Genomic DNA, 57,671 nt, shown 5'->3' on the forward strand with positions numbered 1-57,671 from the left:
CCCGGCGGCCGTCCGCTCGGCGACGGCACGTTCGAGTTCGGCGCGCGCGTCGGTGTCGAGTCCGGTCCAGGCCTCGTCCAGGATCAGCAACTCCGGTTCGGCGAGGAGTGCTTGCGCCACGGCGACCTTCTGGCTGCTGCCCTTGGACAGGCGGCTCATCGGGGTGTGGGCGTGTGCGGTGGCGCCGAAGCGGTCCAGCCAGTCGCCCGCGGCACGTTCGGCCGCCGTACGGGACAGGCCGTGGACCGCGCCGAGGTGGGTGAGGTAGCCGAGGGCGGTGAAGGGGAGGGCGGCGGGGAAACGTTCGGGAACGTAGGCGGTGCGGGGAGCGCCGGTGATCCTGCCCTCGGTCGGGGCGTCGATGCGGGCGAGGAGGCGGAGCAGGGTGGACTTCCCGGTGCCGTTGGGGCCTTCGATGCGGGTGAGGGTGGCGGGGGCCGCGTTCAGATGCACGTCGCGCAACACCCAGGGGCCGCGCACGCCGTAGCGGCGGCCCACGCCCTCCAGCCGTAGCTCGCGTGGCATGCGGACCGTCCTTTCACCGCGGGATGCATGGATCTTCCACCTGGCAGACTGGAGGACGTGACCAGTGATCCGGCCGTTCCCGGCGACAGCCCTTTCCGTTCCGATCCTTCGATACGGGACGAGGCTCCGCAGTTCGTCCTGCCGTTGGTGGTCCGTATCGAGCGTGCCGACCCGCCGGCGCGCACGGACGCGCTGGAGACGGCCGCGCGCGCCGTGCTGACCCTCCTCGCCGACGAGCGGGCGCTGGGCGACGGCGAGTGGGCGGAGGCCGTCCGTGACTGGCAGGACGCCCGGATCCGCAAGGTGGTGCGGCGGGCGCGCGGCGCGGAGTGGCGGCGGGCGGAGGCGCTGCCCGGCATCACGGTGACGGGCAAGGCGGCGGAAGTAAGGGTTTTCCCGCCTGTTCCGCTGGACGGCTGGCCCAAGGACCTGGCGAAGCTCCAGGTTTCCGGAACCGATCTCGAGGACCCGGAGCCGCCGGTCGACATCGACCCGACGACTCCGGTGATCTGGCAGAACCCCGAGGTCGGCATGTCCGCGGGCAAGGCGATGGCGCAGGCCGGACACGGCGCGCAGCTCGCCTGGTGGGAGCTGTCGGACGAGGAGCGGACCGCCTGGCGCGAGGCGGGTTTTCCGCTCGCCGTGCGGACCGCGGAGCCGCGACGGTGGCGTGCGCTGACGGAGAGCGGCCTGCCGCTGGTGCGGGACGCGGGGTTCACCGAGATCGCGCCGGGCAGTTGCACCGTCGTCGCGGACCACCCCGCCCTGCGGACCACCCGCTAGTGCTCTGACCGCATACCTTCGCCGGGTTGGGCGGGTGTGGGGCCATTAATGCCAGCTACCTGGCGAGGCATCCGCCTATGCTCGGCTCGTGCAGCCGCTTTCCGACCGCAGCAATCTGTTGATCACGGCGTTCCCAGCCGAGCTTGCAAGCGATGCCGAGGCAGTCCTGGCGGTGATGCCTGATTCTCGGCTCCAGCCGCATGCCTCGTTCTCGGTCGTTGTAGAGGGCCAGCAGGTTTTGAACCCGGGCGCCTCTATAACGACGAGCCGTCAACTGACAGGGTGGCGTCGCTTTCGTCGCGCCAACAGCAGCTTCTGCACTGCCTGTACTCAAGGCACTGCGACGGGGTGGTCAGGCAGCGACACCTGGAGAAGGTCGTTGGTTCCACGGACCCGTGGGCCGTCCCCTTCGTGGTGCAGCTGGTTGGCGAGTACGTCTTGGAGATCCTGGTCGTCATCTGCGATGAGCTCCGTGATCTCGCCACGCCCGGCACCTGCGGCCACCTCGCTTACGGGCAGTTCCTCGTGGACAACCCTGCCTTCTTCGCGCGCACTCAACGGCGGGTTGTGAGCTACTGGAGCTGTTACTACCGCGGCACCTACGCGAGCTTTCGGGGCTACCCGGGGTGCACGATTCTTGACCTCCTACGGTCCGCTGCCTCCGACAGAGCAGGACATCCCTGGCCCAACCTCGCTCCAGCCGGCGCCAGGGTGGACGGCTACTGCTAGGACCCGGCCGGGCAAGGTCGCCAGGCTGGTCAAGCGGCATCGGCGAGGGGACGTCCGCCCCAACGGATGCCCTTCTCGCTGCGGATGCGAGCGCGCTCGCGGCGCTGGGCTGCCAGCACGTCGGGGTGACGGGCATTCGCGTTGCGCCAGCGCAGATAGGCGTGCAGGGCGCGGGTCTGCACGGTGTGGTTGCGGTGGTTGGAGTTGGCGATAGTGAACTGCCGCAGCGGCCCGAAGTGCGCCTCGATTGGGTTGGCCCAGGACGCGTATGTCGGCGTGAAGCACAGCTCGACGCGGTTCTTCTTCGCCCAGCGGCGGATCGTCTCGCCTTTGTGGGCGGACAGGTTGTCCAGGATGACGTAGATGGGGGCGCCGTCCGGTCGGGCGGCCCGGACCGATCTGAGCGCGGCCAGCGTGTTCGCGGCGCCCTTCTTCCGGCGGTTGACGCCCCAGAGCGTGTCGTCACCGACCGAATAGCAGCCGTGGAAGTACCTGACGCCATGCGTGCGGTGGTAGGTCGCCGGGTGCCGCTCGGGGTGACTGGCCGGGGCCCAGCCCGCACCGCCGGTGGGGCGGATGCCGAGGGGGCCGAACTCGTCGAACGCGAAGACCCGGTCCGGGAAGCGGTCCAGGACCTCCTCGATCCGGTCCAGCTTTGCCTCGCGGTCGGGGTCCGGGGACTCCTTCCACGTCTTGGTGCGCTGGAAGGTGATGCCGCGGCGGGCGAGCAGACGGCGTAACGCCTCGCGGCCGATGCGGATGACCCGCCCATGGACTTTCCGCAGGTGGGCCAGAAGTTTGCGGATGGACCAGCGAGTGAAGGGTTGGCCGAGTTTGGTCGGGCGGGTGGTGGCCGTCTGAACGACGAAGTCCTCGTCGTCAGGACTGAGCAGGCGGGGACGGCCTCCCGCCCATCGAGGGTCCAGGCAGGCCAGGCCGATCTCGTTGAACCGGTGGATCACATCCCGGACGGTGTCTTCGTCGGCTTGCACCAGCTGGGCGATCACCGGGACCCGGTTCCCGCCGGCCGAGGCCAGCAGCATCATCGCGCGTCGGAAGCGGGCCGAACTGGTGCTGCCCCGGCGCACGATCTGCTGCAGTTTCTGCCCCTCCTGGTCGGTCAACCTGCGCAGACGAACAGGCTCAGCCACCGCACCCCCAGCACTCGGATCGGATGTCACGCAACATCCAACCGCCCCGACCACCATCCCGGCGAACCAATGTGGTCAGAGCACTAGCTAGCCCCGAGCCCCCGGAGCTAGCCCGAGCCCCCGGCCGCATCTCCTGCCCCCACCCCCACCCTCGCCTCACCCTGCCCCTGCCCCTGCCCCTGACGCCTGACGCCTGACGCCTGACGCCCCTGCGGCTCCCCAGTTCTGTGGCCCGAACCTCAAATGTTGCTCTGAAGGAGGGCGGTCGGCGGTTCGGGAGGCGGTGGCGGGGCCATACCCCCGTCACCACGCAGGGGGCACGAAGGAGGCGGGGACCATGAGGCGACTGGGGACGGGGATCGGCTGGCGGCCGGAGATCGCGGACGCCGTGGAGCGCATGCCGGGGATCGACTGGGTCGAGGCCGTCGCCGAGAACGTGTGCCCCGGGCATCTGCCCGACTCGCTGCTACGGCTGCGCGAACGCGGGGTCACCGTGATCCCGCACGGCGTCTCGCTCGGACTGGGCGATGCGGAGCGGCCCGACGCGGGACGGCTGGCCGCGCTCGCCGAACGGGCCGAGGCACTGGGCTCGCCGCTGGTCACCGAGCACATCGCGTTCGTCCGCGCGGGCGGCCCCCTGACGGCGTCCCCGCGGCTCGAGGCCGGGCATCTGCTGCCCGTGCCACGCACCCGTGACGCCCTCGACGTGCTCTGCGAGAACGTGCGCATCGCGCAGGACGCGCTGCCCGTGCCGCTCGCGGTCGAGAACATCGCCGCGATCGTCGCGTGGCCGGGCGAGGAGATGACCGAGGGACAGTTCCTGTACGAGCTGGCCGACCGCACGGGCGTACGGCTGCTCATCGACGTGGCCAACCTGCACACCAACCACGTCAACCGGGGCGAGGACCCCGCCAAGGCGCTCGCCGAACTGCCGCTGGAGGCCATCGCCTACGTCCATGTCGCGGGCGGTTTCGAGCGGGACGGCGTCTGGCACGACAGTCACGCCCACCCGGTCCCCCGGCCGGTCCTCGACATCCTCACCGACCTCGCGTCCCGGGTGTCGCTGCCGGGGGTGCTGCTGGAACGGGACGAGAACTTCCCCGAACCGGCCGAGCTGGAAAGGGAGTTGGGCACGATCAGGGCGGCTGTCGAAGCCGGAGCTGGGGCTCAGACCGGGACCGGCACCGGCGGCGGTGGCGGCGGCACCGGTGGCGGTGGCGGCGGCACCGGTGGCGGTGGCGGCGGCACCGGTGGCGGTGGCGGTGGCGAATCCGCCCCGCATGCCCCGGAGTCGGCGCCGTCCGCCCTCGGCGAGGCCACTCGTCAGCGCCTCGGTCTCGCGCAGGCCTCCCTGCTGTCCGCACTGGTCGCCGGGACACCGGTCCCCGAGGGCTTCGACCGGGTGCGACTCGGCGTACAGTCCCGGGCGCTGGCGGCGAAGCGGGCGGATGTGGTGGCGAAGGTGGCCCCGGAACTGCCGCTGATTCTCGGAAACGGTTACCGCACCGCGTTCCTCGCGTACGCCCAAGGGCATCCGTTGCGCGGCGGCTACCGGCAGGACGCCCTCGACTTCGCCGAGGCGACGCTCCTGGGCGGACGGTTGACGGAGGGCCGGGCCCGCCGCGAACTGCGCCGCTGGTGGCTGGACCGCTCGGGCCCCGCCCCGCGGCCGAAGTCACGGCTGGGGCAGGTGGGACGGGTAGGGCGGACGTTGATACGGCGGTGAGGGATCCGGGCCCGCGACCTTCCCGCGGGGCCGCCCGAATGTGCCGGGGTTAACACCCCGCGACCCACGACCCGCGCGGCAACCGTTCCGTCACCGTTTCCTCACTGTTTCTCCCGCTTTGGCGCCCCTTCCGGACCTACCGTTTCGCCCGTGCTGTTCCCGTTGTAACCGTTTGCCCCTGTACGGCAGTTGGCGGCGCAGGCGCAGTAATATGCCAGCCAGTCCCGCAACCGAAAGCGCACTAGTGTGCAGTGCCGCGAGCAGGAGGCACCCATGCGGCCGCGACCCCCCGTCCAGGGCAGAGGCATCTTCAGCGGCACCGGGCTCATCATCACGGGCCTGGCGGCGACCCTCGCGGCGCTGGTCTTCCCGATCTGGTCGTACGCCGACCGGTCGGGCACCGGAGTGGACGTGCTGAACGCGCAGACGGTGTCGACGCAGTACGGGCCGCTGTCCGCGCTGGACCGGGAGTTCGTCACGAAGGTCCGGCTGGCGGGGCTGTGGGAGCTGCCCGCCGGCCGGCAGGCCCAGACGAAGGGCACGACCGAGGCCGTACGGACGGCGGGACGGCACCTGGTCGAGGGGCACAGCTTCCTGGACGAGCGGGTGCGCACCGTCGCCTCCCAACTGGGCCTCGCGCTTCCGAACGAGCCCAACGACCAGCAGAAGGGCTGGCTGAGCGAGCTCGACGCGGCACAGGGTGACCAGTACGACTGGAAGTTCGCCAACATCCTGCGTCTCGCGCACGGCCGGGTGTTCTCCGTCGTCGCCCAGGTGCGGGCCGGTACCCGCAACTCGCTGGTGCGCGAGCTCGCCGACGACGCCAACACCACCGTGCTGGACCACATCAAGATCCTGGAGGCCACCGGGTTCGTCGACTTCGACGCCCTCGCCCGGGACATGGCCGCCGGCAGCACGCCCCCGATCACCCGCTCCCCCGGCCCGCCGGGTCCGACGGCCGACCCCGGGTCGGCCGTGCCGGTGACGCCGTCGCCGTACCCCACCTACACGCTCCCGCCGGCCGCGGCCAGCCCGCCACCCGGCAGCTGAGGTCCGCGAAGGCAAGCGGAACGTCACATATCCACAACGCTCGGTCCGGATGGTGAACAGGGCGTGGCGTTTCTCGGGGCGCATGGCATAGAAACGCGACATGGTCTGGGTGCTTCTCCTGCTGCTGGCATGGGCCGTCGCGGGTGCGGCGTGCACACGGCTGTGCCTGGCCGCCGTACGCGCGGCCGCCGTCGACGAGAACGCGGGCCAGGGACATGATCTGACGCTCTACGAGGCGGCCTTCCTGTCCGGCGGCCCGCGCCGGGTCGCCGACCTGACCATGGTCTCCATGGCGCGGCAGCGGCGGCTCGTGCTCGCCCGCACCGGCTGGGCGACCGTCGTGGACCCGCGCGGGCGCGACGAGATGGAGCGGTCGGTCATAGGGGCCATCGGGCCCGAGGGGCAGTCCCTCATCGCCCCGGCGCGGGCGGCGGCCGCCGCCGCGGACGCGGTGGGCGGCCTGGCCGACCGGCTGGTCCGCGCCGGTCTCGCGGTCCCCGACGGGGCCCGTACGACAGTCGCGGCCGGGGTGCGGCAGGTGCGGGTCGCCGCCGTGGCCGTGCTCGCGCTGGGCGTCACCGCGCTGCTGGTCCCCGCCACCCCGGACATGCCCCGCGACCTCGTCGCCCTCTGGTTCGCGCTGCCCCTGGCGCTCACGCTGAGCTGCCTCGCCATAGCGCGGGTCGAAGTGCACCCGTACTCGCGCTGGGCCTCCCCGGCCGGACAGCGGCTGCTGGGCGCGCTGGCCCGGCGGGCCGGCCGCCCGGGGGACGACCGCACGTACCTGACCTCCGTCGCCGTACGCGGGATCCGCGCGGTGGGCGAGCCGGACCTGCGGGCGGCCTTCGCTCATCGTGAGCAGTACGGGCGGGACTGAGGCGGGGCGCGCTCGACCACCGGGGGGCGCACAAGGGGCATTGGCGCCGACACCCGCCGACGGTGCTTGCCTTCCCCCACGGTCGAACCAACCATCCCTTTTGTCGCCGCCGTGCACCGAAGGGACACCCGATGAGAGCCGCCGCCCTCCACTCGGCCGCAGGAGCCCTCCTCCTGACCGCCCTCTCCGCCGTCCCGGCGGGCGGTGCCCCGAACACCGGCGGCCCGGCCGCCTCGGCCGGTGTCGGGCCGGCCGCCGCGCGGGCCGCGGCGAAGGGCGTCGACTTCGGGAAATGCTCCGACGCGCAGGACCTGCCCGGCAGCATGCAGTGCGGCACGGTCTCCGTTCCGCTCGACTACGCGGCCCCGAACGGCAAGCAGATCAAGCTCACCGTCAGCCGGGTGCGGGCCACCCACCGGGATCCGCACAACAGCAAGCGCCGGGTGCCCCGGCAGGGCGCGCTGGTCTTCAACCCGGGCGGTCCCGGCGGCTCGGGCCTGTACTTCCCGCTGATCGGGCTGCTGCCGGAGTGGAAGCGGATCGGGGCGGCCTACGACCTCGTCGGCTACGACCCGCGCGGGGTCGGTCGTTCGGCGCCGCTGTCCTGTCAGGACCCCAAGCGCTTCTTCAAGGGCCCCGCCCCCGCCCCGGACCACCCCTCGGAGTCGTACAAGCGGGAGCGCATCGCGCAGGCGAAGGCGTACGCGCAGGGCTGTGCGAAGCGGGCGGGCGGCGCGCTGCGGCACTACAACTCGCTCAACAACGCCCGCGACCTGGACGTGCTGCGTGCCGCGCTCGGCGAGGAGCGGCTGACGTTCATGGGAGCGTCGTACGGCACCTATTTCGGCGGGGTCTACGCGACGCTGTTCCCCTCCCACGTGCGGCGCATGGTGTTCGACGCGGCCGTGAACCCGGACCCGGCGCAGATCTGGTACCGCAACAACCTCGACCAGTCGGCGGCGTTCGAGAGCCGCTGGACGGACTTCCGGGAGTGGGTCGCGAAGCACGACGACGTGTACGGCCTGGGCGGCACGGCGGAAGCGGTGCTGACGAGCTACGAGCGGGCGCGCGCCATGCTGGCCGCGGAGCCGGCCGGCGGGAAGGTGGGGCCGGGGCAGCTGCAGGGCGCGTTCCTCCAGGCCGGGTACTACGACGACTACTGGCCCGCCCGGGCGCAGGCGCTGTCGGAGTATCTGCGGGGCGATCCGAAGCAACTGATCGCGCAGGCCGGTCCGGTGCGCGAGGCCGCCGCGGAGGCGGAGAACGCCAATGCCGTGTACACGGCCGTGGAGTGCAACGACGCGTCCTGGCCGACGGACTGGAGGGTGTGGGACCGCGACAACACGCGGCTGGCGCGCGTCGCACCGTTCGAGACGTGGGACAACGTGTGGGCGAACCTGCCGTGCGCGTACTGGCCGGCGCCCCGGCAGCAGCCGGTCGATGTGCGGACCGGGCCGGGCGAGCTGCCGCCGACACTGATCCTGGCCTCCGAACGGGACGCCGCCGCGCCCTACGCCGGGGCGCTGGAGATGCACCGGCGGCTGACGGGCTCGGTGCTGGTGACCGAGCGGGACGCCGGCACGCACGGCATCGCCGGCGGCCCGAACCGGTGCGTCAACGGCCACCTGGAGGCGTACCTGCTGGAGGGCCGGCTCCCGGTGCGGCGCGCGGCGTGCGCACCGCACCCGGAACCCGAGCCGGCGGTCGCCCCCGTGGAGCGCGCCGCCCGGCCGGGGCACTGATCAGGCGAGGCCCGCGACGAGTTCCGTGAGGTCCTTGCGACGGCCCGTGTAGAACGGGACCTCCTCGCGGACGTGCATACGGGCCTCCGAGGCACGCAGGTGGCGCATGAGGTCGACGATGCGGTACAGCTCGTCGGCCTCGAAGGCCAGGATCCACTCGTAGTCGCCCAGCGAGAACGAGGCGACGGTGTTGGCGCGCACGTCCGGGTAGCCGCGGGCCATCTTGCCGTGGTCGGCGAGCATGCGGCGACGGTCCTCGTCGGGCAGCAGGTACCAGTCGTAGGAGCGCACGAAGGGGTAGACGCTCACGTAGTTGCGGGGCGTCTCGTCGGCGAGGAACGCCGGGATGTGCGAGCGGTTGAACTCGGCGGGGCGGTGCAGCGCCATGTTCGACCAGACCGGCTCCAGGGCGCGGCCCAGCCGGGTGCGGCGGAAGAGGTTGTACGCCTCCTGGAGCTGGTCGGCGGTCTCGGCGTGCCACCAGATCATGACGTCGGCGTCGGCGCGCAGGCCGGACACGTCGTACGTGCCGCGGATCGTCACGTCCTTGGCGGCGAGCTGGTCGAACAGCTCCTGGACCTCGTCGGCGTAGCCCGCGCGGTCCTCGGGCAGCACGTCCTTCAGCCTGAAGACGGACCACAGCGTGTAGCGGATGACCTCGTTGAGGTCCTTGGCCAGCTTGCCCTTGTTCGGGACCCTGCCGGACTCGGTGGTGGGGGCGTCGTCACTCATGGCCTCATTCTCCCGCTCCGCCGTGCAGGCTTTGCACCGGGTTGGCCGCGAGCTCCCGTACGGCGCTCAGGTCGCCGCCGAGCTGGTCGACCGCGGCGTACGCGCTCGCGATGCAGGCCGGGATGCCCACGCCGTCGTACGGGGCGCCGCAGACCGCGAGGCCGGGGAGTGCGGCGACGTGCTCACGGATGCGGGCCACGCGCGCGCGGTGGCCGACCGGGTACTGCGGCAGGCCGTCCGTCCAGCGGGTGACGCGGGTTTCCAGGGGCGTGGCGTCCAGGCCCGTGGCCGCGCGCAGGTCGTGCCGGGACACGTCGACGAGGTCGGCGTCCTCGCGACCCAGGATCTCGGTCTCGCCGTACCGCCCCACGGAGGTGCGCAGCACGACGGTGTCCGGGTCCTCGTCGGCGATCCAGCCCCACTTCCGGGAGGCGAAGGTGGACGCCTTGATGGTGCGTCCGTCGACGGGCGGGACGAGGAAACCGCTGCCGTCGGGCAGGACGTCGGCGGTGTCGGCGCGCCGGTAGGCGAGGGTGACCAGGGCCATGGAGGCGTACTCCACCGTGTCCAGCGCGGCGGCGGCCCCGGGGGACTCGGCGGCCAGCAGCGCGGCGGCGGCCGGCGCGGGCACGGCGACGACCACGGCGTCGGCGTGCAGCACCCGCTCCCCCGCGGTGACGCGCCAGCCTCCGCCGGGCGCGCGGCGCAGTGCGGTCACGGGTACGCGCGTGCGGATCTCGCCGCCGCGCGCCGCCACGGACTCGGCGACCGCGAGCGGCAGGGAGCCGACACCGCCCTCGACGCCCATGAACACCGGGCCGTCCCGGCGGTCTGCGACGGCCTTCGCCTGGATCTCGCGGACGGCCTCCGTCAGCGAGGTGTGGGTCCGTGCCGCCTCGTAGAGCTGCGGGACGGCGGAGCGCATCGAGATCCGGTAGGCGTCGCCGGCGTACACCCCGCCGAGCAGCGGTTCGATGAGGCGGTCGACGACCTCGCGGCCCAGGCGTGCCGCCACGTACTCACCGACCGCCACGTCGTCCCCGACCTCGGTGCGGGGCAGGTCGGCGTCGCGCTCGATCCGGGCCAGCCCCTCGTCGGAGAGGAGTCCGGCGAGGGCGGCAGCCGTGCCCGGCACGCCCATGACGTGGCCCTTGGGCATGGGGCGCAGCGCGCCGCGGGTCCAGATCGAGGCCGTCGCGGTGGCCGGCGGCCGAAGGCGGTCGGAGAGGCCCACCTCGCGCGCGAGGGCGACCGCCTCGGGCCGGCGGGCCAGCATCGACTCGGCGCCGAGGTCCACCCGCACGCCCGCGATCTCGCCGGGCAGCAGCTTGCCTCCCACCCGCTCCGAGGCCTCGAGGACGGTCACCCGCGCCCCGCGCCGCAGCAGCCGGTGGGCGGCGGCCAGCCCGGCGATCCCGGCGCCGATGACGACGACGTGCTGCCCCGTGCCCGTACCCGTTGAGCTCATGCGTCCACTCTCTCAGACCCCACTGACACCCCCGTCGCGGCCCGGTGTCCTGCTCGCGTCCCGACCGTGACCTGTTCGGAACCGATCCCCGCCAACGTCCCGGCCCGTCCGGGCGTCGAAGGAACGTCACAGTCGTCACCGACTCGGGGGTACACCCACATGCGCACACCACGTTCCGCAGGACGCTCCGTACGCCGTTCCGCACGGCCCTCCCACGCCCTGGCCGGGATCCTGCTGGCCGCGGCCCTCGCGCTCGCCGGATGCAGCGGCGCGAGCGACTCGGGCGCGGACAGCACGGCCGACAAGGCCGCTGTCGGGGAGGCCGGCGCCGGTGACGCGGACGCCGCACAGGACGTGAAGGAGGGCGCGGGTTCGAGCGGCTCGAAGGCCACCGCCGCACCGGATCTCGACGTCAACCGGATCATCCGCACCGCCTCCCTGACCGTGCAGGTCAAGGACGTGCCGAAGGCGCTGGACGAGGCTCGCTCGACCACCGAGAACGCGGGCGGCTACGTCGGCGACGAGACGACCGTGCGGGACGAGGACGGCGCCGAGCGGACCCGGGTGGTGCTGCGGGTGCCCGTCGCGAAGTACGACGACGTCCTCGCCGCCCTCCAGGGCGCGGGCAAGCTCCTGGAGCGCACGGCGAAGGCCCAGGACGTCACCGACCAGGTCGTGGACGTCGAGAGCCGCATCGCCTCGCAGCGCGCCAGCGTCATCAGGGTCCGCGAGCTGATGGACCGGGCCACCAAGCTGAGCGACGTGGTCACCCTGGAGGGTGAGTTGAGCAGCCGGGAGGGCGACCTCGAGGCCCTGCTCGCCCAGCAGGCGTCCCTGAAGGACCGCACGAGCCTGGCGACCGTCACGCTGACCCTGTCGGAGAAGCCGGTCGTCCCGGCCGCCGAGGACGACGACCCGGGGTTCGTGGACGCGCTGGCGGGCGGCTGGGACGCGTTCGTGACGATGCTGCGCTGGATCGCCGTCGTGTTCGGTGTGGCGCTGCCGTTCCTCGCGGCGGGCGTCCTGCTCGTGCTGGCGTGGCTGCGGCTGGTGCGGCCGCGGCGGCGGGTGCGTGAGACGAGCCCGGCGGAGGCGGACGGGGGCGCGGTGAACGCGGCCGGGGTGCGCGAGCCCGGACAGGACTGAACTGGGGGTGCCCCGTAGCGTGTTCGTATGAGCATCGAGCGACTGGTGGTGATCGGCGGGGACGCCGCGGGCATGTCCGCGGCGTCCCAGGCCCGCCGTCTGAAGGAGCCCGGGGAGCTGGAGATCGTGGCCTTCGAGCGCGGCCACTTCACGTCCTACTCCGCGTGCGGCATCCCGTACTGGGTGGGCGGTGACGTCACCGAGCGGGACGATCTGATCGCCCGCACCCCCGAGGAACACCGCGCGCGGGGGATCGACCTGCGGCTGCGCACGGAGGTCACCGAGATCGACGTCGCGAGGCGGCGGGTACGCGCGCGTGCGGTGGATTCCGGGGCGGAGTCCTGGACGTCGTACGACAAGCTCGTCATCGCCACCGGGGCCCGCCCGATCCGGCCGGACATGCCGGGTGTGGACGCGCGGGGCGTGCACGGGGTGCAGACCCTGGACGACGGGCAGGCGCTGATCGACACGCTGGCACGCGCGCGGGGGAAGCGTGCCGTGGTCGTGGGGGCGGGCTACATCGGCGTGGAGATGGCCGAGGCGCTCATCAAGCGCGGCTACGAGGTGACGGTCGTCAACCGGGGCAGCGAGCCGATGTCGACCCTGGACCCGGACATGGGGCGGCTGGTGCGCCGGGCCATGGAGGGCCTGGGCGTCACCATGGTGAACGACACCGAGGTCACCGCGCTGCGCACCGCCGAGGACGGTCACGTACGGGCGGTGGTCACCGAGGACGCCGAGTACCCGGCGGACGTGGTCGTGCTGGGCATCGGGGTCCGTCCGGAGACCGGGCTCGCGCGGGCCGCGGGCCTGCCCGTGGGCACGCACGGCGGGCTTCTCACGGACCTGGCGATGCGGGTGCGCGGGCCGCTCGCCGACGGAAGCGTCTGGGCCGGCGGCGACTGCGTCGAGGTCCTGGACCTGGTCTCCGGGCAGGAGCGCCACATCGCCCTGGGCACCCATGCCAACAAGCACGGCCAGGTGATCGGCACCAACGTCGGGGGCGGCTACGCCACGTTCCCCGGCGTGGTCGGCACGGCCGTCAGCAAGGTCTGCGATCTGGAGATCGCCCGCACCGGGCTGCGGGAGAAGGACGCCCGACGCGTCGGCCTCCGGTTCGAAGCGGTGACCATCGAGTCGACCAGCCGTGCCGGCTACTACCCCGGCGCCTCCCCCATGACGGTCAAGATGCTCGCCGAGCGACGGACGGGCCGGCTGCTGGGCCTCCAGATCGTCGGGCGGGAGGGCGCGGGCAAACGCGTCGACATCGCGGCGGTGGCGTTGACGGCCGGTATGACGGTGGAACAGATGACGGCCCTGGACCTCGGATACGCGCCGCCGTTCTCACCGGTGTGGGACCCCGTGCTGGTGGCGGCGAGAAAGGCGTCGGCGAAGGTGCGGAACTCCTAGCCGGGCGCGGGGCCGGGGCGGCCGGTCCGAAGGGCGCGGGGTGTTGCGCGACCGGCCCCCGCGCACCCGAACCCCGCAACGTTCCTCAAGCGGTTCCACTGAGTCGCGGCAACGCGGACACCGCCGCGGCGGGCGCCTGCTCCGCGGGCTTGGCGTGCGCCGCAGGCGCCGGCCGCGACCGCAGACGGCTGCTGACAGCCTCGTCCAGCGTCACCGGCCGCTGCATCTGCGCGGCGAGCCGCCCGGCCTCCTGGCCGAGCCGTGCCACGTCCTCCCAGGGCAGCCTGATCACCAGGGAGATCTCCGCCTCGCCGTCGGGGGTGGCGTGCATCGGGGAAGTAACTCGGTCGTTCATGCCTGTTCCTCACGTCGTCCCCGCGGCCCGCCTTCCTCGTGCCGCGAGCGGTTGACGGTTCATACGCGCCTGTGGGGATCCCCGTTCACCGGTTCGCCGAACGGATCGGGGGCAGTACTTCCTTGTGGTCATCCCCGTCCATGACGTGAATCCCGTGCGCCGCACACCGGTGGTGACGTACGCCCTCATCGCGGCGAACGTCTTCGTCTTCCTGTTCATGCCCGGCCTGTCCGGCTCGACGGCGGGCGACAGCAGCCTGGCCCAGACGTGTCATCTGCACGCCTTCCTGGAGCACTACGCGGCCGTGCCACGGGAGTTGATCCACCATCAGCTGCCGCAGCTCGTCCCCTCCGGCGAGGTGCGCGGCGCGGGCTGCGCGCTGGCCCCGCCTGGCTACGCCAAGTCGCCGGCGTGGAGCGTGCTCAGCGCGATGTTCCTGCACGGCGGCTGGCTGCACCTGCTGGGCAACATGCTGTTCCTGCTGATCTTCGGAAACAACATCGAGGACCGCATGGGGCACGTCCGCTTCGCCCTCTTCTACGTCGCCTGCGGCTACGCGGCGTCGTACGGTTTCGCCCTGCTCAACGCCGACTCGACCGACCCGCTGATCGGCGCGTCGGGGGCGATCGCGGGGGTGCTGGGCGCGTATCTGGTGCTGTATCCGAAGGCCAGGGTGTGGGTGCTCGTCCCGTTCCTGGTGTTTCTGCCGTTGCGGCTGCCGGCCTGGCTGGTGCTGGGTTTCTGGTTCGTGCTCCAGGCGGTGTACTCCTCCGGGGAGGGCGTCTCCGGCGCGGGCACGGTGGCGTACGCGGCGCATGTCGTCGGCTTCCTCGCCGGCATGCTGCTCGCCTGGCCGCTCAAGCCGGGCACCCCCGCGCCGCCGGAGCCGCGCGGTCTGCTGTTCGGCAGACGGGCGCGTCCCCGGCACACCTGGTGAGAGGCGTCAGCGGGCGGTCTGCGTGTGGACGTACTCGGTGAGGCGGGTGAGCGCGTCCGGGTCGGTGGACGGCATGACGCCGTGGCCCAGGTTGAAGATGTGTCCCTCGAGGCCGGTGGCCGTGTCGAGGACCTCGCGGGTCTTGGCCTCGACGGCCTCGGCGCCGGCGAACAGCACGGTCGGGTCGAGGTTGCCCTGGAGCGCCTTGCCGGGGCCGACCCGGCGGGCGGCCTCGTCGAGCGGGACGCGCCAGTCGACGCCGACGACGTCCGCTCCGGCCTCGCCCATCAGCGCGAGCAGCTCGCCGGTGCCCACTCCGAAGTGGATGCGCGGGACGCCGTACCCCTCGACCGTGCGGAAGACCTTCGCGGAGGCGGGCAGCACCGAGCGGCGGTAGTCGGCCGGGGCGAGCGCGCCGGCCCAGGAGTCGAAGAGCTGGACGGCGCTGGCGCCCGCCTCGATCTGCACCTTCAGGAAGGCGGACGTGATCTCCGCGAGGCGGTCGAGCAGGTCGGCCCAGAGCTCGGGGTCGCCGTACATCATCGCCTTGGCGTTCTCGTACGTGCGGGACGGGCCGCCTTCGACGAGGTAGCTCGCGAGGGTGAAAGGAGCGCCCGCGAAACCGATGAGCGGGGTGGCGCCGAGTTCGGCGGTCAGCAGGCCGATGGCCTCGGTGACGTAGGAGACGTCCTCGGGGGTGAGGTCGCGCAGCTGGGCGAGGTCGGCGCGGGTGCGGATCGGGCGTTCGACGACCGGGCCGACGCCCGGCTTGATGTCGAGGTCGATGCCGATGGCCTTGAGCGGGACGACGATGTCACTGAAGTAGATCGCCGCGTCCACGTCGTGCCGGCGCACCGGCTGGAGGGTGATCTCGGTGACCAGCTCGGGCCGCATGCAGGACTCGAGCATCGGGATGCCCTCGCGGACCTTGCGGTACTCCGGCAGTGAGCGCCCCGCCTGCCGCATGAACCACACGGGCGTGTGCGGCACCGGTTCGCGCCTGCACGCCTTCAGGAAGGCACTGTCGTAGGTCGCTGTCGGCTGCCGGCCCGCCGGGCTCTCGTTCGCACTCACGACGGCAAGTCTCGCACGGCGCAGGGGACGGTGAGGCCGCCCCCTGCCCTACCCGCGCCCCGCCCTGCCCCGTCCCTGTCCCGTCCCTGTCCGCCGTCGCCCCGCCCCCGAACCGCCGGTGTCGGGCGCCTCGGACGTGCGCGGTCCGTGCGCCTGTTCGCCCAGCGCGCACCCGTCCGCGAGCCCCGCACGGGTGTCTTGCCCTGCGCGAAGGCCCCGTTCCCCTTAACCTTCCCCGCATGGCTGCGGCTCAGGGACGACTGTCGGACGGCGCTGGCGGGATGGATGACGCGAACGAGGGGGATCCGGATGGGACCAGGTCGGCTCCACCGCCGTTCCGGGCGGCCGTCGACCAGCTGAGGGCGGCGCGGCTGCGGCCGCAGATCGAGGTGGAGCCGACACCGGCCCCGAAGCGGCTCGCCCCGTTCGCGTACGCGCTGGAGGCGACGGTCGTGGACGGCGACCAGGACCTGGCCGACGGCCGGCTGGTGCTGCTGCACGACCCGGCCGGGCACGACGCCTGGCACGGAACGTTCCGGCTGGTGACCCTCGTCCGGGCCGAACTGGAGCCGGAGATGGCCGCGGACCCGCTGCTGCCGGAGGTGTGCTGGTCGTGGCTGACCGGCGCGCTCCAGGCGCGCGGGCTGACGTACGGCGAGCCGAGCGGGACCGTCACCCGCGCGAGTTCGCACTACTTCGGCGGGCTGGCGGAGCGCCCGGCGACCTCGCAGATCGAGATCAGGGCCTCCTGGACGCCGCGCGAGGGGCTGGGCGGGGTGCCGGAGGCGGGGGCGCACCTGGCGTCCTGGTGCGATCTGCTGGCGCAGGTGGCGGGGCTGCCGCCGGCCGGTCCGGGGGACGCGTCGGTGGTGACGCTCCCGCAACGCAGGGGGCCCCAGTCACGTTGACCATCTCTTTGTCGATACGGCCATTTTCGATCCCGTAAGACACCCACTTAAACCGACTCGATCTTCGGATGATCGATCGCGTGTCCGAATTGCACGTATTGTTACTCACTAGATCGTGATCATTCTCTAAAGGACCCCGGGTTCGCTGCCGAAGACGACTGTGACCTTGAAAGCACGGTTCGTCCCGGCTTCCTCCCCACAAGCCCCGCGAGCCGGCTCCCGTCCCCCACCCGGAGGCCTGGTGTCCGTTCTCCTCGAGCAGCCCGCAAGCCTGGTCGCCTACCGCCCGAACAAGCCCACCGCCATGGTGGTCGTGGCCGACCCGCGCGTCCGCTCCACCGTCACCCGCCATCTGTGGGCGCTCGGTGTGCGCGACGTCATCGAGGCCTCGTCCATCGCGGAGGCTCGTCCCCGCATCGGCAACCCCCGCGACATCTGCGTCGCCGACGTCCACCTGCCCGACGGCTCCGGCCTCACCCTGCTGTCGGAGACCCGCGCCGCGGGCTGGCCCAACGGGCTCGCCCTCTCCGCCGCCGACGACATCGGCGCCGTGCGCAACGCCCTCGCGGGCGGCGTCAAGGGCTACGTCGTCACCGGCACCCGCACCAACCTCGGCCTCCCCAGCCGACCCGGTGCCGCCCCCATGGGCTCCGCCGCCCGTATGCACCGCCGCCCCCCGGGTGCCCCGAGTCACCCGGGCGGCTACCGCGAGCTCTCCGGCCGCGAGGTCGAGGTGCTGCGACTGGTCGCGGAAGGCCAGTCCAACAAGGCGATCGGCGTCTCCATGGGCCTGTCCGCGCTGACCGTCAAGAGCCACCTCGCCCGCATCGCCCGCAAGCTCGGCACGGGCGACCGCGCCGGCATGGTCGCGGTGGCCCTGCGGACCGGCATCATCCACTGACACCCCACCCGGCACCCCGGGGCCTCCCCCGGGAAACCCCGCACCCCCGGCCCGGCTCCTCCCGTCTCTGCCCGGTTTCTTCCCGATCTCTTCCCCGTCGTTCACCGTCCTGACTGGTTTACGACCCCCCGGCGCCCGCCGACGGAACGTTCCGTCGGCGGGCGCCTTCCATACACAGATACCCTTGACAGGTGACCGACGCCCAAGAAACCGCAGCAGCCAGTTCACTGCGAACCACCGGAGGCGCCCCTCCGGACGACGGCGGATCAGCTGATTCCGGGGTGCCGACACCTTTGCTCGAACCGCGCGAGGGCATCCCTCCCGTGATCGCCGACGAGGCGTCCCTCGCCGAGGTGATCGCCGCCTTCGCCGCCGGCACCGGCCCCGTCGCCGTGGACGCCGAGCGCGCCTCCGGCTATCGCTACGGACAGCGCGCCTATCTGGTGCAGCTGCGTCGCGAGGGCGCCGGGACCGCACTGATCGACCCCGTGGGCTGCCCCGACCTCTCCGCGCTCGGCGAGGCGCTGTCCGGCGTGGAATGGGTGCTGCACGCGGCGACCCAGGACCTGCCCTGTCTGCGCGAGATAGGCATGGTGCCGACGCGGTTGTTCGACACCGAGCTGGCCGGACGGCTCGCCGGGTTCCCGCGGGTCGGTCTCGGCGCGATGGTCGAGGGAGTGCTGGGCTTCGTCCTCGAGAAGGGCCACTCCGCAGTGGACTGGTCCACCCGGCCGCTGCCCGAGCCCTGGCTGCGGTACGCGGCTCTCGACGTCGAGCTCCTGGTCGACCTGCGCGACGCGCTGGAGAAGGAGCTGGACCGGCAGGGCAAGCTGGACTGGGCCCGCCAGGAGTTCGACGCCATCGCGTCCGCCCCGCCGGCCGAGCCCCGCAAGGACCCCTGGCGTCGTACGTCCGGCATGCACAAGGTGCGCCGGCGGCGGCAGCTGGGCGTCGTGCGGGAGCTGTGGGAGACGCGGGACAGGGTCGCGCAGCGGCGGGACGTGTCGCCGGGCAAGGTGCTGTCGGACGCGGCCATCGTGGAGGCGGCGCTGTCGCTCCCGGTGAACGTGCAGGCGCTGGCCGCGCTGAACGGGTTCGGGCACCGGATGGGACGGCGGCAGCTGGAGCAGTGGCAGGCGGCGGTCGACCGGGCGAAGGCGCTCAGCGAATCGCAGCTGCCGCAGCCGGGGCAGCCGGTGGCGGGCCCGCCACCGCCGCGGGCCTGGGCGGACAAGGACCCCGTGGCGGCGGCGCGGCTGTCCGCGGCGCGGACCGCCGTCTCCGCGCTGGCCGAGGAGCTGAACATGCCGCAGGAGAACCTGATCGCTCCGGACGCGGTGCGGCGGGTCTGCTGGGAGCCTCCGGCCGCCGACGAGGAAGCGGTTGCCGCCGCGCTCGCGTCGTACGGGGCACGGCCGTGGCAGGTCGAGCAGGTCGCGCCGGTGCTCGCCGAAGCGCTGTCCGGCGAGGATGCCTGACCGCCGCGGACCCGTCCGGGTGCCTGAGTACGAGCTCCACGAGCCGCACGAGTTGCGCGAGCCGCAAGCGGTTACCTCGTCGCTCCTCTCATGAAACCGTTGTAGATGTATTTCTGGAGGGCGAGGAAGACGATCAGTGTCGGCAGGATGACCAGCACCGCTCCTGCCGAGATCGTTTCCCAGTGGGCGGCGTAGGGGCCCTTGAAGCGGAACAGGGACGTCGAGATCACGCCAAGATCTTGTGAGGGCATGTAGAGGAAGGGGATGTAGAAGTCGTTGTAGACGGCGATCCCCTTCACGATCACGACCGTCGCTATCGCCGGTTTCAGCAACGGAAAGATGATTTTCCGGTAGATCGTGAAGGCGTTGGCTCCGTCGAGCCGGGCGGCCTCGTCCAGGGAGATCGGGATCGAGCGCACGAACTGCAGGAAAATGTAGATCGAGACGATGTCCGTCCCCATGTAGAGCGCGATCGGGGCCCAGCGGGTGTCGAACATGCCGAGGCTGTGGACGATCTGGAAGGTGGCCACCTGGGTGGTCACCCCGGGGACCAGCGCGGCGACCAGGAACAGGGCGATCACCAGTTTCCGGAAACGGAAGGTGAACCGGTCGATCGCGTACGCCGTCATCGACCCGATGAGAACGGTTCCGCCGACCGAGACGACGAGGATGAACGCGGTGTTGCCGAACGCCGTGAGCATTCCGCCGTCCTGGAACGCCGTCACGTAGTTGTGGAAGTTGAACAGGTCGTGCGGCGGTGTGAGCGCCCCGCTGCCGTTCGCCGTCTCGTTCTCGGTCTTCAGCGAGGTCAGCAGCACGACGCCCAGCGGGAGCAGGACGACCAGCGTCGCGGCGATCAGCGACACGTACACGAGGGTCCGGGCCACGGCGCGGCGTGTCATACGAGGTCCACCCTGTCGTCGGGGACGAGACGTCGCTGCACCCAGGTCACCAGCAGGATGATCAGCAGCAGCACGACCGCCGCCGCCGAGGCGAGCCCCGTCTTGTTGAACTGGAAGGCCAGCTTCACGGTCTGGATCACGAAGGTCTCGGTGCCGGTCGCCCCGCCGGTCATGATGTACGGGATCTCGAAGGCCGAGAGGGAACCTGAGACGGACAGGATCACCGTCAGGGTCAGCACCGGCCTGATGCCGGGCAGGATGATGTAGCGGAACTGGTGCCAGCGGCCGGCGCCGTCCAGTTCGGCCGCCTCGTACAGCTCTCCCGGGATGGACTGGATCGCGCCGAGGAACAGGACGAAGTTCATACCGAGGTAGCGCCAGATCGAGACGCCCGCGAGCGAGACGTTCGCCGAGGCCGGGGTGCCCAGCCAGGCGTGGTCGGTGTGGTAGCCGAAGAGGCCGAGGACCGTGTCGAGGGTGCCGCCGTCCTGGAAGAAGTAGAGGAAGACGAAACCGATTGCTACACCGTTCACCAGGGACGGGAAGAAGAGCACGCCCTTGAAGAAGTTCCGGAAACGGACGGTGAAACTCAGGATCGTCGCGAAGTAGAGCGCCGCGACGATCTGGATCACCGAGGCAACCAGGTAGTAGCCGCTTACCCAGAACACCTGGAAGAGGTCCTCCCTGGTGAAGATCTCCGTGTAGTTCTCGGCGCCCGTGTAGTGCAGTTCGGGGCTCACGCCGTCCCAGTCGGTGAAGCTGTAGGCGACCATGTTGGCGATCGGCGCGTAGGTGAAAGTGATCAGCAGGGCGAGCGGGGCGAGCAGGAACAGCCAGGGGGTCACCAGCCGCCAGGTGCGCGCCCGGCGCGGGGTCGGCGCGGGAGCGGCGTGCTTCGAAACCGGTTTCACGGCCTCGGAGTTCGTCTGCTCGCGGTGCGCCGGGGTGTGCGTGTGCGTGTGCGCCATCAGTCGCTCACGTTCGCTTGCGTCTCGGTCCACTTCTCGCCCAGGTCGCCGAGGAAGTCGTCCAGGCTGCCCTTCTTGGCGCCGCGTGCGAGATCGACCAGGTCCTGGCGGTACTCCGGCTTGTAGATGCCGACCTCGGACTGGTCGTCGATCAGCTTGACCTTCGCGCCGGCGGAGTCGTCCAGCTCGATGAGCTTGACGCCCGCCTCCTCGTACGGCTTCAGCACCTCGGGCATGGCCGCGTCCTTGAGCGGGGAGATCGCCAGGTTGTCCTTGTCGTAGCCGGACTTGTCGGTGAACCAGTCGATCCAGGCGCGGGCCGCCTCCTTGTGCGGGGAGTGGACGTTCACGGCCTGGTTGTAGTCGGGGCCCACGGTCGCGCAGAAGGTGCCGCCCGTCTGGGCGGGAAACGGCATGAAACCGATGTCGTCCGGGTTCACGCCGGCCTTCTTCGCGGCGTCCTGGAACTGGATGATCGCCCAGGTGCCGAGCCACTGGGTGGCGATCTCGCCCTTGGCCGTCCGGGGCTTGGACTCCTCCCAATTGCTGGTCGTCGGGTCCTTCTCGGCGAGGCCCTGCTTGACGATGTCGTGCAGCAGCGTGTCCCCGACCCGCAGGTCGGATCCCTCGGCCCAGGGGTCGCCCTCGGCGAGCTTCGTGGTCGCCTGCGGGTCGCAGTGGACCGCGCCGTCGACGTACGTCCACGAGGTCAGCGGCCACTGCGCGGCGAAGTTGGTGTAGTAGGGAACCGCGTCGGTCTTCGCCTTGATCGCCTTCAGGTCGGCGAGGAACTCGGCCGCAGTGGTGGGCCATTCGGTGACCCCCGCCTCCTTCCAGACCCGCTTGTTGTAGACGAAGCCGGGCATCACACCGACCGGACTCTGGCCGTAGACCTTGCCGTCGACGGTGGTGAAGTCGGTGAAGCGGTACTTCTTGCCGCGCTCGGCGGCGGTACCGAGGGAGGCGAAGAACTTCGGGTAGTCGTCCTTCTTGATGACCGCGGGGATCAGCAGGACATCGCCGTAGTCGTCCGTGTTCATCCGGATCTTGATCTCGGCCTCGTAGTTGGTGAGGGCCTGGAACTCCACCTTGACCTTGGGATAGGTCTTGTTGAACTCGGCGGCGTACTTCTTCATCGTGCCGTCCTGCACGAGGTCTGTGCGCACGGTGAGGACGGTGATGGTTCCGCTGACCTTCGAGGGGTCGTCGGGCGCCTTGGCGTCCGCGCCCTTCGCGCTGCCTCCGGTGCCGGTGCAGCCCGGGAGCAGCAGGGCGGCTCCCGCGACCGTGGCGAGGACCGTGACTGTACGGCGGTTCATGTGCATCACTTCCGTTCTCGGGATGTTCTCGGGACGGACGAGCACGTGCGGGGTGGTCGAGCACGAACGGGTTGGCTGATTCGGCACTCTGACAGCGCTTTCTCAACCGGTAAAGTCCGATTCCCGCCAACGATGAAGAAGTGGCGCTCAGTTGTGGGCTTTACCGGTTTAGGGAGTGCGCATGCTGGAGGCCTCACCGCTCGACGACGGATGGCACCTGCGGCACGAGGAAAAGCCGCTCCCGGCCGTGGTGCCGGGCTGTGTGCACACCGATCTGCTCGCCGCCGGGGTGATCCCCGACCCCTTTCTCGGCCGGAGTGAGAACGAGGTCGCGTGGGTGGGGCGGCGCGAGTGGACGTACGGCAGGGAGCTGCCGGCCGTGCCGTCCGGGCACGAGCAGACCGACCTGGTCTTCGACGGACTCGACACGGTCGCGGATGTCACCCTGAACGGTCAGCTCCTCGGCCGGGTACGGAACATGCACCGCTCGTACCGCTTCGACGTGACGGGGCTCGAGGGACCGCTGGCCGTCCGGTTCGTCTCCGCCTACGCCGAGGCGGAGGCCGTCCGCGGCAAGGTCGGTGACCGCCCGGCCGCCTACTCGGAGCCGTACCAGTACCTGCGCAAGATGGCGTGCTCCTTCGGCTGGGACTGGGGGCCCACCCTGGTGACGGCCGGGATCTGGCGGCCGGTGCGGGTGGAGCGCTGGTCGACGGCGCGGCTCGCCCGGGTGCGTCCGCTGGTGAAGGTCGAAGAGGGCGTCGGGATCGTCGAGCTGCGGGTGGAGGTGGAGCGGACCCGGGTGGAGGCCGGGCTCACGCTGGAGGCCAGGGTGGCGGGGCGGTCGGTACGCGCCGAGGTGACGGGCACCAGCGGTGTCGTGCGCGTCGAGGTGCCGGATGCGGAGCTGTGGTGGCCGCGTGGATACGGCGGGCAACCGCTGTACGAGGTCGAGCTGACGTTGCGTCACGGGAGTGCGCCGCTCGATGTCTGGCGACGGCGCGTCGGGTTCCGCAGCATCGTGCTGGACACCTCCGCGGACGCCCATGGAACCGGTTTCACCCTCGTTGTGAACGGGGAGCGGCTCTTCGCCAGGGGGGTGAACTGGATCCCGGACGATGTGTTTCCGTCCCGGGTGACCCGGGAGCGTTACCGGAAGCGGTTGCGGCAGGCGGCCGACGCGGGGGTCGACCTGGTCCGGGTCTGGGGCGGCGGGATCTACGAGAGCGAGGACTTCTACGACGCCTGCGACGAACTGGGCCTGCTGGTGTGGCAGGACTTCCCGTTCGCGTGCGCGGCCTACCCCGAGGAGCAGCCGTTGCGGGGCGAGGTGGAGGCGGAGGCCCGCGAGAACGTCGTACGGCTGATGCCGCATCCGTCGCTCGTGTTGTGGAACGGCAACAACGAGAACCTGTGGGGGTTCAGGGACTGGAAGTGGGAGGAGCGGCTCGGCGGGGACTCCTGGGGCGAGGGGTACTACCTGGGCGTGCTTCCCCGTGTCGTGGCCGAGTTGGATCCGACGCGGCCGTACACGGCGGGGAGTCCCTGGTCGGGGTCGTGGGAGCACCATCCCAACGACCCGGCGCACGGGACGCACCACTCGTGGGAGGTGTGGAACCGGCAGGACTACGCCGAGTACCGGAGCGAAGTGCCGCGCTTCGTGGCCGAGTTCGGCTGGCAGGCGCCGCCCGCGTATGCGACTCTGCGGCTGGCGCTGCCGGGCGAGGAGCTCGCGGCGGACTCCCCCGGCATGCTGCACCACCAGAAGGCCGAGGACGGCAACGGCAAGCTGGAGCGCGGCCTCGCCCGTCACTTCACCGTCCCGGACGGGGACTTCGACCGTTGGCACTACCTCACGCAGGTGAATCAGGCGCGGGCGGTGGCGGCCGGGATCGAGCACTGGCGGTCGCACTGGCCGGTGTGCGCGGGCACGATCGTCTGGCAGCTGAACGACTGCTGGCCGGTGACCTCCTGGGCGGCGATCGACGGGGACGGGAGGGAGAAACCGCTGTACCACGAGTTGCGGCGGCTCTACGCGGACCGGTTGCTCACGTTTCAAGCGCGGTCCGACGCATTCGTGTTGGCGGCCGTCAACCAGTCGGCCGAGCCGTGGGCGGGCACGTTGTCGTTGCGCCGGATGTCCGTGCAGGGGGAGGTGATCGGCGCGGCGAGCGTGGAACTGGCGGTCGGCGCCCGAGTGGTGGGCGAGGTGCGGGTGCCGGCGGAGCTGGAGCCGGCCGGGGCGAAGGAGTTCCTGGTGGCGGACGCGGACGGGCTGCGGGCCGTGCACTTTCCGGTGCCCGACCGTGACATCCCTTACCAGGGACCGCGGTTCGAGGTGACCGTGGCACCGGGGAGCGTCACGGTGACGGCCCGCACCCTCGTACGGGATCTGCTGCTCCAGGCGGACCGGCTGGGGCCAAAGGCGCGCGCCGACCGGGGGCTCGTGACCTTGCTGCCCGGGGAACGGGTCACCATCGGGGTCGAGGGCTGGGAGACTCCGGATGCCGCCGCCGCCCGGGCCGCGCTGTACTGCCAGGAGCCCGCTCGATGACAGCGTCCCCGTCGCCCCGCGTCACCATCAAGGAGGTCGCGGCGCGCGCCGGCGTGTCCAAGGGGGCCGTGTCGCTCGCCTTCAACCGCAAGCCGGGTCTGTCGGAGGCGACCCGGGACCGGATCTTCGCGGCGGCGCGGGAGTTGGGCTGGGAACCGAATCTCACGGCACGCTCGCTGTCGAGCTCGCGGGTGGACGTGGTGGGGCTCGCGATCTGCCGGCCGGCGCGGATGCTGGGACTGGAACCGTTCTACATGGAGTTCGTCTCCGGGGTGGAGAGCGTGCTGACCGAGCACTCCTGTTCGCTGCTGCTGAGGCTGGTGCGCACTGTCGAGGAGGAGGCGGGGCTGCTGGAGTCGTGGTGGCGGGGGCGGCAGATCGGCGGCTCGATCCTCGTCGACTTCCGGGCCGACGATCCCCGGGTGGCGGCGGCCGAGCGGCTCGGGATGCCCGTGGTCGCGGTGGGGCACCCCACGCTGACCGGGAGCCTGCCGTCCGTGTGGACCGACGACGCGACGGCCGTGACGGAGGCGGTGCGCTATCTCGCGGCGCTGGGGCACCGGCGGATCGCGCGGGTGGGGGGCGCGGCCGCGCTCGGGCACACGGTGATGCGGACCGCGGCCTTCGACGCGGCGGCGCGGACCCTGGGGCTGGCCGGTGCGTGGCAGGTCGCCACGGACTACTCCGGGGAGGCGGGGGCACGGGCGACCCGATCGATGCTGACCGCCGCCCCGGCGGACCGGCCGACGGCAATCGTTTACGACAACGACATCATGGCGGTGGCCGGGCTGGCCGTGGCGGCCGAGATGGGGCTCGGGGTGCCGGGCGACGTCTCCCTCCTCGCCTGGGACGACTCCCAGCTGTGCCGACTCACTCATCCGACGCTCTCCGCGATGAGTCATGACGTGCACGGATTCGGCGCGGAGGCGGCGCGGACGCTGTTCGGCGTGATCACCGGGTCGGGTCCGGGATCGCATCCGGTGCCGACGCCCGTCCTGACACCGAGGGGCTCGACGGCGCCGCCGCGGGGCCGAGTGGGCGGGTGACCTCCGCCCCGCTCCGGGTGTGACGTTCGCCGCTTGGCCCTCCGGGACTGGGCAGCTACGTTACCCACAAGTAGCATGGGTCCTGAGCGCGCGCTCAGCGCTTGCGTGCCGCAGCAGTGCCATCCCGCACCTGGAGGAGAGCCATCGTGCCTCGTACCGTCAGGGACGTCGTCTTCGTCGACGGCGTCCGTACCCCGTTCGGCAAGGCGGGCCCGAAGGGCATCTACCACGAGACCCGGGCCGACGACCTCGTCGTGAAGGCGATCCGGGAGCTGCTGCGCCGCAACCCCGGTCTCGACCCGAAGAAGATCGACGAGGTCGCCATCGCCGCGACCACGCAGATCGGCGACCAGGGCCTGACCATCGGCCGCACCGCCGGCATCCTGGCCGGTCTGCCGACCTCCGTGCCCGGCTACTCCATCGACCGCATGTGCGCGGGCGCCCTGACGGCCGTCACCGCGGTCGCCGGCTCCGTCGCCTTCGGCGCCTACGACATCGCCATCGCCGGTGGGGTCGAGCACATGGGCCGCCACCCGATGGGCGAGGGCGTCGACCCCAACCCGCGGTTCGTCAGCGAGAAGCTGGTCGACGAGTCCGCCCTCTTCATGGGCATGACCGCCGAGAACCTGCACGACCGCTACCCGCAGATCACCAAGCAGCGCGCCGACGAGTACGCCGTGCGCTCGCAGGAGAAGGCCGCCAAGGCCTACGCGAACGGCAAGATCCAGGCCGACCTCGTGCCGGTCTCGGTCCGCCGCACCAACCCGGACGCCGGCGAGACGGGCTGGGGCCTGGTCACCGCCGACGAGCCGATGCGCCCGGGAACGACGCTGGAGAACCTTTCCGGTCTCAAGACCCCGTTCCGGGTCCACGGCCGGGTCACCGCCGGTAACGCGGCCGGTCTGAACGACGGCGCAACCGCTTCCCTCATCGCGTCCGAGGACTTCGCCCGCGAGAACAACCTGCCGGTCAAGATGCGCCTCGTCTCGTACTCCTTCGCGGGTGTCGAGCCGGAGGTCATGGGCTACGGCCCGATCCCGGCCACGGAGAAGGCGCTGGCCCAGGCCGGTCTGTCCATCTCCGACATCGGCCTCTTCGAGGTCAACGAGGCCTTCGCCGTCCAGGTCCTGGCCTTCCTCGAGCACTACGGCATCGCGGACGACGACGAGCGCGTGAACCAGTACGGCGGCGCGATCGCCTTCGGTCACCCGCTGGCCTCCTCCGGCGTCCGTCTGATGACGCAGCTGGCCCGCCAGTTCGAGGAGCAGCCCGACGTCCGCTACGGCCTGACCACGATGTGCGTCGGCTTCGGCATGGGCGCCACCGTCATCTGGGAGAACCCGCACTTCGAGTCCGCCGGAGGCGACAAGTGAGCACCACCGAACTCCTGAAGGGCGCGGCCGAGCTGTTCCCGGACGAGGTCGTCACCCAGGCGCACGTCCGTCACCTGGACCTGCCGTTCGGCGCGGGGCGCTTCGCCCTGATCACGCTGGACAACGGTTTCGACCACACCAAGCCGACCACCTTCGGTCCGCAGTCCCTCGCGAACCTCGACTCCGCGATCGACCAGGTCGAGAAGGAGGCCGCGGCCGGCGAGATCGTCGGTATCGGCGTCACCGGCAAGCCGTTCATCTTCGCCGTCGGCGCGGACCTCAAGGGCGTCGAGCTCCTCAAGGAGCACAAGGACGCGCTCGCCATCGGCAAGGGCGGCCACGAGGTCTTCAAGCGCCTGTCGGGCCTCGCGGTCCCCACCTTCGCGTACTACAACGGCGCGGCGATGGGCGGCGGTGTCGAGGTCGGTCTGCACTGCGCGTACCGCACTGTTTCGAAGGCGCTTCCCGCGTTTTCCCTCCCCGAGGTGTTCCTCGGTCTGGTGCCCGGCTGGGGCGGCTGCACCCTGCTGCCGAACCTGATCGGCGCCGACAAGGCCGTCTCGGTGATCATCGAGAACAGCCTCAACCAGAACAAGCAGCTCAAGGGCGCGCAGGTCTTCGACCTGGGGATCGCCGACGCGATCTTCGAGGGCGCGGACTTCCTGGAGCAGTCGCTGATCTGGACGGCGAACGTCCTCAAGGGCGACGTCGAGGTCGAGCGCCCGGTGATCGACCGCGGTGAGGCCTGGGACCAGGCCGTCGCGCGCGGCCGGTTCGTCGCGGACAGCAAGGTGCACGGCGCGGCCCCGGCCGCCTACCGCGCCCTCGACATCATCGCCGCCGCCAAGAACGGCGACCTTCAGCAGGGCTACGACGCCGAGGACGTCGCGCTCGCCGACCTGATCATGGGTGGCGAACTGCGCGCCGGCATCTACGCGTTCAACCTGGTGCAGAAGCGCGGCAAGCGCCCGGCCGGCGCCCCGGACAAGTCCCTGGCGCGTCCGGTCACCAAGGTCGGCGTCGTGGGCGCGGGCCTGATGGCCTCGCAGCTCGCGCTGCTGTTCCTGCGCCGTCTCGAGGTGCCGGTCGTGCTGACCGACATCGACCAGGAGCGCGTCGACAAGGGTGTGGGCTACGTCCACGCCGAGATCGAGAAGCTGCTCGGCAAGGGCCGTATCAACCAGGACAAGGCCAACCGCCTCAAGGCCCTGGTGACCGGTGTGCTGGACAAGGCCGAGGGGTTCGCCGACGCGGACTTCATCATCGAGGCCGTGTTCGAGGAGATCGGTGTCAAGCAGCAGGTGTTCGCGGAGGTCGAGGCGGTCGCCCCGGCGCACGCGATCCTCGCCACGAACACCTCCTCGCTGTCGGTCTCCGAGATGGCGTCGAAGCTGAAGAACCCCGAGCGGGTCGTGGGCTTCCACTTCTTCAACCCGGTCGCGATCCTGCCGCTCCTCGAGATCGTCCGGGGCGAGCAGACGGACGACGCCTCGCTGGCCACGGCCTTCGCCGTCGCCAAGAAGCTGAAGAAGACGGCGGTTCTGGTGAAGGACGCCCCGGCGTTCGTCGTGAACCGCATTCTGACCCGTTTCATGGGCGAGGTGCAGAACGTCATCGACGAGGGCACCCCGGTCGAGGTGGCGGAAAAGGCGGTGGAACCGCTCGGCCTGCCGATGTCCCCGCTGGTGCTCCTCGAGCTGGTCGGTCCGGCGATCGGTCTGCACGTCTCGGAAACCCTCAACCGGGCGTTCCCGGACCGTTTCACGGTCTCCCCGAACCTCGCTGCCGTCGTCAAGGCGGGCAAGCGCGGCTTCTACGTCTACGACAGCGGCAAGCCGGAGCTGGACCCCGAGGTCTCCGCACTCCTGAAGCAGGGCGACACCGTCCTGACCGAGGAGCAGGTGCGGGCGCGGGTCCTGGACGCGGTGGCGCAGGAGATCGGGCTCATGCTCGACGAGGACGTCGTCGCCGAGGCGCAGGACATCGACCTCTGCCTGATCACGGGCGCCGGCTGGCCCTTCCACCTGGGCGGCATCACGCCGTACCTGGACCGCGAGGGTGTCTCCGAGCGCGTGAACGGCAAGAAGTTCCTGGCGCCGGGCGTGGCCTCGGTTCCGGCGTAACGGTAGTAACCGCAGTAACCGCTGCAGCCGTCCTGCCGCTCAGGACGTGAAGAGGGCCTCCGCCGGTGGCGGAGGCCCTCTTTCCTGCGTTCGGGCCGCTCGGTCGGGAGCGTCAGCCGTGGTTCCGCGTCACACCGTCCGCCAGGCCATCAGGGCCAGACCGGGCTCGTCCTTGCGGCGGGTGAGCTGGAGCAGGCCGGTCGACGGGGACAGGGCCGCCGCGACCACCCGTCCCTCGTGGTCCTTGGCGAGCGCCACCACGGCGTCGGAGGGCAGCTGGGGGCCCGACTCGGCCCACCAGGCGCCCGCCGACTCCCGCTCGGTCGGATACGCCGCGAAGGCGACCCGGCCGCTCGCGGAGCGCTGGGCGAGCAACGTGCAGTCGTGACCGTCGAGTTCGGTGCGGATCGCGGCGACCGGTCCGGGGCCGGCGGCGGCGAGCACGGAGACGGGCTCGGTGCCGGGACGCCACGCGCACACGTCACCGGAGTCGTCGGTGTAGAAGAGCGTGGTGTGCTCCGGGGAGGTGGCCAGCGCCCGGAGGGTGCGGGGCCGGACCGGTGCCTTGAGGGGCTCCTGGAGCACCGGCTGGGCGCCCGGCGCCTCCTGGCGCCAGTGCAGGATCCCACCGGAGACGGCCGCGTACGCCTGGACGCGGCCGGACTCCCCCGTCACCGCGATCGGCGGCCCCTCGACGCCCTGCCCCTTCAGGTCGCGCCACGGGTCCCAGCCGCCCTTCTCCTTCTGGGCGACCATGCACAGTCCCGTGCCGATGTTGCGGGCGAAGACGTGCGCGCGTCCCTGGGCGTCCACCGCGACGGCGGGCGTGCCGGTGCGGTCGCCCTTCTTGTTGGGATGGCCGATGGGGGTCCAGTCCAGGGCGGAGAGGTGCGGCCGGAAGTGCGCGGAGTGCACCAGGCCCGCCTCGCCCTTCACCGTGGGCCGCCAGGAGGCCAGATGGGCGTAGCCGTCGGCGCCCTGGCCGACGGCCAGGGCCGGATACACCTTCTGGTCGCCGCCCACCCTGCGTGGGGCCTCCCAGGGCCCGCCCGGGGTACGTTCCGCCCGGCACAGGACGGCGTCGTCCGACATCAGATAGACACCGAGCCGCCCGTCGCGGCCGCGTATGAGCCAGTCGCCGTTCACCCGCTCACTTTATGTCGGACCCTTCGCGGCGCCTGCGCGAGGGTCCCACCCGCGGGGCGTCCGTGCGACGCTGGGCCCATGGACGACAACGCCGCGCTGCTCGTGATCGTCGACGCAGCGAACGTCGTCGGGTCGGTGCCCGACGGGTGGTGGCGGGACCGGCGCGGAGCCACGGAGCGCCTGCGCGACCGGCTGGCCGCGGACGGGCTGCGGGGGCACGAGGGGCCCCAGGAGATCGTCCTCGTGGTGGAGGGTGCGGCCCGCGGGGTGGAGCCGGTGCCCGGTGTCCGGGTGGAGGCGGCGGCCGGCAGCGGGGACGACCGTGTCGTCGAGCTGGTCGCCGGGTCCGCGGAGCGCTCCCGCCTGGTCGTCACGGCCGACCGCGAGCTGCGCCGCCGGGTGACGGAGCTGGGCGCGGACGTGACGGGCCCGCGCTCGGTACGGGACTGAAGCGGCGCGCGGCCGAGCCGGCGAGGCACCGGAGCCGGCCCCGCGTGGACGGTGCGGGGCCGGGACTCCCGGGCGTCACACGGTGTCGTCGCGGCCCGGCTCGGCGGGTCCGCCCACGGTCGCCTCCTGCTGCCGTCCCAGACGGCTGTGCGAGCGGCCGTAGAGGAAGTACACGACGCACCCGATGACCATCCAGATGCCGAACCGCAGCCAGGTCTCGGCGGGCAGGTTGAGCATCAGCCACAGCGAGGCGCACACCGACAGGATCGGGAGGAAGGGCACCCACGGGGTCCGGAAGGACCGCGGCAGGTCGGGGCGGGACCTGCGCAGGATGATCACGCCGATCGCGACGACCACGAAGGCGAACAGGGTGCCGATGTTCACCAGCTCGGCGAGTTCGCTGAGGCTGGTGAAGCCGGCCAGGATCGCGATGAGGACGCCGAGCAGGATGGTCGGCCGGTGCGGGGTCTTGAACCGCGGGTGGACGTGGGAGAAGAAGCGCGGCAGCAGTCCGTCGCGGCTCATCGCGAAGAAGACCCGGGTCTGGCCGAGGAGCAGGATCATGCAGACGGTGGTCAGGCCGACGGCGGCGCCGAAGCTGATGAAGCCCGCGAACCAGGGGTGCCCGGTGGCCTTGAAGGCGTCGGCGAGCGGGGCGCTGACCGACAGCTTGGTGTAGTGCTGCATCCCGGTGACGACGATCGACACGGCGACGTACAGGACCGTGCAGATGATGAGGGAGCCGATGATCCCGCGGGGCATGTCGCGCTGCGGGTTCTTCGTCTCCTCGGCGGCCGTGGCGACGACGTCGAAGCCGATGAACGCGAAGAAGACGACGGAGGCGGCGGTGAAGATGCCCATCACGCCGAAGTTGGAGGGCGCCCAGCCGAACATCAGCTGGATGAGCGGGGACTGGAGGCCGTTGCCCGCCTCGACGGCCTGCGCCTTCGGGACGAACGGGTCGTAGTTGTCGCCGTTGATGAAGAAGGCGCCCGCGACGATCACGGTCAGGACGACGGTCACCTTGATGGCGACGACGACGGAGGTGACCCGCGCGGAGAGCTTCGTGCCGATCACGAGGATGACGGTGAGCACCAGGACGAGGGCGGCGGCCAGGATGTCGAAGCCGAAGCCGTCGGCGCCCTCCCGGCCGCTGAGCGCCGCCGGCAGGTGCCAGCCCGCGTTGTCGAGCAGCGAGGCGATGTACCCGGACCAGCCGACGGCCACCACCGCCGTGCCGAGCGCGAACTCCAGGACCAGGTCCCAGCCGATGATCCAGGCGGGGAGCTCCCCGAGGGAGGCGTACGAGAAGGTGTACGCCGAGCCGGCCACCGGCACGGTCGAGGCGAACTCGGCGTAGCAGAGCGCGGCGAGCGCGCAGACGACGCCGGCCACCACGAAGGCCAGAGCGACGGCGGGACCGGCGTTGTTCTTGGCCACCGTGCCGGTCAGGACGAAGATGCCGGTGCCGATGATGACGCCGACGCCGAAGACGGTCAGGTCGAGCGCGGACAAGGATTTCTTGAGCGCGTGCTCGGGTTCCTCGGTATCGAGGATGGACTGTTCGACCTTCTTCGTCCGGAAGAGGGTGCTGCTCACGGGGTACCTCCCACGCAGTGTCGTCCTCGACATGATCGAGAGGGGGCGTAGACCGTATGCCCCGACGCGGGCGAGTTAACGCGAATGGGCCGGTTCAACCACTCTTCACAGTGGTCGAACCGGCCCATCCGGGTGTGTCGGCTTGCCCGGGACGGCGTCAGTCGCGCGCGGACTCCACGGAGTCGACCTCGGCGGCCGTGCTGCCGTACTTGCCGTCGAGCCGGGAGACCAGGCCGGTGACCTGGCGGGCGATGTCGGGGGCGGTGAGCCCGATCTCGGCCATGACCTCGGCGCGGGAGGCGTGGTCGAGGAAGCGGGGCGGGATGCCGAAGTCGCGCAGCGGGACGTCGACGCCCGCGTCGCGCAGTGCCTGGGCGATCGCCGAGCCGACGCCGCCGACGCGGGAGTTGTCCTCGACGGTCACGACCACGCGGTGCCGCTCGGCGAGCGGGGCCATGGCCTCGTCGACGGGTTTGACCCAGCGGGGGTCGACGACCGTGGTGGTGATGCCCTGCCGGTCGAGGAGGGTCGCGATCTCCAGGCACATCGGGGCGAGGGCGCCCACGGAGACCAGCAGCACGTCGGGGGTGTCGGTGCCGCTCTCGCGCAGTACGTCCATGCCGCCGACGCGTCCCACGGCGGGTACGGCGGGGCCGACGGCGCCCTTGGAGAAGCGCACGACGGTCGGCGCGTCCTCGACCTCGACGGCCTCGCGCAGCTGGGCGCGGACCTGGTCGGCGTCGCGCGGGGCGGCGAGCCTGAGGCCCGGGACGACCTGAAGGATCGACATGTCCCACATGCCGTTGTGGGAGGCGCCGTCGGTGCCGGTGACACCCGCCCGGTCCAGTACGAACGTCACACCGCACTTGTGGAGGGCGACATCCATCAGGACCTGGTCGAAGGCACGATTGAGGAATGTGGCGTACACCGCGAACACCGGATGCACCCCGCCCGCCGCCAGGCCCGCGGCGGAGACGGCGGCGTGCTGCTCGGCGATGCCGACGTCGTAGATGCGGTTCGGGAAGGTGTCCGCGAACTTCTTCAGTCCGACCGGCTGCAGCATCGCCGCCGTGATCGCGACGATGTCCTCGCGCTCCTTGCCGAGCTCGACCATCTCGTCCCCGAAGACCGAGGTCCAGTCGGCGCCCGAGGCCTTGATCGGCAGACCGGTGTCGGGGTGGATGGGGCCGATGCCGTGGAAGCGGTCGGCCTCGTCCTGGAGGGCGGGCTGGTAGCCGCGGCCCTTCTCGGTGAGGCAGTGCACGATGACCGGGCCGCCGAAGCGCTTGGCGCGGGCCAGCGCGGACTCCAGGGCCTCGATGTCATGGCCGTCGATCGGGCCGACGTACTTCAGGCCGAGGTCCTCGAACATGCCCTGGGGGGCGATGAAGTCCTTCAGGCCCTTCTTGGCGCCGTGCAGGGTCTCGTAGAGGGGTCTGCCGACGACGGGGGTGCGCTCCAGCACCTCCTTGGTGCGGGCGAGGAAGCGCTCGTAGCCGTCCGTCGTACGCAGGGTGGCGAGGTGGTTGGCCAGGCCGCCGATGGTGGGCGCGTACGAGCGCTCGTTGTCGTTGACGACGATGACCAGCGGGCGGTCCCCGTCGGCGATGTTGTTCAGCGCCTCCCAGGCCATGCCGCCGGTGAGCGCGCCGTCACCGATGACGGCGACCACGTGGTCGCCGCGGTCGAGGATCTGGTTGGCCTTCGCGAGGCCGTCGGCCCAGCCGAGCACCGTGGAGGCGTGGCTGTTCTCGATGACGTCGTGCTCGGACTCGGCCTGCGAGGGGTAGCCGGAGAGGCCGCCCTTCATCTTCAGCCGGGAGAAGTCCTGCCGGCCCGTGAGCAGCTTGTGCACGTAGGACTGGTGGCCCGTGTCCCACAGCACCTTGTCCTTCGGGGACTCGAAGACCCGGTGCAGGGCGATGGTGAGCTCGACCACGCCGAGGTTGGGGCCGAGGTGGCCACCGGTCTTGGAGACGGCGTCGACGAGGAAGGTGCGGATCTCCTCCGCCAGCTGGTCCAGCTCCTCCAGGCTGAGCCGGTCCAGATCACGCGGTCCCCTGATGCGGGTCAGCAGCGGCACCCGTGCCTCCTTGCAGTAAAAGCTGATCGAGCTGTTGCCGGGCTTGTCGAGTCTAATGTTCCGCCCGGGCGGACGGACTCCGGCCCATGGGTCATAGGTCACGCGAACGGCCGTACCCAGAATGAGCCTTTCCTATGACACGACTGTGCCCGGCATCTGAACGATGCCGGGCACAGTCGTGTCACCTGGAGCGTCAGCCGCGACCGGCGGCCTTCTGGCTCTTGCGGGAGATGGAGTCGATGACGACCGCGCCCAGCAGAACACCACCGGTGATCATGTACTGGATCGAGGTGTTCATGTTCAGCAGGTCGAGGCCGGTCTGGATGGACTGGATGACCAGCATGCCCAGGAGGGCGGACCACACCGTGCCGCGGCCGCCGAAGAGGCTCGTACCACCGATGACGGCCGCCGCGATGGCGAGCATCAGGGTGTTGCCGCCACCGGCGTTCAGCGTCGCGGACGCCGTCTGGCCCGCGAAGAACATGCCGCCGACCGCCGCGAAGCCACCGGAGATGGCGAACACGGTGATACGGACCATCGGCACGCTGATACCGGCACGGCGGGCCGCCTCGATGCCGCCACCGACCGCGAAGACCTTACGGCCGTACGTGGTGCGACGGAGCACGAAGTCGACGATCACCAGCGCCGCCAGGAAGATCACCAGCGCGTTGGAGACACCGGAGGCGTTGTTCAGCACGCTCGCCGCGAGGAAGGACGCGACGGCCAGCGCACCGACGCGCAGCAGGATCTCGGCGGTCGGCCGGAACGGCACACCGGCGGCCCGGCGGCGGCGCTGCTCGCCGAAGTTGCCGACGAGGGTCAGCACGACCGCGAGACCGGCCAGCAGGTACGCGCCGATGATGGCCTGGTCCATGAAGAAGGAGCTCTGGCCGAGCAGGTGCACCGGGCCGGAGTCCGACGGGATGTTGATCGTGCCGCTGGAGCCCAGCAGCCACAGCATCAGACCGTTCCAGCCGAGGAAGCCGGCCAGGGTGACCACGAAGGCAGGTACGCCGAGCTTGGCGAAGAACCAGCCGTGCAGTGCGCCGATGCCGGCGCCGGTGGCGATCGTCAGGACCAGCGACAGCCACGGGTTCATGGTGTGGTCCACCACGAACACGGCGAACAGGGTCGACGCCAGGCCGCTGACGGAACCGACCGACAGGTCGATCTCGCCGAGCAGCAGGACGAACACCAGGCCGATGGCCAGCATGCCGGTGGCCGACATGAAGTAGCTGATGTTCGAGAGGTTGTCGGCGCTCAGGAAGAGGTCGTTCTTCGCCTGGAAGATCGTCCAGATGACGATCAGACCGATGACGACGGGCAGCTGGCCGAGCTCGCCGCCCTTCACCTTGCGCTTGAACTCGGTGACGTAACCCTTGAAGCCCTCTTCCCGCACCAGCAGGCGCGGGTCGACGACGGCGACCGGAGCGGCCGTCGGGTCGTCGGCGGGGGCCACGGTGGTCTGGTCCTCGATCACGCCCCCGGGCTCCGAGGAGTCGCTCTTCACGGTCTTGGACGTGTCGCTCACTTTGCCGCCTCCGCGGTGCGACGCCCCGCACGACGGGTCACGGCGTTGTCCGTGGCCCCGGTGATCGCGGCGATGATCTCTTCATGGCTGGTGTCCTTCACGGGGAAGGAGCCGTTGTTCTTGCCCAGACGCAGGACGGCCACGGTGTCCGCGACCGCCTTGACGTCGGCCATGTTGTGGCTGATGAGGATGACGCCGAGGTTGCGCTCGCGCAGCCGCTCGACCAGGTCGAGGACCTGCGCCGTCTGCTCGACGCCGAGGGCGGCGGTGGGCTCGTCGAGGATGACGACCTTCGGGTCACCGATCAGGGCGCGCGCGATGGCGACGACCTGGCGCTGACCGCCGGAGAGGCTGGCGATCGGGATGCGGACGCTCGGGATGCGGATGGAGAGCGTCGACAGCAGCTCGCGGGCGTTCTTCTCCATCGTCACCTCGTCGATGACGCCGCGGTGCAGCAGCTCGCGTCCGAGGTAGAGGTTGCCGACCACGTCGAGGTTGTCGCACAGGGCGAGGTCCTGGTAGACGGTCGCGACGCCGAGTCCCTGAGCGTCGTGCGGCCGGTTGATGCTGACCGCGCTTCCCTCCCACTCGATGACGCCCTCATCGATGGGGTGCACACCCGCGATCGTCTTGACCAGGGTGGACTTTCCTGCGCCGTTGTCGCCCACCAGGGCGACCACTTCTCCGGCGTGAACCTCCAGCTCGACGTCGGTGAGTGCCTGCACCGCACCGAATCGCTTGGAGACTCCGCGCAACGCCAGCACGGGCGTAGCGGACACGTGAACCATCTCCTTCGCCGCCTGACCGGCGGGGATGCCGCGCTGAAAGACAGGCGCGGAGGGATGTGCGCGACACGCGGGGTACGCGATGCCGTCGCACGAGGTTTACAAGATGAACATGCGTGAATCCGCTGCGCTTGGCAACGGTTCCGTCCGACGCCCGCCCCGGCAGCGGGGTATGAGGTGGGGCGGGCGTCGGACAGGTCTCACGGGACCGCTGAGCGGTCGGTGGGACCCGAGGGCCGGCTCGACAAGCGACTCGAGAGGGGCCCTCGGGACCGGGTGCCTACGAGAGGACCGGCGGACTACTGGAGACCGGCGGCCTTGCAGGCGGCGGCGTACTCGGCGGTGCAGATGTCCGCGACGGTGTACAGACCGTCCTTGATCACCGTGTCCTTGATGTTGGCCTTGGTGACCGACACCGGGGTCAGCAGCTGCGAGGGGACCTTGTCGCCGGAGCCGCTGGTCAGCGTCTCGGTGGCCAGGGCCTTGATGTCCTTGCCCTCGAGCAGGTCGACCGCGAGCTGGGCGGCGGCCTCGGCCTCGGGCTTGAAGGCCTTGTAGACCGTGGAGGACTGGGTGCCGGCGACGATGCGCTGGATACCCGCGAGCTCGGCGTCCTGACCGGTCAGCGGGATGCCGCTGATCTTCGCGCCCTTGAGGGTGTTGGCGATGCCACCGGCCATGCCGTCGTTGGCCGCGTAGACGCCCGCGATGTTCTTGGCGCCGAGCTGGGTGATGGCCGCGGACATCTTCTGCGCGGCGACCGTGTCCTTCCAGAGGCCGGACTGCTCGTAGGCGATGTCGACCTTGCCGTCGAGGGCCTTGTGAGCGCCTTCCTTGAACTGACCGGCGTTCGGGTCGGCGTCGTCACCGTTGATCATGACGACCTTGGCCTTGGGGGTCGCCTTGGCGCCGAGGGAGTCGAGCAGGGCCTGACCCTGGAGCTCGCCGACCTTGACGTTGTCGAAGGAGACGTAGGCCGAGACGGGGCCCTGAGCGAGGCGGTCGTACGCGACGACCTTGACACCCTTGTCCACCGCGGACTGGATCGAGGACTTGATCGCGGCGGAGTCCTGGGCGGAGATCACGATGACCTTGACGCCCTTGGTCACCATGCTGCTGACCTGCTGGGCCTGCTTGGCCGAGTCGGCCGCGGCGTTCGCGTACTCGAGCTTGCAGTCCGAGCAGAGCGCCTTGACCTTGGCGTCGAAGTACGGCTTGTCGAACTTCTCGTACCGCGCGGTGACGCTGTCGGGGAGCAGCAGGCCGATGGACTTGTTGCCCGAGCTGCTGCTGCCGGAGTCGCTGTCCTTGTCGTCGCCCGCCTTGCCACACGCGGCAATCGAAAGCGCCATGGACACGGCGGTGGCGCCGATCACGACTCTACGCATCGTTGCGTTCATTTGAGGTGTGCCTCCCTGACAGGGCCGCAACGCTGCGGCCGAGGTGGCTCGAAGTCAACTCGGCCGCAAGTTCGACGTCAAGAAGTAAATACTTAACGAGATGGCAACGGCCTCATTCGTTCTCTAAGTGAAGGCAGGTGTCGCCGCGGTCAGTGTGCCGTCCAAAAGGGTCGAATCGCCCATCTCGCTCAACGCGAGAGCGAGCGCCCCCAGCACCTCCGCGCGGCCGCCAAGTGCCCCCGGGAGAACGGAAAGTTGACGCGCCGCACTCGGGATCGCATAGCGGCCGACAGACTCCCTGATCGGACCGAGCACCAGCTCACCGGCCTCGGCGAGATCACCGCCCAGCACCACCCGGCTCGGATTCAGCAGGTTGCAGAGATTGGCGACTCCACTGCCGATATGTCGGCCCACGTCGGCGATCACCCGACGGCAGCCCGGATCACCGTCCCTCGCCAGCCGCACGACGCCTTCCATCGTCAGATCCGTGCCGTGGCTGGACTGGAGGAGCGGGAGCACGTAGCGCGCCGCCGCGAAGGTCTCCAGGCAGCCCCGATTTCCGCAGCGGCAGACGGGGCCGGACTCGTCAAGTGTAATATGTCCGATTTCACCGGCGGTGCCACCGGGACCCCGGTAGATCTTGCCCTCGATCACCAGACCGGCGCCGACACCGCTCGCGACCTTGATGTATGCAAGATCACGTACGCCTCTGCCGCTGCCCCAGACCATCTCCCCGAGGGCGCCCAGATTGGCGTCGTTGTCCACGTGCACGGGCACGCCGAGCCGGCCTCTCATCTCCTCGGCGGGTCTGGTGCCGATCCAGCCGGGCAGGATGGCGGACGAACCCAGCGTCCCGGACTCCAGATCGATCGGTCCGGGCACGCCGAGACCGACTCCCGCGACCTTCTCACGGTCCACCCCGGTGGCCTCGATCAGCCGGTTGACCAGCTGTTCCGCCCGATCGAAGCCCTGTGTCGAGGAGGCGTCCACATCGAGCGGCTCGGACTCCTCCGCGAGGACCTGGTGGGCCAGGTTGCCCACGGCGACCCGTAGGTGGGTATGGCCGAAATCCACCCCGATGACGATGCCCGCGTCGCCGCTCAGACTGACGCTGCGCGCCCTTCGTCCGCCCGCCGAGGTGGGCGTCACCTCGACGGTTCCGCCGTCCTTGAGTTCACGCACGATGTTGGAGACGGTCGCGGCGGACAGACCGGTGGTCCGGGCGATCTCCGCTTGCGTCAGGGACCCTGCCAGACGCACGGCGCGTACGACCCGCTCCAAGTTGGCTCGGTGCAGCGACGACTGCGACCCCGGAGTCTCCACGACGACCTCCTGCGCGCGGGACCGCTTCAATGAGGCCCCGTCTATGTCCAACTAGTGAACTCTAAGCTGAGCCGTTCGGGTCGCCTCCCGTCAAGAGGTTGAACAGTATCCGCATGCGTGCGAAGAGACACGGAGGGTGTTCGAGCCACGGTTGCGGGGTGTGCGGGAGCGGCTGCGGGGCGTTGCGGCCAGGGCTCGGCCGGGGCGGGGGCGTGGAGAGAACAGGTGGTGAAAGCGGGCGGGGAGGGGTGAGCTCCCGGGGAGAGCGCGGGCTGGCGGCCGCGGGGATGAGCGTCAGAGGGCCAGGTAATGAAGGCGAAGCCGGTTTCGCCACACTTCCTTGGCGGGCCGGCAATCCGCGGCCACGGCCACCTTCAGAGTCCGTGCGGGGAACCGGAACCCGGAGCGGGAGCCGGCTTCCGGATGAGAGCGCAGGTGACGCGGCCTCGCGTCGAAGCCGCGGCGGACGACCGGCGAAGGCGCGAACGAGGGCGCGAACGGCGGCGGGCTGCCGGCGCAGGACGTGAACGACCACGAACGCCGGCCCGGGAGGACAAGGATCACGCCACGGGCAGGCGCCGGAACGGGCTGCCTGACGCAACGGGCAGGCCCCGGAACAGCGGGTGCGACACGCTACGGGCAGGCACCGGAAGGGTGATGGCTACACGTGGCGGGCAGTCCGCGCGGGCGGTCCCCCGTGGAGCGGGCGCCCGCGCAGACGCGAAGGGCGTCTCGACGCGGGCGCCGGCCGAACACCGGACGCGCTCCTACTTCAGCGCCCCGGCGGTCAGCCCCTGCACCACCTGCCGCTGGAAGACGATGTACGCGGCGAGCACCGGGAGCATCGCCATCACGAGACCCGCGAAGAGCCCCGACCAGTCACCCTTGTAGCCCTGGCTGACGGCCAGTTGGACCAGGCCCTGGGTGAGGACGCGTTTGTCGGGATCGGTGTTGAGGACCGTGGGGAGCATGTACTGGTTCCACTGGCCCAGGAAGTTGAAGATACCGACGCTGATCAGGCCCGGCTTGGCCATGGGCACCATGATCTGGAAGAACGTACGGCTGTGCGAGGCGCCGTCCACGAAGGCCGCCTCCGCCACCGAGGTCGGCAGCGTGCGGAAGAAGGCCGTCAGGAAGAACACCGTGAACGGCAGCGAGTAGGCGATGTAGACGAGGATCAGGCCGTGGATGGAGTTCAGCAGGCCCATGTTGTTCACGACGTAGAACAGCGGGACCAGCGCCAGCATGATCGGGAAGCTCATGCCTCCGATGAAGAGGAAGTAGATGAAGCGGTTGCCCGGGAAGTCGAAACGCGCGAGGACGTAGGCCGCCATGGAGCCGAGGACCAGCGTGCCGATGAGTGAACCGCCCACCACCAGGATGGTGTTGAGGAAGTAGTCGCTCATGTTGGCCTGGGTCCAGGCCCGTGACCAGTTGTCGAAGTGCAGCTTGTCCGGCAGTGACCAGGGCGACCCGAAGATGGAGCTGTCGTTCTTGAAGGAGGTCATCACCGCCCACAGCAACGGCAGCACGACCATGATCGCCCAGATGACCAGGATGCCGTGGGAGAAGGCGTTGAGAACGCTTCCCTCCGTTTTCTTCTCCGTAGGCGGTTTCCCGGTGGACAGGCCGACCTTCGTGACGGGGACGGTCGAGCCGGACTCGGCCGGCAGCGGCGCGGGGGTTTCGGTCGTCTTCATCGTCAGTACTCCAGCCGCTCGCGCCGTCCCAGCCGCATCACGACGGCGGCGAAGGCCAGCGTCACGACGAGCAGGGCGACGCCGATGGTGGTGGCGTAGGCGGCCTGACCGTCACGGAAGGCCTTCTGGTACACGTACAGGACCATGACGGTGGTCGAGTAGTCGGGGCCGCCGGGTCCGGTCGTCATGATCTGCACGACCGCGAACGACTCGGCGCCGAGCGCGAGGATCCCCATGTAGACCCAGCCCGACTGCACGGTGTCCCAGAGCAGGGGCAGGGTGATGCGGAAGAACGTCGCGGCCCGGCCCGCGCCGTCCAACAGGGCGGCTTCGTACAGGTCCGCCGGGATGGAGGCCATGCCGGCCGAGAACAGGACCACGAAGAAACCGACCGTGGACCAGATGAGCACCGCCATCACGCACCACAGCGCGAGATCCGGGTCGCCGAGCCAGAGCGGCTGGAGACCGTCCAGCCCGATCCCCCGGAAGAAGGAGTTGATCGCGCCGCTGTCCGGGTTGTACGCGAAGGCGAACAGCAGCGCCACGATGGCGATCGACAAAACTTGCGGAAAGAAATACACGATCTTGTAGAAGGAAGAGCCGCGGACCCCGGAGATCACCGGGCCGCCCTTCCTTCGCCGTCCACCGACATTGATCATGAAGGCGAAGAACAGCGCCAGGCTGATCGTGACCAGCGGCAGCACGACCGCGAACATCAAGCTGTGCTGCAAGGACTTCCAGAAGATCTCGTCGTCCAGCATCCTCCGGTAATTGTCCAGGCCGACCATCTTGAATTCGGGGCTCAGGCCGGTCCAGTCCGTGAACGAGTAGTAGATGGACTGGATGAACGGCCACACCACGAAGAGCGCGTACAGTCCCAGGGGGAGCGCCAGGAACCCCACGATGAACCGGTACTTGCCGTGCTGCATCGCCACTCCGGTGCTTTTATGGATACTTCGCCGTGATTCTCACCGTCACTGGTGCTTGTAATGCTTGATCGTCGTGTCCTGGGCGGCCTCGTCGGCGTAGCCCTGGATCTTCTTGATCGCCTCGGCCGGAGTGAGCCGGCCGGCCATCATCTCGCCGAGGCCGGACACCCCGATCTTCTCCTTCTGCAACTGGACGTACCAGTCCTGAAGTCGCGGATTCACCACGTTCTCGCCGGCCTTGTCCAGCGCCGCCACACCCGACTTGAGGCCCGGGGTGAGGGTGATGCCGTCGGTGCCGCCGTTGTACGCGGTCAGCGACTTCACCTTGGAGGTGAAGTTCTTGGAGGACGCCTCGCTGAGCATGATGCGCAGCTGTTCCATGCCGCCCGCCGTGTTCTTCGCCTTGGCCGGCACGACGAACGGCTCACCGCCGGAGGCCCAGATGGTGCCGAAGGGCATCTTGTCGGAGGAGTCGATTCCGGTGGGCGCGGAGACGGCCAGGTCGAAGTCCGCGGGGATGACGTTCGCCGACTCGTTCTCCACCCAGGAGCCGTTGGGGATGAACAGGGCCTTGCCCTTGGCCCACGCGGTCTGCGACTGGATGTGGTCCAGACCCGGGGTGCCCTGGAGGACGTAACCCTTCTTGTAGAGCTCGTAGTAGGCGTCGAAGCAAACCTTTACTGCCGGGTGTTTCCAGGCGTTCGGCTCCAGGTTGTCGATGGCGTCGAGGACTTCACGACCGCCCACCTTGCCGATCATCGGGTACAGCGAGAAGGGGAGGTAGTACGGGTACTTGCCCGCGTACGTCCAGCCCGCGATGCCCTTCTTCTTGGCCTTCTCGCAGACCGCGAGCATCTCGTCCCAGGTCTCGGGATACGTGGCGTCGAGCGAGTCCAGGGCCTTCTGCGAGTACCAGACGCCGTAGACGGTGTAGGCGTAGTACATGATCCAGACCGGGTCGCCGTCGAACTGACCCATCTCGACGATGCCGGGCCGCAGGGTGTCGCGCACCTTCTTGCCCGGGTCGTCGTAGGACGGGGCGTCCAGGAGCGGAGTGAGGTCGGCAAGCTGTTTCTTGCCGACCAGGACGCCCATGTCCATCTGCTCGGCGCCGGAGTTGTCGATGAGGTCGGGCGGGGTGCCCTGGTTGAAGCGGGGCTGGAGGGTCGACTGGATCTTCTGGGTGGCCGAGAACTTCACCTTCGCGCCGGGGAAGCCCTTCTCGTAGATCTTGACCGCGTCCTCGGCGTACTCCTTGCCGAAACCGCCGTCGAACAGGACGAATTCCATCTGGGCGGTGTCGTTGACCGCGAGTGGATTCTTCGCGGTCTTCTTGCCGGCCTCGGCCTTGTCCTCGTCGCCCCCGCCACTGCTGGCACAGGCGGACAGAAAGCTCATCGTGGGGACGGAGATCAGGCCGAGCGCCGCGGATCTCTTGATCAGGTCTCGGCGGCCGACACCTGCGGAGCCGTTCTTGTTCGAGCCGATGTTCTCGGAGTGGGATCCCATGCTCAAGTCCTCGCCTTCTCCAGGACTCAGGCGGTGCACCGGATCCTTCCCGGCACCGCGGTCAGGTCAAGCAGGGTCGTACGGATCATGCGGTCGTACGGATCATGCGGTCGGACGCCATCGCCGGATTCGACAGTGAATCGCCGACAGGTATAGTCCACTTCTTGCCAACGGAGCAAGATCGAATGCAAGGTTGGCCGTTGGTCTTTTCCGAGTTGAGACCTCCCGGAAATATGACCGGCCGGTGGGTGGCTTGCCGGAAAATTGCATGACATGGGCCCCGCCTGGCGCAATCAACATCCTTGACATCACTGTCCACTTGGCCACCTACTGATTCCTGCGCCACAGGAAGACAACGTTGTCCGGGGCGTTGTCCGGCGCGGGGAGGGTGCTCTCGCATGCGACGGTTGAGACGGTTGCGGGCAGTCGTGATCACGGCTGCTCTGGTCATGACGGTCGGCGCACAGGGGACGGCGGTCGCGCTGCCTTCCCCGGTGCCGGTACCGGGCCGGGGGTTCGCCTCGTCCTTCGAGGCGGGTGAACACGCCCCCGACTGGCAGAGCACCGTCGACACCACGCCCGGCGGAGGCAAACGGGCCTCGGGAGTGGACGGCGGGTACGGCGGCGGGCTCCCCGGCGATGTGACCGACCGGGTCACGGACGTCCGGGCGAGCGCGGAGAACACGGCCGGCGGCGAGGTGAAGGAGAACCTCGTCGACGGCGAGGCGAGCACCAAGTGGCTGGCGTTCGCGTCCACCGGGTGGGTCGAGTTCGATCTCGACGAACCCGCGCGGGTAAACGCTTACGCCCTCACCTCGGCCAACGACGTCGCCGAGCGCGACCCTGCCGACTGGACCCTCTCGGGCTCGGCGGACGGCACCGCCTGGACCTCGCTCGACACCCGCACCGGGGAGTCCTTCGCCGAGCGGTTCCAGACCCGTACGTACACCCTCGCGGCCCCGGCCGAGTACCGGCACTTCCGGCTGGAGGTCACCCGCAACCACGGCGCCGGGATCCTCCAGCTCGCCGACGTGCGGTTCGGCACGGGCGGCAGCGACGGGCCCGTCCCGCCGGACATGCTCACCGTGGTCGACCGGGGCCCGAGCGGCTCACCGACCGCGAAGGCGGGCGCCGGGTTCAGCGGGCGACGGGCGCTGCGCTACGCGGGTCGGCACACCGCTTCCGGCCACGCGTACTCGTACAACAAGGTCTTCGACGTGAACGTCCGGGTCGGCGCACGCACGCAGCTTGCGTACCGGATCTTCCCCGGGATGGCGGAGGGCGACCGCGACTACGCCGCGACAAATGTTTCCGTGGACCTGGCTTTCACTGACGGCACGTATCTGAGCGCGCTCGGGGCGAGCGATCAGTACGGCTTCCCCCTGTCGCCCAGCGGGCAGGGCGCCGCGAAGGTGCTGTACACCAACCAGTGGAACGACGTGGTGTCGGGGATCGGGACCGTGGCGGCCGGGAAGACGGTCAACCGGATCCTCCTCGCCTACGACTCCCCCGGCGGACCGGCCCGGTTCAGGGGCTGGGTGGACGACATCGCGCTGCGCACCGCCGCCCCTGAAGCGGCGAAGGCCCATCCGTCGGACTACGCGGTGACCACCCGTGGCACCAACTCCAGCGGGAGCTTCTCGCGCGGAAACACGTTCCCCGCCACGGCCGTGCCGCACGGTTTCAATTTCTGGACGCCGGTGACCAACGCGTCCTCGCTGGGCTGGCTGTACGACTACGCGCGGGCCAACAACGCGGACAACCTGCCCACGATCCAGGCGTTCAGCGCGAGTCACGAGCCGAGTCCGTGGATGGGCGACCGGCAGACCTTCCAGCTGATGCCGTCGGCCGCGGCCGACGTCCCGGACACCGGACGCACGGCGCGGGCCCTGGCCTTCCGGCACGTGAACGAAACCGCCCGCCCGTACTACTACGGAGTGCGTTTCGAGAACGGTCTCACGGCGGAGATGGCGCCGACCGACCATGCGGCCGCTCTGCGCTTCACCTACCCGGGCGAGGACGCCAGCGTCGTCTTCGACAACGTGACCGACCAGGCGGGACTGACCCTGGACAAGGAAGCCAGCGTCGTAACCGGTTACTCGGACGTGAAGTCGGGACTGTCGACGGGAGCCACCCGGCTCTTCGTGTACGGCGAGTTCGACGCCCCGGTGACAGACGGTGCGTCGAGCGGCGTAAAGGGTTACCTGCGTTTCGACGCGGGCGCCGACCGCACGGTCACCCTGCGCCTGGCGACCTCTCTCATCAGCGTCGACCAGGCCCGCGACAACCTCCGCCAGGAGATTCCGCAGGACACCGATTTCGACACCGTCAAGCAGCGGGCCCAGCAGCAGTGGGACAAGCTCCTCGGCACGGTGGAGGTCGAGGGCGCGAGCCAGGACCAGCTCACGACGCTCTACTCCAGCCTGTACCGGCTCTACCTGTACCCCAACTCCGGTTTCGAGAAGGTCGGTTCGACGTACCAGTACGCGTCGCCGTTCTCGCCGATGCCGGGCCCGGACACCCCGACGCACACCGGTGCGAAGATCGTGGACGGCAAGGTGTACGTCAACAACGGTTTCTGGGACACCTACCGGACGACCTGGCCCGCCTACGCCCTGCTGACGCCCACTCAGGCCGGTCGGCTGACCGACGGCTTCGTCCAGCAGTACAAGGACGGTGGCTGGACCTCGCGCTGGTCCTCGCCCGGGTACGCCGACCTGATGACCGGCACCTCGTCCGACGTCGCCTTCGCGGACGCGTTCGTCAAGGGAGTCGGCTTCGACGCCAAGGCGGCGTACGAGGCGGCCCTGAAGAACGCGACGGTCGTGCCCCCGGCGTCCGGGGTGGGCCGCAAGGGCATGTCCACCTCACCCTTCCTCGGCTATACGGGAACGGCGACGCACGAGGGCCTGTCCTGGGCGCTGGAGGGCTACCTCAACGACTACGGCATCGCCCGCATGGGCCAGGCCCTGTACCGCAAGACCGGTGAGAAGCGCTACCAGGAGGAATCCGAGTACTTCCTCAACCGCGCGCAGGGTTATGTGCACCTCTTCGACACGAAGGCCGGGTTCTTCCAGGGCAAGGACGACAAGGGCGACTGGCGGGTGGCGTCGGAGGCCTACGACCCGCGGGTGTGGGGTTACGACTACACCGAGACGAACGGCTGGGGCTACGCCTTCACCGCCCCCCAGGACAGCCGGGGCCTGGCCAACCTGTACGGCGGCCGCGACGGTCTGGCGAAGAAGCTCGACACCTACTTCGCCACCCCGGAAACCGCTTCCCCGGAGTTCGTGGGTTCGTACGGCGGCGTCATCCATGAGATGACGGAGGCGCGGGACGTGCGGATGGGCATGTACGGGCACTCCAACCAGGTCGCCCACCACACGATCTACATGTACGACGCGGCCGGACAGCCCTGGAAGGCGCAGGCGAAGGCCCGCGAGGTGCTCGCACGGCTCTACAGCGGCAGCTCGATCGGGCAGGGGTACCACGGCGACGAGGACAACGGCGAGCAGTCGGCCTGGTACCTGTTCTCCGCGCTCGGCTTCTACCCGCTGGTGATGGGCAGCGGCGAATACGCCGTCGGCTCACCGTTGTTCACCAAGGCGACCGTGCACCTGGAGAACGGCAAGGACCTGGTGGTCAAGGCGCCGAAGAACAGCGCCAAGAACGTGTACGTACAGGGCCTCAAGGTCAACGGCCGTGCATGGACATCGACTTCGCTGCCCCACACACTCCTCGCCCAGGGCGGTGTCCTGGAGTTCGACATGGGACCGCGTCCCTCGTCGTGGGGGTCCGGAAAGAACGCGGGACCGGTTTCGATCACTCAGGACGACAAGGCGCCGGCGCCGCGTGCGGACGTGCTGAAGGGCGCGGGCGCACTGTTCGACGACACCTCGGCAACGCAGGAAACGGTGTCGGGTCCGCTCGCCCTGCCGGTCGCAGCCGCGGCCAAAGCGGTGCAGTACACCCTCACGTCGGCCGACCACACAAAGGCACCGACGGGCTGGGTGCTCCAGGGTTCCGCCGACGGGCTGACGTGGACCGACCTGGACCGGCGCTCCGGCGAGACCTTCCCGTGGGACCGGCAGACACGCGCCTTCACACTCGAGCGGCCGGGCACGTACGCGCACTACCGGCTGGTCGTCGACGCGGACGCCGGTGGCGCGGGCCAGGTCAGCCTCGCAGAGCTGGAGTTGTTGTCCTGATCCGGTAACCAACAGCGATGGCCCGCTGTACCGCGTGTCACCCGTGTTCCAGAATGACGAGGCCGCCCGGCGGACACCGGGCGGTCCGTCATGGAGGGGGACAGCGGTACATGAGCGTCATCAGACGGTTCACGGGGCTGCTCGCGGGTGCGGCGCTGGGAGCGGGAGCCCTGTTCGCGACAGCGGCTCCGGCACAGGCGTACAGCCCCAACCCGGTGTTCCACGCCTACTACTACGACACCGACAACTGCCCGTGCAGCGGCGGCAATCTCACCGACCCGTTCGACAACACGTACTTCGCCGGCGACGCCGGCGGCCAGGCCGTGAAGATGGAGCTGACCGACTCGGGGGCGTTCGTCGGCAAGGTGGAATTCCACCCCTACGACGAGAAGCTGTGGGTGTACGACACCGCCAACGACGGTGACACGTACTACGTCAAGGTCGGCTACACGTCCGGCGGCGTGACCCACGACCTGGGCACCTTCAGCCCGCCCGGGACCACGGCGGTGCTGGACTACCAGGTCCAGGACTTCGACCTGCCCGAAGGCGCTTTCGTCGACATTTCCGTCTACGACGACGCGGCACTCACCGACCTCATCGGCGCCGCCCGCGGCACCGGATCGGCCATCGCCTAGGCAAACCCGCGTCACCCGGAGGGACCATGCCGCTCACCGTGCCCGTCCTGCCCGAGGGGATCGACCCCGCCTGGCTGCCACGGGAGGCGTTCCGGCCGGTCGGCAGCCGGCGAACGCTGATCGAAGGCTCGGGCCTTCTGGTGGACACGGTGCACGGTGAACTGGCCGACGCATGCGCACGGTTCGGCGGCGAGGTGACCGTACGAGGCGAATCGGACGTCTCGTCCTCGTACGACCTCGTGCTGAGAGTGGCGGATGCCGGTCGCTCCGGCGACTCCGGTCCGGGGCTCGGCGTTGCCGGCGGCCACGGCGGCCACGGCGGCCTCGGGGGTCATGGCCGCCTCGGTGGTCTCGACAGCCCGGATGGCCTCGACGGCCCGGGTGGTCTCGATGGTTCGGGTGACGTCGGTGGACTCGGTGCAGACGGGTTCGTCCTCGAGCGCGCCGAGGGGACCACCGTCATCACAGCGGGCGGTCAACCCGGCCTGCTGTACGGCATGTTCCAGATCGTGCGGCTCGGCGAGGACGCCTTCCGGGGCGCGCCAACACATGCGGCACACCGCCCGGCGACGGCGCTGCGGATGCTGGACCACTGGGACAACGTGGCCGTACATCCGGTGATGGGCCAGGTAGAACGCGGTTACGCGGGCGGATCCCTCTTCTGGCGGAACGGGCGGGCCCGGGGGGAGTGGGAGCGTGTCCGGGCGTACGTCAGGCTCCTTGCGGCCTGCGGGATCAACGCCGTCTCGGTCAACAACGTCAACGTCCATGAGACCGAGGCCCACCTCCTGACCGACCGGATCGGCGAAGTGGCCGACATCGCGGGGGCGTTGCGCCCGTACGGGATCCGCACGCATCTGTCCGTGACCTTCGCCGCGCCGGTCGTGCTCGGCGGACTGTCCACGGCCGACCCGCTGGACAAGGGGGTGCGCGACTGGTGGGCGGGGGCCGTGCGGGAGGTGTACTCGGCCGTCCCGGACTTCGGCGGGTTCGTGGTGAAGGCCGACTCGGAGGGCCGACCGGGGCCGTTCACGTACGGCCGCTCGCACGCGGACGGCGCGAACATGCTGGCCGCGGCGCTCGCTCCGTACGGCGGCACCGTCCACTGGCGGGCATTCGTGTACGACCACCGCCAGGACTGGCGGGACCGTTCGACGGACCGGGCGCGGGCCGCGTACGACCATTTCGCGCCACTGGACGGGAAGTTCGCCGACAACGTCGTTCTCCAGGTGAAGCACGGGCCGATGGACTTCCAGGTGCGCGAGCCGGTCTCGCCGGTGCTGGGAGCCCTGCCTCACACACGGGTCGCCGTGGAGGTGCAGGCAACTCAGGAGTACACCGGGCAGCAACGGCATGCGTGCTGGCTGGGACCCATGTGGAGCGAGGTGCTGCGTTTCCGGCCTGAGGGTGAACAGCGCTCGAGTGTCGGTGAGTTGGCGCGTGGCGGGCTGGTGGCGGTCGCCAACGTCGGTGACGATCCGTTCTGGACCGGACATCCGCTGGCCCAGGCGAACCTCTACACCTTCGGCCGGCTCGCCTGGCACCCGGCCGCCGACCCGCATCAAATCCTGGACGAGTGGATCGCGCTCACCTTCCCGTCCGCCTCCGAGCGGTTGGCCACCGGGCTGCGGGCGGTGCTGCACGGCTCCTGGCGGACGTACGAGAAGTACACCGCGCCGCTCGGCGTCGGCTTCATGGTGCAGCCGGGTCATCACTACGGGCCGAGCGTCGACGGCTACGAGTACAGCCCGTGGGGGACGTACCACTTCGCCGACCGGGACGGGATCGGCGTCGACCGCAGCGCGGCCACCGGCACGGGGTACGCGGCGCAGTACGCCAAGCCCTGGGCCGAGCTGTACGAGTCGGCCGCATCGTGCCCCGACGAGCTTCTGCTGTTCTTCCACCACGTGCCGTACGGGCATGTGCTGAAAAGCGGGAAAACGGTTGTGCAACACATCTACGACACGCACTTCGAGGGCGTGGAGGAAGCCGAAGAGGCCCGCCGGGTGTGGGCGGGCCTCGCGGAGCCGGCGGACCCGGCATGGCACGCCCGCGTGGCGGAACGGTACGAGGAGCAGGTGCGCGGCGCACGCGAGTGGCGGGACCAGGTGAACAGCTACTTCCTGCGGAAGTCCGGCATCCCGGACGGCCGGGGGCGCACCATCTACTGAAGCCGAAGGACGGCCACGCCCAGCGGGTCCAGGGCGAGCACCTCGCCCTGCTCCAGCCGTTTGCCGGTGAGGAGGTCGGTCGCGGCGGTGTGGGCGGGTATGCGGGCGGGCTCAGAAGCGTGGTTGAGGAGGAAGAGGAAACGGGTTCCGTCGGACGCGACGCGGGTGGCGGTCTCGACGGTGGGGTGGTCTGCGTAGGGGCCGATCAGGTCGTGGCGGGCGAGGATCTGACGGACGACGTGGTCGAGGCCGGGCTGGTCGAGGGCGGTCGCCACGTACCAGGCCTGTCCCGCGCCGAAGTGGTTGCGGGTCACCGCCGGGGTGCCCGCGTAGAAGTCGGCGCCGTAGGTGGCGACCGGTTCGGCGCCACGGAGCTGCACGATCTCGAAGACGAGCCGCCCCTGTGTCGTCAAGTCGCCGAGCTGTACCGGCTGTTCGACGTCGTGGGCCCGAGCGTCCCATTCGTCGACGCGGATGCCCATGAGGGGGGCGAGCGGGCCGGGGACATCGGCGAGGAAGGCCCGGTCGTGTTCGTCGGAGCGGGCGGTGAGGAAGGTGGCGAGGACGGTGCCCCCTCGTAGGGCCACCCCCTCCAGGCGCTTCGCCAGGTCTCCCTTGACGAGGTGGAGCACGGGCGCGAGGACCACGTCGTACGGCGTGAGGTCGGCGGTGACCGCCACGACATCGACGTCGGCTCCCGCCTCGCGGGCGGCTCGGTAGTAAGCGTGTACGACATCCGGGTAACGGACCAGTCGCGAGGGGCCGTCGGAGATCTCCAGCGCCCACCAGCTGTCCCAGTCGAAGAGGAGCGCGGTGCGGGCCGGGGTCCGGGCGCCCAGGGTGGCCGCTCCGAGCTCGCCGAGTTCCCGGCCGAGGGCCGCGACTTCGCGGAACACACGGGTGTCGTCGCGGCCCGCGTGACCGATGACCGCACCGTGGTACTTCTCGCACGCGCCGCGTGAGGCGCGCATCTGGAAGTAGAGGGCGGCGTCCGCCCCGTGGGCGACGGCCTGCCAGGTCGCGAGACGGAGCTCGCCCGGCCGGCGCAGGGGGTTGACGTCACGGCAGGCGGTGGTGGAAGGGGTCTGTTCCATCAGCCAGAAGGGAGCACCGTCCTTGAGGCCGCGCATCAGGTCGTGGGCCAGGGCGGGACGGGTGGGCGGGGCGTCGAGGGGCGGGTAGTTGTCCCAGGAGGCGAAGTCGAGGTGGGGCGCCCAACGGTGGTAGTCGAGCGGACGGTAGGCGCCCATGAGGTTGGTGGTGACGGCTGTGTCCTGGTCGTGGGCGCGGATGGCCTCCTTCTCGCCGGTGAAGCAGCCGAGCAGGGCCTCGGTCATGAAGCGCTGGTAGTCGAGGGTGACGCCCTGGAAGGCGGTGTGGTCGGGGCCGCGCCAGTGCTCGGTGAGGGCGCTCGGCGGCTCGATCTGGTCCCAGTCGGTGTAGCGGTGAGACCAGAACGTCGTCCACCAGGCGTCGTTGAGCGCGTCGAGTGAGCCGTGCCGTTCACGCAGCCAGTCGCGGAAGGCGCCGGCGCAGAGGCCGCAGTAACAGGCTCCGCCGTACTCGTTGTTGATGTGCCAGGCCAGTAAAGCCGGGTGTCCTGCGTACCGTTCCGCGAGGCGACCGGCCAGAGCCGTGGCCAGTCGACGGTAGTCGGGTGAACTGGGACAGAAGTTGTGTCGCTGGCCGTATCGGTGCCGGCGGCCCTCGAAGTCGGTGCGGTTGACATCGGGATACTTCTTCGCGAGCCAGGGCGGGAGGGCGGCGGTCCCGGTGGCGAGACAGACCTGACGCCTCTCGGTGGCGGCCCGGTCGAGAATGCCGTCGAGGATCGTGAAGTCGTAAACGCTTTCGTCAGGTTGGCTGAGCGACCAGGTGAAGACGCCCACGGTGAGGGTGTCGACACCGGCCCGGGTGAACAGGCGGTGGTCCTCGTCCCAGACGTTCTGCGGCCACTGCTCGGGGTTGTAGTCGCCTCCGTACGGGATCCTGTCGGTGTGCGGGAGACGGCCGTCGTTTCCGGTGTCGGGCTCGGTCATTCGGTGAAGACCTCCTGAGTCTCGACGATCACCGGACCGCTCGATCCCAGCAGGGAGAGCAGCAGCGGTGCGGCCAGCAGAGCGGGCAGGGCTTCCGTGAACAGAGCGGTGAGCCCGCCCCCCAGGGCGAGCAGGGAGGCCGCCGCCAGGGTGGCGCGGCCCCTCCGGAGCAGGAAGTACGCGGCGAGGCGGGCGGTGTCGCGGGCCCGGAACGCGAACAGCGACGTGAGGACGAGCGCGTGGGCGCCCCAGAGGAGCGAGGCCACGCCGATCACGCCCAGGAGCACGGACCACCAGCCGGGCAGACCGGTGGCGGCGAAGTGGGTGAGGGTGAACACGATCACGGTGAGCCAGGCCAGCAGGGGTGCCCACAGTTTCAGCGCGGGGAAGGCGTTGAGACGCCAGCCACGCAGGTAGACGCGGGCCGGGTGGAGGTCGGTGAGGTCGCGGCTGCGGTGGTGCAGGGCGTACAGCGCGGCGGAGACGGCCGGGCCGAGTGGCAGCAGGCAGCCGGCGGCGAGGGGCAGGTTCGCCGGGTCGGGGCCCAGGAAGAGCAGGCCGGCCAGGCCGGGGGCGGCCGTCGTGAGGAGCAGGGCCTCGACGGTGAGGAGGGTGTGCAGGAGGGCGGCGGCGCGGGACAGGGGTCCGGTGCCGAACCCGCCTGCGGTGGTCGCGGTGCTCATGGGGCCTTCCGTGCCGTCGACGGGCTGCGGCGGGGTAACCGGTTCCGGAATCAGTCAGTCCTCGGACCGGGTGGCCCTGCTGCGGAGTGGTCGGCAGTGGGCTGGGAAACCGGTGTCGAAATCGCTCACGCGGTGTCTCCTGCGATCTCTCCACCAGGTGAGCGGAGGAGGAAAGCGGTGTCGAAGCACTTACCGCGCTCATGCCGCCGGCCCGCCGAGCAGCCGCCGTTCGTCCCACCAGGGCGGGGCCTCGTCGGTGACCGGGGTGAGTTCGACAAGGGTGATCTCGTGGCGGGCCAGGGTGAGGTCCAGCTCGGCACGGCTCTCCCGCGTGGGCAGCCGCCGGTGGCTGCGGGCGGGTTCGGCGGCATCGTGCAGGACGTCCAGCTGCCCGGGCTTCGGCGAGCGCGGGCTGCCCATGTGCCGCCAGGCGGTGCAGGCGTTTCCGTGCTCGTCGTCGACGGTGGACCTGCGGACGAAGACCTCGCGGGCGGCGATCGGGAGGGACAGTCGCACCACATGCCGGTCGGGGCCCTGGGTCTCGCCGGTCGGGTCGACGGGCGCCCAGGCCAGGACCGTGATCCGGCCGTCGCGGTGGCGGGTGACCAGGTGGTCGTCGCCGCGGGCGAGCAGGTCGGCGCCCATCCGCGCCATGAACGCGTACAGGTGGTACGTCGGTTTCCTGATCTGTCGGTGGGTGAGCAACCCGAACCCGCCGTGGAAGAGGGCCGTGGGGACACCGGTTTCCTCGAACATGTCGCTGAACGTCCAGTACGAGAAGGAGTCGGCAAGGTCGCCGCCGTGCGCGAGGACCGGGGCCAGGTAAGCGGCATGGAAAGCGGTGTCGTGGATCGGGTTGTCGGGACGATAGGAGGAGTTGAACTCCGTGACGTGTACCGGTAGCCCTGCCAGCCGGGTGCCCTTGAGGAGTGCGCGGGGTGTGGCGAACTGGTCGAGCAGGCCGGACGCCGGGGCCAGGGTCTGGTGGACGCCGAACGGCACGTGCTGCGCGGGACCGGAGGTGTAGGCGTGCTTCGACACGAAGTCGACGGGCACGTCCCGATGCTCCGCGAACTCGGCGAACCGCTCGAGCCAGTCGTCGGCACCCGGGGAGATTGCCGGGCCCCCGACCTGAAGACCGGCGTCCACCTCCTTCACCGCGTGCGCGGTGACCTCGTACAGGCGGTGATACTCCTTTTCGTCCGCGTCCTGCCAGAAGTCGGCCAGGTTCGGTTCGTTCCACACTTCGATCGGCCAGGTGCGCACCTCGTCGAGGCCGTAGCGGTCGACGAGGTGGGCGAGGGTGGAGCGGACCAGGTCGGCCCACTCACGGTAGGAGCGGGGCGGGGTGACATTGCCCTGCCACCAGAAGACGGTCCGGCTTCCGGAGGCCAGCTCCGCGGGCATGAAGCCGAGCTCGAGAAAGGGACGGATGCCTGCCGTCAGATATGCGTCGACGACCTGGTCGACGTAGGTGAAGGAGTGGCGGACGTGTCGGCCTCCCTCGTGGTCGTAGGGGCGGTACACGCCCATGCCGTCGCTGAGCAGGCCATGGCCGCGGATGTATCGGAAACCGATTTCGCGCTGGATCAGGGCGAGGGAGTCCTGGTAGTCACGACGCAGGGCGAGTTCGACCCGGCCGGTGCCCACACAGAATCGCCAGGCGTCGGAGAGCCGGCCCTTCGGCTCGGCGGGGACGGTGTTCACCCGTTCTCCGTCCTGAAGCGTTCACGCGCCTTGTTGTGCAGGCCGACGAGCTGATCCATGTTCTTCGCCTTCAACTCGGTCACGTAGTCGTCCCATTCGGACAGCGGGCGCTTGCCCATGACGAACTTGAGCGTGTTCTGGGTGACGTGGTCTCTCAGGGGCGTGTCCCAGAGCGAGGCCTGCTCCTGCTCCACGGACCGCAACGGGTGGGCCGGGTCGATCGGCAGTTGTTCGCGTTGGGCCATCGCGTCCTGGAACTTCTTCTCGTCCGGGCTGAAGGAGGAGGAGACCAGCGCCCAGCTGCCGCCGTAGGTGAAGACACCGTTGAAGAAGCCGTAGTCCTTCTGCAGGTCCTTGGGGGCGTCCGGGTCCGAGCCCATGAGGGTGATGCCGGGCTCCAGCTCGTACCTGTCGCCGGCCCGGGTGTAGGTGACGCCCTGGACACCCCACTTGGCGAACCTCTGGCCCTCGTCCGAGTACCACAGCCAGTCGACGAACTGCATCATCGCGACGAAGGTGTCGCTCTTGAGCGCCTTGGCGGAGACCATGACACCGTTTTCCAACCGAGCGCCGCCGATCACCACGGGACCGGCCGGGCCGAGCGGTACCGGCACCATCTCGATCTTCGCTCCGCTGACCTGTTTCTCCAGGTTGTAGCGGTAGTTCTGAACCAGCTCCTGCGGGTTGGCACTGATCGCGAAGGACTTCTCGCCCAGCAGCTTCTGTACCGCGTCGTCATCGGTCTGGGTAAAACTTTCCGGGTCCATCAGCTTCTCGGCGACCAGCTTTCTCAGGTACTCGACCATCTGGCGGTAGCCGTTTGTGGCGCCGGTGAAGACGAACTGCCCGGCCTTCGTATCGAAGCTGATGTTGTCGTAGGTCCAGCCGGCCTTCACGCCGTGGGCCTGGCCGAGGTAGCTGAGCAACGCGGCTGCCGGAAACGGGGTGTTGGTGCTCCAGCGGTCGGTGAAGGGGTAGCGATCGGGGAATTCGGCCTTGATCGCCTTGAAGACGTCGTACACCTCGTCCCAGGTGGTGGGCAGGCTCAGGCCGAGCTTGTCGAGGATGTCCGTGCGCAAGGACAGCGAGTAGCCGGACTTGACCTTCTCGTGCAGGCCTGGGAGGAGGTAGTACTTGCCGTCGGACTGCCTGATGGAATCCAGTTCCGGTTCCAGCTTCCATTTCCTGACCTTGTCCTGGAAGTTGGGCATCAGGTGCACGTACTCGCTGACAGGGAGGATCGCACCTGACGAGACGAAGGCGACCTCTGCCGGGTGGTACGTCTTGGGAATCAGGAACGGGGCGTCGCCCGCGCCGATGAGGACACTGCGCTTCTTCTCGTAGTCGCTCAGCGGGACGGCAACGGGTTTCAGGGTGATTCCGGTGCGCTTGGTGAGTTCCGCCCAGAAGAGCCAGCTGTCCTTCAACGGGTAGACCGGGTTGTTGTTGTGCAGGACCGAGAAGGAAAGCGGCTTCGACGCCTTGAACTGCTGACCCGCGCGGTACTCCTTCATCGCGCCGTTCTGTTTCTTGGAGAGATCCTTGGCATTCTCTCCGTCGTCGCCGCTGCCGCACCCGGTGAGGGTGGCGAGGCCGATGAAGCCGGCGGCGGTGAGGATCTGACGTCGGGACAGCTGTCCGGCGTTCTTCACGGATACTCCCTTGTTCCGTAAGAGGGACGGCTCTCAGCCCTTGACCGCGCCGAGCATCACGCCCGAGACGAAATAGCGCTGGACGAACGGGTAGACACAGAGGATCGGCAGCGACGTCAGCACGATCGTGACCGCCTGGATGTTGGCCCCCACCTGGCTGAGCTGCTCCGTACCGGCGCCCGCGTTGCCTCCCGTGGTGGCACCGGAGATGAGGTTGCGCAGATAGACGGTGGCCGGCATGAGTTCGGTCCGGTCCATGTAGAGGTACGCGGAGAACCAGGAATTCCAGAGGGACACGGAGTAGAAGAGCACCATCGTCGCGATGACCGCCTTGGACAGCGGCAGCACGACCCTGAGCAGAATGCCGTAGGTGCTCAGACCGTCGATCTCCGCGGCCTCCTCCAACTCGGTCGGCAGACTCTCGAAGAAGGCCTTCATGACCAGCAGGTTGAAGACGCTGATCGCGTTGGGCAGCGCGATCGCCCAGACGGAGTTCTTCAGGCCGAGGCTGGTGACCAGGACGTAGTTCGGGATGATCCCGCCGGTGAAGAACATGGTGAACACGGCGACTCCGACGAGAACGCCTCGCCCCTTGAGGTTCCTCTTCGACAGGACGTAGGCGTAACAGGTGGTCAGAACCATGGCGACGACGGTGGAGACGACCGTGTAGAGCACGGTGTTTCCGTAGTTGCGCCAGAACATCGAGTCGTGGAAGACGATTCTGTAGGTGGTGAGGTTGAACCCCTCCGGCCACAGGGTGACCTCACCGGCGCGAATCTGGCGTTCGCCGCTGAAGGACCGGGCGATGATGTTGACGAAGGGATAGAGGGTCACCAGCACGACA

43 protein-coding genes and 1 pseudogene (2 of these 44 cut by a window edge) are annotated in these 57,671 nt (G+C 69.9%); 20 read left to right on the forward strand and 24 right to left on the reverse strand.

The window, feature by feature from the left end:
• Positions 1–525: the 5' portion of an ABC transporter ATP-binding protein gene (locus ABT070_RS14120; protein ID WP_351759335.1), read on the reverse strand. 336 nt of this gene lie to the left of the window's left edge; 525 of the gene's 861 nt are visible here — the first part of the coding sequence; the start codon lies at positions 523–525; the stop codon falls past the left edge of the window.
• A gap of 27 nt (positions 526–552) precedes the next feature.
• Here ABT070_RS14120 and ABT070_RS14125 point away from each other — a divergent pair, with 27 nt between their 5' ends.
• Together ABT070_RS14125 and ABT070_RS14130 are read left to right on the forward strand one after the other, a co-directional pair.
• Positions 553–1,308 carry an aminoacyl-tRNA hydrolase gene (locus tag ABT070_RS14125; protein ID WP_351759338.1) on the forward strand — a complete coding sequence of 252 codons (756 nt, stop codon included), beginning with the start codon at positions 553–555 and terminating at the stop codon, positions 1,306–1,308.
• An 88-nt stretch (positions 1,309–1,396) separates the two neighbouring features.
• Positions 1,397–2,037, forward strand: a pseudogene (locus tag ABT070_RS14130) (hypothetical protein).
• 29 nt (positions 2,038–2,066) lie between these two features.
• Here ABT070_RS14130 and ABT070_RS14135 read toward each other — a convergent pair.
• Positions 2,067–3,188 carry an IS630 family transposase gene (locus tag ABT070_RS14135; protein ID WP_351759339.1) on the reverse strand — a complete coding sequence of 374 codons (1,122 nt, stop codon included), beginning with the start codon at positions 3,186–3,188 and terminating at the stop codon, positions 2,067–2,069.
• 337 nt (positions 3,189–3,525) lie between these two features.
• Here ABT070_RS14135 and ABT070_RS14140 point away from each other — a divergent pair, with 337 nt between their 5' ends.
• The 4 genes from ABT070_RS14140 to ABT070_RS14155 all read left to right on the forward strand — a co-directional run bounded on the left by ABT070_RS14140 (position 3,526) and on the right by ABT070_RS14155 (position 8,583).
• Positions 3,526–4,914 carry an MbnB/TglH/ChrH family RiPP precursor modification enzyme gene (locus ABT070_RS14140; protein ID WP_351759341.1) on the forward strand — a complete coding sequence of 463 codons (1,389 nt, stop codon included), beginning with the start codon at positions 3,526–3,528 and terminating at the stop codon, positions 4,912–4,914.
• A 273-nt stretch (positions 4,915–5,187) separates the two neighbouring features.
• Entirely contained in the window at positions 5,188–5,964 is a 777-nt protein-coding gene (locus ABT070_RS14145) for a DUF4142 domain-containing protein (RefSeq protein WP_351759344.1), read from the forward strand.
• A 100-nt stretch (positions 5,965–6,064) separates the two neighbouring features.
• A complete protein-coding gene (locus ABT070_RS14150; RefSeq protein ID WP_351759346.1) occupies positions 6,065–6,841 on the forward strand; it encodes a TIGR04222 domain-containing membrane protein in 777 nt (258 codons plus the stop codon).
• Positions 6,842–6,972: 131 nt separating this feature from the next.
• A complete protein-coding gene (locus ABT070_RS14155; protein ID WP_351759349.1) occupies positions 6,973–8,583 on the forward strand; it encodes an alpha/beta hydrolase in 1,611 nt (536 codons plus the stop codon).
• Here ABT070_RS14155 and hemQ read toward each other — a convergent pair whose 3' ends face one another.
• Together hemQ and hemG are read right to left on the reverse strand one after the other, a co-directional pair.
• The gene (gene hemQ / locus ABT070_RS14160) at positions 8,584–9,315 is read right to left on the reverse strand and encodes a hydrogen peroxide-dependent heme synthase (protein WP_351759352.1); all 732 of its coding nucleotides are present in this window, start codon (positions 9,313–9,315) and stop codon (positions 8,584–8,586) included.
• A gap of 4 nt (positions 9,316–9,319) precedes the next feature.
• Positions 9,320–10,783, reverse strand: coding sequence for a protoporphyrinogen oxidase (gene hemG / locus ABT070_RS14165; RefSeq protein WP_351759354.1), 1,464 nt, complete (start codon positions 10,781–10,783; stop codon positions 9,320–9,322).
• A 159-nt stretch (positions 10,784–10,942) separates the two neighbouring features.
• Between hemG and ABT070_RS14170 the strand changes: the two genes are divergently transcribed.
• Positions 10,943–11,929 (forward strand): DUF4349 domain-containing protein, encoded by a 987-nt coding sequence (locus tag ABT070_RS14170; RefSeq protein ID WP_351759356.1) that lies wholly within the window; start codon positions 10,943–10,945, stop codon positions 11,927–11,929.
• Positions 11,930–11,956: 27 nt separating this feature from the next.
• Positions 11,957–13,339 carry an FAD-dependent oxidoreductase gene (locus ABT070_RS14175; RefSeq protein ID WP_351759358.1) on the forward strand — a complete coding sequence of 461 codons (1,383 nt, stop codon included), beginning with the start codon at positions 11,957–11,959 and terminating at the stop codon, positions 13,337–13,339.
• 85 nt (positions 13,340–13,424) lie between these two features.
• Here the strand turns inward: ABT070_RS14175 and ABT070_RS14180 are convergent, their stop codons facing one another.
• Complete coding sequence (locus ABT070_RS14180) at positions 13,425–13,694, reverse strand: hypothetical protein (RefSeq protein ID WP_351759361.1); 270 nt, start codon at positions 13,692–13,694, stop codon at positions 13,425–13,427.
• A gap of 124 nt (positions 13,695–13,818) precedes the next feature.
• Between ABT070_RS14180 and ABT070_RS14185 the strand changes: the two genes are divergently transcribed.
• Positions 13,819–14,631 (forward strand): rhomboid family intramembrane serine protease, encoded by an 813-nt coding sequence (locus ABT070_RS14185; protein ID WP_351759364.1) that lies wholly within the window; start codon positions 13,819–13,821, stop codon positions 14,629–14,631.
• 6 nt (positions 14,632–14,637) lie between these two features.
• On the opposite strand, the gene hemE is transcribed toward ABT070_RS14185, so the two are convergent.
• On the reverse strand, positions 14,638–15,705 hold the full coding sequence (gene hemE, locus ABT070_RS14190; protein WP_351759366.1) for a uroporphyrinogen decarboxylase: 1,068 nt from the start codon (positions 15,703–15,705) through the stop codon (positions 14,638–14,640).
• Between the two features lie 281 nt (positions 15,706–15,986).
• Here hemE and ABT070_RS14195 point away from each other — a divergent pair, with 281 nt between their 5' ends.
• From ABT070_RS14195 to ABT070_RS14205, 3 genes are all read left to right on the forward strand, one after another.
• Positions 15,987–16,613 carry a DUF3000 domain-containing protein gene (locus ABT070_RS14195; RefSeq protein WP_384119617.1) on the forward strand — a complete coding sequence of 209 codons (627 nt, stop codon included), beginning with the start codon at positions 15,987–15,989 and terminating at the stop codon, positions 16,611–16,613.
• A 241-nt stretch (positions 16,614–16,854) separates the two neighbouring features.
• The gene (locus tag ABT070_RS14200; RefSeq protein ID WP_351759371.1) at positions 16,855–17,514 is read left to right on the forward strand and encodes a helix-turn-helix transcriptional regulator; all 660 of its coding nucleotides are present in this window, start codon (positions 16,855–16,857) and stop codon (positions 17,512–17,514) included.
• Positions 17,515–17,705: 191 nt separating this feature from the next.
• Entirely contained in the window at positions 17,706–18,992 is a 1,287-nt protein-coding gene (locus ABT070_RS14205; RefSeq protein ID WP_351759373.1) for a ribonuclease D, read from the forward strand.
• A gap of 71 nt (positions 18,993–19,063) precedes the next feature.
• On the opposite strand, the gene ABT070_RS14210 is transcribed toward ABT070_RS14205, so the two are convergent.
• Genes ABT070_RS14210 through ABT070_RS14220 form a run of 3 tightly spaced genes read right to left on the reverse strand, consistent with a single transcriptional unit; the run spans position 19,064 to position 22,181 of the window.
• Entirely contained in the window at positions 19,064–19,894 is an 831-nt protein-coding gene (locus ABT070_RS14210; protein ID WP_351759375.1) for a carbohydrate ABC transporter permease, read from the reverse strand.
• Positions 19,891–20,862 carry a carbohydrate ABC transporter permease gene (locus tag ABT070_RS14215; RefSeq protein WP_351759378.1) on the reverse strand — a complete coding sequence of 324 codons (972 nt, stop codon included), beginning with the start codon at positions 20,860–20,862 and terminating at the stop codon, positions 19,891–19,893. The genes ABT070_RS14210 and ABT070_RS14215 overlap by 4 nt, the downstream gene beginning before the upstream one ends.
• Positions 20,862–22,181, reverse strand: coding sequence for an extracellular solute-binding protein (locus ABT070_RS14220; protein WP_351759381.1), 1,320 nt, complete (start codon positions 22,179–22,181; stop codon positions 20,862–20,864). Before ABT070_RS14220 ends, ABT070_RS14215 begins: the two co-directional genes overlap by 1 nt.
• Positions 22,182–22,362: 181 nt before the next feature.
• On the opposite strand from ABT070_RS14220, the gene ABT070_RS14225 reads away from it, so the two are divergent.
• The 4 genes from ABT070_RS14225 (at position 22,363) to ABT070_RS14240 (ending at position 29,277) form a co-directional block, all read left to right on the forward strand.
• A complete protein-coding gene (locus ABT070_RS14225; RefSeq protein WP_351759383.1) occupies positions 22,363–24,735 on the forward strand; it encodes a glycoside hydrolase family 2 protein in 2,373 nt (790 codons plus the stop codon).
• Positions 24,732–25,781 (forward strand): LacI family DNA-binding transcriptional regulator, encoded by a 1,050-nt coding sequence (locus ABT070_RS14230; RefSeq protein WP_351759385.1) that lies wholly within the window; start codon positions 24,732–24,734, stop codon positions 25,779–25,781. Before ABT070_RS14225 ends, ABT070_RS14230 begins: the two co-directional genes overlap by 4 nt.
• 146 nt (positions 25,782–25,927) lie before the next feature.
• On the forward strand, positions 25,928–27,154 hold the full coding sequence (locus ABT070_RS14235; protein WP_351759388.1) for a thiolase family protein: 1,227 nt from the start codon (positions 25,928–25,930) through the stop codon (positions 27,152–27,154).
• Complete coding sequence (locus ABT070_RS14240) at positions 27,151–29,277, forward strand: 3-hydroxyacyl-CoA dehydrogenase NAD-binding domain-containing protein (RefSeq protein ID WP_351759390.1); 2,127 nt, start codon at positions 27,151–27,153, stop codon at positions 29,275–29,277. Before ABT070_RS14235 ends, ABT070_RS14240 begins: the two co-directional genes overlap by 4 nt.
• Before the next feature lie 129 nt (positions 29,278–29,406).
• On the opposite strand, the gene ABT070_RS14245 is transcribed toward ABT070_RS14240, so the two are convergent.
• Entirely contained in the window at positions 29,407–30,423 is a 1,017-nt protein-coding gene (locus ABT070_RS14245) for a DUF8189 domain-containing protein (RefSeq protein ID WP_351759393.1), read from the reverse strand.
• Between the two features lie 78 nt (positions 30,424–30,501).
• Between ABT070_RS14245 and ABT070_RS14250 the strand changes: the two genes are divergently transcribed.
• On the forward strand, positions 30,502–30,873 hold the full coding sequence (locus ABT070_RS14250) for an NTP pyrophosphohydrolase (protein ID WP_351759395.1): 372 nt from the start codon (positions 30,502–30,504) through the stop codon (positions 30,871–30,873).
• A gap of 75 nt (positions 30,874–30,948) precedes the next feature.
• Here ABT070_RS14250 and ABT070_RS14255 read toward each other — a convergent pair whose 3' ends face one another.
• The 9 genes from ABT070_RS14255 to ngcE form a co-directional block, all read right to left on the reverse strand.
• On the reverse strand, positions 30,949–32,472 hold the full coding sequence (locus ABT070_RS14255) for an amino acid permease (RefSeq protein WP_351759398.1): 1,524 nt from the start codon (positions 32,470–32,472) through the stop codon (positions 30,949–30,951).
• 157 nt (positions 32,473–32,629) lie between these two features.
• The gene (gene dxs, locus ABT070_RS14260) at positions 32,630–34,555 is read right to left on the reverse strand and encodes a 1-deoxy-D-xylulose-5-phosphate synthase (RefSeq protein WP_351759652.1); all 1,926 of its coding nucleotides are present in this window, start codon (positions 34,553–34,555) and stop codon (positions 32,630–32,632) included.
• A 193-nt stretch (positions 34,556–34,748) separates the two neighbouring features.
• Positions 34,749–36,086: a sugar ABC transporter permease gene (locus ABT070_RS14265; RefSeq protein ID WP_351759401.1), complete on the reverse strand. Its 1,338-nt coding sequence runs from the start codon at positions 36,084–36,086 to the stop codon at positions 34,749–34,751.
• The gene (locus ABT070_RS14270; RefSeq protein ID WP_351759404.1) at positions 36,083–36,874 is read right to left on the reverse strand and encodes an ATP-binding cassette domain-containing protein; all 792 of its coding nucleotides are present in this window, start codon (positions 36,872–36,874) and stop codon (positions 36,083–36,085) included. The genes ABT070_RS14265 and ABT070_RS14270 overlap by 4 nt, the downstream gene beginning before the upstream one ends.
• Positions 36,875–37,170: 296 nt before the next feature.
• Positions 37,171–38,271 carry a sugar ABC transporter substrate-binding protein gene (locus tag ABT070_RS14275; RefSeq protein ID WP_451100186.1) on the reverse strand — a complete coding sequence of 367 codons (1,101 nt, stop codon included), beginning with the start codon at positions 38,269–38,271 and terminating at the stop codon, positions 37,171–37,173.
• 123 nt (positions 38,272–38,394) lie between these two features.
• The gene (locus ABT070_RS14280) at positions 38,395–39,594 is read right to left on the reverse strand and encodes an ROK family transcriptional regulator (protein WP_351759407.1); all 1,200 of its coding nucleotides are present in this window, start codon (positions 39,592–39,594) and stop codon (positions 38,395–38,397) included.
• A 767-nt stretch (positions 39,595–40,361) separates the two neighbouring features.
• Positions 40,362–41,294: a carbohydrate ABC transporter permease gene (locus ABT070_RS14285; RefSeq protein ID WP_351759410.1), complete on the reverse strand. Its 933-nt coding sequence runs from the start codon at positions 41,292–41,294 to the stop codon at positions 40,362–40,364.
• A 2-nt stretch (positions 41,295–41,296) separates the two neighbouring features.
• A complete protein-coding gene (locus ABT070_RS14290) occupies positions 41,297–42,223 on the reverse strand; it encodes a carbohydrate ABC transporter permease (protein WP_351759411.1) in 927 nt (308 codons plus the stop codon).
• Positions 42,224–42,268: 45 nt separating this feature from the next.
• The gene (gene ngcE / locus ABT070_RS14295) at positions 42,269–43,732 is read right to left on the reverse strand and encodes an N-acetylglucosamine/diacetylchitobiose ABC transporter substrate-binding protein (protein ID WP_351759413.1); all 1,464 of its coding nucleotides are present in this window, start codon (positions 43,730–43,732) and stop codon (positions 42,269–42,271) included.
• 398 nt (positions 43,733–44,130) lie between these two features.
• Between ngcE and ABT070_RS14300 the strand changes: the two genes are divergently transcribed.
• The 3 genes from ABT070_RS14300 to ABT070_RS14310 all read left to right on the forward strand — a co-directional run bounded on the left by ABT070_RS14300 (position 44,131) and on the right by ABT070_RS14310 (position 50,746).
• Positions 44,131–47,940, forward strand: a complete 3,810-nt coding sequence (locus ABT070_RS14300) for a GH92 family glycosyl hydrolase (protein WP_351759416.1) — start codon at positions 44,131–44,133, stop codon at positions 47,938–47,940.
• A 110-nt stretch (positions 47,941–48,050) separates the two neighbouring features.
• On the forward strand, positions 48,051–48,575 hold the full coding sequence (locus ABT070_RS14305; RefSeq protein WP_351759419.1) for a hypothetical protein: 525 nt from the start codon (positions 48,051–48,053) through the stop codon (positions 48,573–48,575).
• A 26-nt stretch (positions 48,576–48,601) separates the two neighbouring features.
• The gene (locus tag ABT070_RS14310) at positions 48,602–50,746 is read left to right on the forward strand and encodes an alpha-glucuronidase (protein WP_351759422.1); all 2,145 of its coding nucleotides are present in this window, start codon (positions 48,602–48,604) and stop codon (positions 50,744–50,746) included.
• Here the strand turns inward: ABT070_RS14310 and ABT070_RS14315 are convergent.
• From ABT070_RS14315 to ABT070_RS14335, 5 genes are all read right to left on the reverse strand, one after another.
• On the reverse strand, positions 50,740–52,785 hold the full coding sequence (locus ABT070_RS14315; protein ID WP_351759424.1) for a beta-galactosidase: 2,046 nt from the start codon (positions 52,783–52,785) through the stop codon (positions 50,740–50,742). The two genes, ABT070_RS14310 and ABT070_RS14315, sit on opposite strands and share 7 nt — an antisense overlap.
• Complete coding sequence (locus ABT070_RS14320; RefSeq protein WP_351759426.1) at positions 52,782–53,468, reverse strand: hypothetical protein; 687 nt, start codon at positions 53,466–53,468, stop codon at positions 52,782–52,784. Before ABT070_RS14320 ends, ABT070_RS14315 begins: the two co-directional genes overlap by 4 nt.
• 198 nt (positions 53,469–53,666) lie before the next feature.
• Positions 53,667–55,175, reverse strand: coding sequence for a GH39 family glycosyl hydrolase (locus tag ABT070_RS14325; protein ID WP_351759429.1), 1,509 nt, complete (start codon positions 55,173–55,175; stop codon positions 53,667–53,669).
• Positions 55,172–56,827 (reverse strand): ABC transporter substrate-binding protein, encoded by a 1,656-nt coding sequence (locus ABT070_RS14330; RefSeq protein ID WP_351759432.1) that lies wholly within the window; start codon positions 56,825–56,827, stop codon positions 55,172–55,174. The genes ABT070_RS14325 and ABT070_RS14330 overlap by 4 nt, the downstream gene beginning before the upstream one ends.
• A 33-nt stretch (positions 56,828–56,860) precedes the next feature.
• Positions 56,861–57,671: the 3' portion of a carbohydrate ABC transporter permease gene (locus ABT070_RS14335; protein WP_351759658.1), read on the reverse strand. The gene runs 62 nt beyond the window's last position; 811 of the gene's 873 nt are visible here — the last part of the coding sequence; the start codon falls outside the window, past its right edge — the gene reads right to left on this strand; it ends in the stop codon at positions 56,861–56,863.

The organism is Streptomyces sp. NPDC002884, assembly GCF_040295245.1.
Lineage (GTDB): Bacteria > Actinomycetota > Actinomycetes > Streptomycetales > Streptomycetaceae > Streptomyces.

Bases quoted from the DNA above. Each gene is read 5' to 3' on its own strand.
- ABT070_RS14125 (WP_351759338.1), top strand. From the start codon at position 553: ATGGATCTTCCACCTGGCAGACTGGAGGACGTGACCAGTGATCCGGCC.
- ABT070_RS14140 (WP_351759341.1), top strand. From the start codon at position 3,526: ATGAGGCGACTGGGGACGGGGATCGGCTGGCGGCCGGAGATCGCGGAC.
- ABT070_RS14145 (WP_351759344.1), top strand. From the start codon at position 5,188: ATGCGGCCGCGACCCCCCGTCCAGGGCAGAGGCATCTTCAGCGGCACC.
- ABT070_RS14150 (WP_351759346.1), top strand. From the start codon at position 6,065: ATGGTCTGGGTGCTTCTCCTGCTGCTGGCATGGGCCGTCGCGGGTGCG.
- ABT070_RS14155 (WP_351759349.1), top strand. From the start codon at position 6,973: ATGAGAGCCGCCGCCCTCCACTCGGCCGCAGGAGCCCTCCTCCTGACC.
- hemQ (WP_351759352.1), bottom strand. From the start codon at position 9,315: ATGAGTGACGACGCCCCCACCACCGAGTCCGGCAGGGTCCCGAACAAG.
- hemG (WP_351759354.1), bottom strand. From the start codon at position 10,783: ATGAGCTCAACGGGTACGGGCACGGGGCAGCACGTCGTCGTCATCGGC.
- ABT070_RS14170 (WP_351759356.1), top strand. From the start codon at position 10,943: ATGCGCACACCACGTTCCGCAGGACGCTCCGTACGCCGTTCCGCACGG.
- ABT070_RS14175 (WP_351759358.1), top strand. From the start codon at position 11,957: ATGAGCATCGAGCGACTGGTGGTGATCGGCGGGGACGCCGCGGGCATG.
- ABT070_RS14180 (WP_351759361.1), bottom strand. From the start codon at position 13,694: ATGAACGACCGAGTTACTTCCCCGATGCACGCCACCCCCGACGGCGAG.
- ABT070_RS14195 (WP_384119617.1), top strand. From the start codon at position 15,987: ATGGATGACGCGAACGAGGGGGATCCGGATGGGACCAGGTCGGCTCCA.
- ABT070_RS14210 (WP_351759375.1), bottom strand. From the start codon at position 19,894: ATGACACGCCGCGCCGTGGCCCGGACCCTCGTGTACGTGTCGCTGATC.
- ABT070_RS14215 (WP_351759378.1), bottom strand. From the start codon at position 20,862: ATGGCGCACACGCACACGCACACCCCGGCGCACCGCGAGCAGACGAAC.
- ABT070_RS14220 (WP_351759381.1), bottom strand. From the start codon at position 22,181: ATGAACCGCCGTACAGTCACGGTCCTCGCCACGGTCGCGGGAGCCGCC.
- ABT070_RS14225 (WP_351759383.1), top strand. From the start codon at position 22,363: ATGCTGGAGGCCTCACCGCTCGACGACGGATGGCACCTGCGGCACGAG.
- ABT070_RS14230 (WP_351759385.1), top strand. From the start codon at position 24,732: ATGACAGCGTCCCCGTCGCCCCGCGTCACCATCAAGGAGGTCGCGGCG.
- ABT070_RS14250 (WP_351759395.1), top strand. From the start codon at position 30,502: ATGGACGACAACGCCGCGCTGCTCGTGATCGTCGACGCAGCGAACGTC.
- ABT070_RS14270 (WP_351759404.1), bottom strand. From the start codon at position 36,874: ATGGTTCACGTGTCCGCTACGCCCGTGCTGGCGTTGCGCGGAGTCTCC.
- ABT070_RS14275 (WP_451100186.1), bottom strand. From the start codon at position 38,271: ATGAACGCAACGATGCGTAGAGTCGTGATCGGCGCCACCGCCGTGTCC.
- ABT070_RS14285 (WP_351759410.1), bottom strand. From the start codon at position 41,294: ATGAAGACGACCGAAACCCCCGCGCCGCTGCCGGCCGAGTCCGGCTCG.
- ABT070_RS14290 (WP_351759411.1), bottom strand. From the start codon at position 42,223: ATGCAGCACGGCAAGTACCGGTTCATCGTGGGGTTCCTGGCGCTCCCC.
- ngcE (WP_351759413.1), bottom strand. From the start codon at position 43,732: ATGGGATCCCACTCCGAGAACATCGGCTCGAACAAGAACGGCTCCGCA.
- ABT070_RS14300 (WP_351759416.1), top strand. From the start codon at position 44,131: ATGCGACGGTTGAGACGGTTGCGGGCAGTCGTGATCACGGCTGCTCTG.
- ABT070_RS14305 (WP_351759419.1), top strand. From the start codon at position 48,051: ATGAGCGTCATCAGACGGTTCACGGGGCTGCTCGCGGGTGCGGCGCTG.
- ABT070_RS14310 (WP_351759422.1), top strand. From the start codon at position 48,602: ATGCCGCTCACCGTGCCCGTCCTGCCCGAGGGGATCGACCCCGCCTGG.
- ABT070_RS14315 (WP_351759424.1), bottom strand. From the start codon at position 52,785: ATGACCGAGCCCGACACCGGAAACGACGGCCGTCTCCCGCACACCGAC.
- ABT070_RS14320 (WP_351759426.1), bottom strand. From the start codon at position 53,468: ATGAGCACCGCGACCACCGCAGGCGGGTTCGGCACCGGACCCCTGTCC.